The organism is Clostridium beijerinckii, from assembly GCA_003129525.1.
Taxonomy (GTDB): Bacteria; Bacillota; Clostridia; order Clostridiales; family Clostridiaceae; genus Clostridium; species Clostridium beijerinckii_D.
Window position 1 is genome coordinate 920,001 of sequence record CP029329.1, and the last position, 57,671, is coordinate 977,671.

Annotated in this window: 56 protein-coding genes, 11 tRNA genes and 7 pseudogenes (1 of these 74 only partly in view); 24 read left to right on the plus strand and 50 right to left on the minus strand. The window is 29.3% G+C overall.

Translation table 11 applies throughout. From position 1 onward, the window contains the following. Window positions 1-222: 222 nt before the first annotated feature. The 3 genes and pseudogenes from DIC82_03695 to DIC82_03705 form a co-directional block, all read right to left on the minus strand. Window positions 223-621: pseudogene (locus DIC82_03695) on the minus strand (hypothetical protein). 20 nt (window positions 622-641) lie between these two features. Next, a pseudogene (locus DIC82_03700) lies at window positions 642-928 on the minus strand (hypothetical protein). A 154-nt stretch (window positions 929-1,082) separates the two neighbouring features. Next, window positions 1,083-2,045: an SAM-dependent methyltransferase gene (locus DIC82_03705; protein ID AWK50224.1), complete on the minus strand. Its 963-nt coding sequence runs from the start codon at window positions 2,043-2,045 to the stop codon at window positions 1,083-1,085. A 414-nt stretch (window positions 2,046-2,459) separates the two neighbouring features. Here DIC82_03705 and DIC82_03710 point away from each other — a divergent pair, with 414 nt between their 5' ends. The 6 genes from DIC82_03710 to hppA all read left to right on the plus strand — a co-directional run bounded on the left by DIC82_03710 (window position 2,460) and on the right by hppA (window position 9,676). Then, window positions 2,460-3,620 (plus strand): ethanolamine utilization protein EutJ, encoded by a 1,161-nt coding sequence (locus DIC82_03710; GenBank protein ID AWK50225.1) that lies wholly within the window; start codon window positions 2,460-2,462, stop codon window positions 3,618-3,620. A 23-nt stretch (window positions 3,621-3,643) separates the two neighbouring features. Then, the gene (locus tag DIC82_03715) at window positions 3,644-4,519 is read left to right on the plus strand and encodes a branched-chain amino acid ABC transporter permease (GenBank protein AWK50226.1); all 876 of its coding nucleotides are present in this window, start codon (window positions 3,644-3,646) and stop codon (window positions 4,517-4,519) included. Window positions 4,520-4,527: 8 nt separating this feature from the next. Then, complete coding sequence (locus tag DIC82_03720; GenBank protein ID AWK50227.1) at window positions 4,528-5,502, plus strand: branched-chain amino acid ABC transporter permease; 975 nt, start codon at window positions 4,528-4,530, stop codon at window positions 5,500-5,502. Between the two features lie 3 nt (window positions 5,503-5,505). Beyond that, window positions 5,506-6,264 (plus strand): high-affinity branched-chain amino acid ABC transporter ATP-binding protein LivG, encoded by a 759-nt coding sequence (livG, locus tag DIC82_03725; protein ID AWK50228.1) that lies wholly within the window; start codon window positions 5,506-5,508, stop codon window positions 6,262-6,264. 4 nt (window positions 6,265-6,268) lie between these two features. Then, a complete protein-coding gene (locus tag DIC82_03730; protein ID AWK50229.1) occupies window positions 6,269-6,973 on the plus strand; it encodes an ABC transporter ATP-binding protein in 705 nt (234 codons plus the stop codon). Window positions 6,974-7,540: 567 nt separating this feature from the next. Continuing rightward, a complete protein-coding gene (gene hppA, locus DIC82_03735) occupies window positions 7,541-9,676 on the plus strand; it encodes a sodium-translocating pyrophosphatase (GenBank protein ID AWK50230.1) in 2,136 nt (711 codons plus the stop codon). A gap of 117 nt (window positions 9,677-9,793) precedes the next feature. Here hppA and DIC82_03740 read toward each other — a convergent pair whose 3' ends face one another. From DIC82_03740 to DIC82_03760, 5 genes and pseudogenes are all read right to left on the minus strand, one after another. Then, window positions 9,794-9,856, minus strand: a complete 63-nt coding sequence (locus tag DIC82_03740) for a hypothetical protein (GenBank protein AWK53028.1) — start codon at window positions 9,854-9,856, stop codon at window positions 9,794-9,796. Between the two features lie 249 nt (window positions 9,857-10,105). Further along, the gene (locus DIC82_03745) at window positions 10,106-10,861 is read right to left on the minus strand and encodes a DeoR family transcriptional regulator (GenBank protein AWK50231.1); all 756 of its coding nucleotides are present in this window, start codon (window positions 10,859-10,861) and stop codon (window positions 10,106-10,108) included. A 385-nt stretch (window positions 10,862-11,246) separates the two neighbouring features. Continuing rightward, a pseudogene (locus DIC82_03750) lies at window positions 11,247-11,393 on the minus strand (fructose-bisphosphate aldolase). Continuing rightward, window positions 11,394-11,570, minus strand: a pseudogene (locus tag DIC82_03755) (hypothetical protein). Between the two features lie 8 nt (window positions 11,571-11,578). Continuing rightward, window positions 11,579-12,130 (minus strand): annotated as a pseudogene (locus tag DIC82_03760) (formate C-acetyltransferase/glycerol dehydratase family glycyl radical enzyme). 337 nt (window positions 12,131-12,467) lie between these two features. On the opposite strand from DIC82_03760, the gene DIC82_03765 reads away from it, so the two are divergent. After that, the gene (locus tag DIC82_03765; protein AWK50232.1) at window positions 12,468-13,370 is read left to right on the plus strand and encodes a glycyl-radical enzyme activating protein; all 903 of its coding nucleotides are present in this window, start codon (window positions 12,468-12,470) and stop codon (window positions 13,368-13,370) included. Between the two features lie 110 nt (window positions 13,371-13,480). Here DIC82_03765 and DIC82_03770 read toward each other — a convergent pair whose 3' ends face one another. From DIC82_03770 to DIC82_03800, 7 genes and pseudogenes are all read right to left on the minus strand, one after another. Continuing rightward, on the minus strand, window positions 13,481-14,563 hold the full coding sequence (locus DIC82_03770; protein AWK50233.1) for a 3-phosphoserine/phosphohydroxythreonine aminotransferase: 1,083 nt from the start codon (window positions 14,561-14,563) through the stop codon (window positions 13,481-13,483). 545 nt (window positions 14,564-15,108) lie between these two features. Then, entirely contained in the window at window positions 15,109-15,639 is a 531-nt protein-coding gene (locus DIC82_03775) for a DUF2798 domain-containing protein (protein AWK50234.1), read from the minus strand. A gap of 139 nt (window positions 15,640-15,778) precedes the next feature. Beyond that, window positions 15,779-16,231: pseudogene (locus DIC82_03780) on the minus strand (DNA recombination/repair protein RecA). A gap of 74 nt (window positions 16,232-16,305) precedes the next feature. Beyond that, window positions 16,306-16,644, minus strand: a complete 339-nt coding sequence (locus DIC82_03785; GenBank protein AWK50235.1) for a hypothetical protein — start codon at window positions 16,642-16,644, stop codon at window positions 16,306-16,308. Between the two features lie 27 nt (window positions 16,645-16,671). Further along, complete coding sequence (locus DIC82_03790) at window positions 16,672-17,481, minus strand: hypothetical protein (GenBank protein AWK50236.1); 810 nt, start codon at window positions 17,479-17,481, stop codon at window positions 16,672-16,674. Further along, entirely contained in the window at window positions 17,478-17,987 is a 510-nt protein-coding gene (locus tag DIC82_03795; protein ID AWK50237.1) for a transcription factor, read from the minus strand. Before DIC82_03795 ends, DIC82_03790 begins: the two co-directional genes overlap by 4 nt. Window positions 17,988-18,140: 153 nt before the next feature. Further along, window positions 18,141-18,401 (minus strand): hypothetical protein, encoded by a 261-nt coding sequence (locus DIC82_03800; protein ID AWK50238.1) that lies wholly within the window; start codon window positions 18,399-18,401, stop codon window positions 18,141-18,143. Window positions 18,402-19,028: 627 nt separating this feature from the next. Between DIC82_03800 and DIC82_03805 the strand changes: the two genes are divergently transcribed. Then, window positions 19,029-20,051 carry a hypothetical protein gene (locus DIC82_03805; protein ID AWK50239.1) on the plus strand — a complete coding sequence of 341 codons (1,023 nt, stop codon included), beginning with the start codon at window positions 19,029-19,031 and terminating at the stop codon, window positions 20,049-20,051. 389 nt (window positions 20,052-20,440) lie between these two features. On the opposite strand, the gene DIC82_03810 is transcribed toward DIC82_03805, so the two are convergent. The 5 genes from DIC82_03810 to DIC82_03830 form a co-directional block, all read right to left on the minus strand. After that, window positions 20,441-20,920 (minus strand): 23S rRNA (pseudouridine(1915)-N(3))-methyltransferase RlmH, encoded by a 480-nt coding sequence (locus DIC82_03810; protein ID AWK53029.1) that lies wholly within the window; start codon window positions 20,918-20,920, stop codon window positions 20,441-20,443. A gap of 132 nt (window positions 20,921-21,052) precedes the next feature. Then, window positions 21,053-22,486, minus strand: coding sequence for an MFS transporter (locus DIC82_03815; protein AWK50240.1), 1,434 nt, complete (start codon window positions 22,484-22,486; stop codon window positions 21,053-21,055). Window positions 22,487-23,133: 647 nt separating this feature from the next. Next, window positions 23,134-23,637: a hypothetical protein gene (locus DIC82_03820; protein ID AWK50241.1), complete on the minus strand. Its 504-nt coding sequence runs from the start codon at window positions 23,635-23,637 to the stop codon at window positions 23,134-23,136. Between the two features lie 98 nt (window positions 23,638-23,735). Then, on the minus strand, window positions 23,736-24,527 hold the full coding sequence (locus DIC82_03825; GenBank protein AWK50242.1) for an MBL fold metallo-hydrolase: 792 nt from the start codon (window positions 24,525-24,527) through the stop codon (window positions 23,736-23,738). Between the two features lie 29 nt (window positions 24,528-24,556). Further along, window positions 24,557-25,822 carry a UDP-N-acetylglucosamine 1-carboxyvinyltransferase gene (locus DIC82_03830; GenBank protein AWK50243.1) on the minus strand — a complete coding sequence of 422 codons (1,266 nt, stop codon included), beginning with the start codon at window positions 25,820-25,822 and terminating at the stop codon, window positions 24,557-24,559. 386 nt (window positions 25,823-26,208) lie between these two features. On the opposite strand from DIC82_03830, the gene DIC82_03835 reads away from it, so the two are divergent. From DIC82_03835 to DIC82_03870, 8 genes are all read left to right on the plus strand, one after another. Then, window positions 26,209-26,748 carry a hypothetical protein gene (locus tag DIC82_03835; protein ID AWK50244.1) on the plus strand — a complete coding sequence of 180 codons (540 nt, stop codon included), beginning with the start codon at window positions 26,209-26,211 and terminating at the stop codon, window positions 26,746-26,748. 325 nt (window positions 26,749-27,073) lie between these two features. Then, on the plus strand, window positions 27,074-27,550 hold the full coding sequence (locus tag DIC82_03840; protein AWK50245.1) for a dUTPase: 477 nt from the start codon (window positions 27,074-27,076) through the stop codon (window positions 27,548-27,550). Between the two features lie 124 nt (window positions 27,551-27,674). After that, a complete protein-coding gene (locus DIC82_03845) occupies window positions 27,675-28,106 on the plus strand; it encodes a hypothetical protein (protein ID AWK50246.1) in 432 nt (143 codons plus the stop codon). A gap of 17 nt (window positions 28,107-28,123) precedes the next feature. Continuing rightward, window positions 28,124-28,939: an MBL fold metallo-hydrolase gene (locus tag DIC82_03850; protein AWK50247.1), complete on the plus strand. Its 816-nt coding sequence runs from the start codon at window positions 28,124-28,126 to the stop codon at window positions 28,937-28,939. A 364-nt stretch (window positions 28,940-29,303) separates the two neighbouring features. Further along, window positions 29,304-30,503, plus strand: coding sequence for a peptidase (locus DIC82_03855; GenBank protein AWK50248.1), 1,200 nt, complete (start codon window positions 29,304-29,306; stop codon window positions 30,501-30,503). A gap of 265 nt (window positions 30,504-30,768) precedes the next feature. Beyond that, window positions 30,769-31,749 carry a DNA replication protein DnaD gene (locus DIC82_03860; GenBank protein AWK53030.1) on the plus strand — a complete coding sequence of 327 codons (981 nt, stop codon included), beginning with the start codon at window positions 30,769-30,771 and terminating at the stop codon, window positions 31,747-31,749. Beyond that, window positions 31,742-32,722: a DNA replication protein DnaC gene (locus DIC82_03865; protein AWK50249.1), complete on the plus strand. Its 981-nt coding sequence runs from the start codon at window positions 31,742-31,744 to the stop codon at window positions 32,720-32,722. The genes DIC82_03860 and DIC82_03865 overlap by 8 nt, the downstream gene beginning before the upstream one ends. Window positions 32,723-32,870: 148 nt before the next feature. Next, window positions 32,871-33,152: a hypothetical protein gene (locus tag DIC82_03870; GenBank protein ID AWK50250.1), complete on the plus strand. Its 282-nt coding sequence runs from the start codon at window positions 32,871-32,873 to the stop codon at window positions 33,150-33,152. Between the two features lie 41 nt (window positions 33,153-33,193). Here DIC82_03870 and DIC82_03875 read toward each other — a convergent pair. The 12 genes from DIC82_03875 to DIC82_03930 all read right to left on the minus strand — a co-directional run bounded on the left by DIC82_03875 (window position 33,194) and on the right by DIC82_03930 (window position 34,902). Then, window positions 33,194-33,270, minus strand: a tRNA-Asp gene (locus DIC82_03875). Window positions 33,271-33,276: 6 nt separating this feature from the next. Next, a tRNA-Val gene (locus DIC82_03880) sits at window positions 33,277-33,352 on the minus strand. Between the two features lie 15 nt (window positions 33,353-33,367). Continuing rightward, a tRNA-Glu gene (locus DIC82_03885) sits at window positions 33,368-33,442 on the minus strand. Between the two features lie 30 nt (window positions 33,443-33,472). Then, window positions 33,473-33,547, minus strand: a tRNA-Thr gene (locus tag DIC82_03890). 13 nt (window positions 33,548-33,560) lie between these two features. Then, window positions 33,561-33,637 (minus strand) — tRNA-Asp (locus DIC82_03895). 6 nt (window positions 33,638-33,643) lie between these two features. Beyond that, window positions 33,644-33,719, minus strand: a tRNA-Val gene (locus DIC82_03900). A 15-nt stretch (window positions 33,720-33,734) separates the two neighbouring features. Continuing rightward, window positions 33,735-33,809 (minus strand) — tRNA-Glu (locus tag DIC82_03905). 29 nt (window positions 33,810-33,838) lie between these two features. Further along, window positions 33,839-33,913: transfer RNA gene (locus DIC82_03910), tRNA-Thr, on the minus strand. A 13-nt stretch (window positions 33,914-33,926) separates the two neighbouring features. Then, window positions 33,927-34,003, minus strand: a tRNA-Asp gene (locus DIC82_03915). Between the two features lie 6 nt (window positions 34,004-34,009). Continuing rightward, window positions 34,010-34,085 (minus strand) — tRNA-Val (locus tag DIC82_03920). Window positions 34,086-34,100: 15 nt separating this feature from the next. After that, window positions 34,101-34,175 (minus strand) — tRNA-Glu (locus tag DIC82_03925). Between the two features lie 154 nt (window positions 34,176-34,329). Then, window positions 34,330-34,902 (minus strand): hypothetical protein, encoded by a 573-nt coding sequence (locus DIC82_03930; protein AWK50251.1) that lies wholly within the window; start codon window positions 34,900-34,902, stop codon window positions 34,330-34,332. Window positions 34,903-35,066: 164 nt separating this feature from the next. Between DIC82_03930 and DIC82_03935 the strand changes: the two genes are divergently transcribed. Further along, a complete protein-coding gene (locus DIC82_03935) occupies window positions 35,067-36,311 on the plus strand; it encodes an aminoacetone oxidase family FAD-binding enzyme (GenBank protein ID AWK50252.1) in 1,245 nt (414 codons plus the stop codon). A 93-nt stretch (window positions 36,312-36,404) separates the two neighbouring features. On the opposite strand, the gene DIC82_03940 is transcribed toward DIC82_03935, so the two are convergent. The 4 genes from DIC82_03940 to DIC82_03955 form a co-directional block, all read right to left on the minus strand. Further along, window positions 36,405-37,160 carry an acyl-[acyl-carrier-protein] thioesterase gene (locus DIC82_03940; protein ID AWK50253.1) on the minus strand — a complete coding sequence of 252 codons (756 nt, stop codon included), beginning with the start codon at window positions 37,158-37,160 and terminating at the stop codon, window positions 36,405-36,407. Window positions 37,161-37,395: 235 nt separating this feature from the next. Beyond that, the gene (locus DIC82_03945) at window positions 37,396-39,090 is read right to left on the minus strand and encodes a DDE transposase (protein AWK50254.1); all 1,695 of its coding nucleotides are present in this window, start codon (window positions 39,088-39,090) and stop codon (window positions 37,396-37,398) included. A gap of 248 nt (window positions 39,091-39,338) precedes the next feature. After that, the gene (locus DIC82_03950) at window positions 39,339-39,521 is read right to left on the minus strand and encodes a disulfide oxidoreductase (GenBank protein ID AWK50255.1); all 183 of its coding nucleotides are present in this window, start codon (window positions 39,519-39,521) and stop codon (window positions 39,339-39,341) included. A gap of 105 nt (window positions 39,522-39,626) precedes the next feature. Then, a complete protein-coding gene (locus DIC82_03955) occupies window positions 39,627-40,913 on the minus strand; it encodes an adenylosuccinate synthase (GenBank protein AWK50256.1) in 1,287 nt (428 codons plus the stop codon). Between the two features lie 338 nt (window positions 40,914-41,251). Here DIC82_03955 and DIC82_03960 point away from each other — a divergent pair. From DIC82_03960 to DIC82_03970, 3 genes and pseudogenes are all read left to right on the plus strand, one after another. Then, window positions 41,252-41,628, plus strand: a pseudogene (locus DIC82_03960) (transposase). Between the two features lie 232 nt (window positions 41,629-41,860). Then, window positions 41,861-43,036, plus strand: coding sequence for an NAD-dependent malic enzyme (locus tag DIC82_03965; protein AWK50257.1), 1,176 nt, complete (start codon window positions 41,861-41,863; stop codon window positions 43,034-43,036). A 427-nt stretch (window positions 43,037-43,463) separates the two neighbouring features. Next, window positions 43,464-43,982, plus strand: coding sequence for a hypothetical protein (locus DIC82_03970; GenBank protein AWK50258.1), 519 nt, complete (start codon window positions 43,464-43,466; stop codon window positions 43,980-43,982). A gap of 63 nt (window positions 43,983-44,045) precedes the next feature. Here the strand turns inward: DIC82_03970 and DIC82_03975 are convergent, their stop codons facing one another. Next, window positions 44,046-44,852 (minus strand): pyrroline-5-carboxylate reductase, encoded by an 807-nt coding sequence (locus DIC82_03975; GenBank protein AWK50259.1) that lies wholly within the window; start codon window positions 44,850-44,852, stop codon window positions 44,046-44,048. A gap of 146 nt (window positions 44,853-44,998) precedes the next feature. Between DIC82_03975 and DIC82_03980 the strand changes: the two genes are divergently transcribed. Next, window positions 44,999-45,337, plus strand: coding sequence for a hypothetical protein (locus tag DIC82_03980; protein AWK50260.1), 339 nt, complete (start codon window positions 44,999-45,001; stop codon window positions 45,335-45,337). A 142-nt stretch (window positions 45,338-45,479) separates the two neighbouring features. On the opposite strand, the gene DIC82_03985 is transcribed toward DIC82_03980, so the two are convergent. The 11 genes from DIC82_03985 to DIC82_04035 all read right to left on the minus strand — a co-directional run bounded on the left by DIC82_03985 (window position 45,480) and on the right by DIC82_04035 (window position 54,271). Then, complete coding sequence (locus DIC82_03985; protein AWK50261.1) at window positions 45,480-46,817, minus strand: replicative DNA helicase; 1,338 nt, start codon at window positions 46,815-46,817, stop codon at window positions 45,480-45,482. Window positions 46,818-46,963: 146 nt separating this feature from the next. Next, window positions 46,964-48,859, minus strand: coding sequence for an ATP-dependent protease, Lon family (gene lonC / locus DIC82_03990; GenBank protein ID AWK50262.1), 1,896 nt, complete (start codon window positions 48,857-48,859; stop codon window positions 46,964-46,966). A 12-nt stretch (window positions 48,860-48,871) separates the two neighbouring features. After that, window positions 48,872-49,318, minus strand: a complete 447-nt coding sequence (locus DIC82_03995) for a 50S ribosomal protein L9 (GenBank protein AWK50263.1) — start codon at window positions 49,316-49,318, stop codon at window positions 48,872-48,874. Window positions 49,319-49,320: 2 nt separating this feature from the next. Further along, entirely contained in the window at window positions 49,321-51,261 is a 1,941-nt protein-coding gene (locus DIC82_04000) for a DHH family phosphoesterase (protein ID AWK50264.1), read from the minus strand. 21 nt (window positions 51,262-51,282) lie between these two features. Next, window positions 51,283-51,603, minus strand: coding sequence for a MazG-like family protein (locus DIC82_04005; GenBank protein AWK53031.1), 321 nt, complete (start codon window positions 51,601-51,603; stop codon window positions 51,283-51,285). Between the two features lie 181 nt (window positions 51,604-51,784). Beyond that, window positions 51,785-52,042: a 30S ribosomal protein S18 gene (rpsR, locus tag DIC82_04010; protein ID AWK50265.1), complete on the minus strand. Its 258-nt coding sequence runs from the start codon at window positions 52,040-52,042 to the stop codon at window positions 51,785-51,787. Window positions 52,043-52,065: 23 nt separating this feature from the next. Further along, entirely contained in the window at window positions 52,066-52,521 is a 456-nt protein-coding gene (locus tag DIC82_04015; GenBank protein AWK50266.1) for a single-stranded DNA-binding protein, read from the minus strand. Window positions 52,522-52,534: 13 nt separating this feature from the next. Beyond that, complete coding sequence (locus DIC82_04020; GenBank protein ID AWK50267.1) at window positions 52,535-52,822, minus strand: 30S ribosomal protein S6; 288 nt, start codon at window positions 52,820-52,822, stop codon at window positions 52,535-52,537. Between the two features lie 101 nt (window positions 52,823-52,923). Next, window positions 52,924-53,118, minus strand: coding sequence for a DUF951 domain-containing protein (locus DIC82_04025; GenBank protein ID AWK50268.1), 195 nt, complete (start codon window positions 53,116-53,118; stop codon window positions 52,924-52,926). Between the two features lie 16 nt (window positions 53,119-53,134). Beyond that, window positions 53,135-53,983 carry a mechanosensitive ion channel protein gene (locus tag DIC82_04030; protein AWK50269.1) on the minus strand — a complete coding sequence of 283 codons (849 nt, stop codon included), beginning with the start codon at window positions 53,981-53,983 and terminating at the stop codon, window positions 53,135-53,137. Between the two features lie 45 nt (window positions 53,984-54,028). Next, window positions 54,029-54,271, minus strand: coding sequence for a hypothetical protein (locus DIC82_04035; protein AWK50270.1), 243 nt, complete (start codon window positions 54,269-54,271; stop codon window positions 54,029-54,031). A gap of 165 nt (window positions 54,272-54,436) precedes the next feature. Between DIC82_04035 and DIC82_04040 the strand changes: the two genes are divergently transcribed. The 3 genes from DIC82_04040 (at window position 54,437) to yyaC (ending at window position 56,921) form a co-directional block, all read left to right on the plus strand. Continuing rightward, window positions 54,437-55,084, plus strand: a complete 648-nt coding sequence (locus tag DIC82_04040; protein ID AWK50271.1) for a lysine transporter LysE — start codon at window positions 54,437-54,439, stop codon at window positions 55,082-55,084. Between the two features lie 9 nt (window positions 55,085-55,093). Further along, window positions 55,094-56,260, plus strand: a complete 1,167-nt coding sequence (locus tag DIC82_04045) for a cysteine desulfurase (GenBank protein ID AWK50272.1) — start codon at window positions 55,094-55,096, stop codon at window positions 56,258-56,260. Window positions 56,261-56,339: 79 nt separating this feature from the next. Continuing rightward, entirely contained in the window at window positions 56,340-56,921 is a 582-nt protein-coding gene (gene yyaC / locus DIC82_04050; GenBank protein AWK50273.1) for a spore protease YyaC, read from the plus strand. Between the two features lie 178 nt (window positions 56,922-57,099). Here the strand turns inward: yyaC and DIC82_04055 are convergent, their stop codons facing one another. Next, entirely contained in the window at window positions 57,100-57,606 is a 507-nt protein-coding gene (locus DIC82_04055) for a DUF4446 domain-containing protein (protein ID AWK50274.1), read from the minus strand. A 39-nt stretch (window positions 57,607-57,645) separates the two neighbouring features. Beyond that, on the minus strand, window positions 57,646-57,671 hold the final stretch of the coding sequence (locus DIC82_04060) for a chromosome partitioning protein ParB (protein ID AWK50275.1). Its footprint extends 832 nt past the window's final position; only the last 26 of its 858 coding nucleotides appear in the window; the start codon falls outside the window, past its right edge; it ends in the stop codon at window positions 57,646-57,648.

The window sequence follows — 57,671 nt, forward strand, 5'->3', positions numbered from 1 at the left end:
ACTATTGTTTTTTTACTTTAAATTCATAATTCCATCTTATTCTCTATTTTTCTACATTATTCTATTATTGATACGCTAGGCATAGTTACTTACTATTCTACACATATAAAACAATTAAACTGCTATAGACACTATATATTAGTACCTACTATTAAATACTAATGTGAAATTATAGCAATTAAACTCTCTGCCTTACTCTGCTATGTCTCTTAATATTGCTAGCTATTTAAACACAACTAATTTACTATTATCCTGTTTAGCTGATACTATCTTATTCTCTACTTCACATAAATCTCTACGTCTTCTTTCACTTCTGTTATATATGGCTCTAATAAAAACAAGTTCCATTTCTTATACGATACCTTTTTTCTATTACTACTTCAATTTTGAAACTATTTATTTGAGTTCCAAATGTATTTCTTCTAACTTTTATATACATAATCTCTAGATGTTTTAATTCTTGACCTTCTATTTCATTTGCTAATAATATCATGCCTACACAAGTCCCTACGTAGGCAATCCAATTTTTATCTTTTATTTTAACAGTTCAATTAATCCTGTTATTTTAAGAAGTTTACCAATAATAGTAGTTTCTCCATCTAGTAATATTATCTCATTAATATCATTTAAATCTCTTTCTCAAATATACCTGATCCTACAAATACTCCACCACATCATAAGTGCTGCATCTGTTGTAGTTGAAATACCGCCTGCTGCAAAGCTTATTACAGATAACTTATCATTTTCCAAAACATACTTAACTAAATCATATGATGCATTGAAGTTTTTAAAGTACCCCTTCAAGTGCCATAACTACACATTACCTTTCCTTTTCAACAATAATATCCTCTTCTTTATTGACAACATCAATAATTACTCCACCCCTTGGCATTTGAGCAAGATTTTTATTTACTATTTTCATTTCTATTATAAAAACCCCTTTTATTTTGTATTTTAAATAACACAACATATATACATACAATTTACGGACTTTTATACTTATAAAACTAACTGTTAGTAATTATTTAGTAATTATATTTAAGTATCTGTTTTTCTATTAATTTATAATTTTAAAATTTACTTTATTCACATATACTTATATATCTCTTAAATTTCCCCTTACAAACATAACATTTATCAATAATATCAAATCCTGATTCTATAATATGTTTATCCATATTTTCAAAGGTAACTATAACTAATTTATTTGTAATTCTACGAGCAGTTTTCATAAGAGCTGTTTGTTCTTCGATGGTTGTTGATGTAAATAGACCGTATGGTAAATCTATAATAGCAACATCATATTTTTCTTCTATATTATGCATATCACCAGTGGTTATTACATTTTCATATCCAAAGAACTGCAGATTTTTTTGAGCATTTTCTGCTATATTCTTATTAATTTCATATCCTCTCACATTAATCCCCATTGAAAGAGCGTCAATGACTACTGTTCCTACTCCACAACACGGATCTATTAACTTACAACCCAAATCATTTTTAACCGCTATGTTAACTAATGCTCTGGATACTCTTAAACTTAATGAGTTTGAATATGAATAAGGTTTCTGGTCATGAATGTGCCACTCATAATCATTTCTCTCATATTCACCAAATATCCATCTTCCATCAACTTTAGTTACTCCAAGCAAGGCTTTAGGATTATGCATTTCAGACTGGCCAATTATGACAAGTCCTATTTCTCTTATACTTTTAAGTCTTTCCTTATAACTTACATCTCCATTTTCTAGTTTTATATAACACACCTTAAAGTCATCATAAGACAACTTCGCTTCTATAATATTTTCTACTATTTGTTCTAATGAATCTTCTTCGTATATTATTGAAATCATATCTTTTATAAAAGGACTTCTTGATGGTTCCACATAATAACTTGAAAATAAAAATTTTTCACTTGGAATTTTATTAAAAAGATATTTCATTTCCATTTCACATAAATTTTCTTCAAATACAGGATAATTAATAGAATAAAAATATCCTCTATTATTATTGCTATTTTCAATATTTAATAATTTTTCCCTCAATTCACTTCAACCTCTTCATTCTTTAATATATTTGAAATTATTATAAAAACCTTTATTTTTTTGTCAGTTACTTCTATTATAAATACCACTATTTTATCTTACTGTCTATGTAGAACTATAACTAAAAGGTATATCCTTCTATTTATAAATAATCTAAATTAACTCAATAAATGATTATTTAATTCCAAATTATTTCATTGTAATTTTATTTTATAAGTTATTTATATAAATGATAATGTTTTCATGCGTTTTTTATTATATTTACTATAAAATATTAAATATCATTCTTGTAGTTCTTTACGCTATATGGTATTATATCAATAATATAAATATTAACAACGTGATAATTTGTTAATATATTCTTCATTAAATTATCATATTAATATTATTGTTTTTATAAAGAGGAGGATAATTATGAAAAAGACTTTACTTTCAGGAGTTTTAGCTTCTGTAATGTCTATGACACTACTTGCTGGTTGTGGCGGAGACACAGGATCAAGTACAAGTGGTGCTACGGGGGATGTAATTAAAATTGGTTCTATTGGACCTTTATCTGGTGCAGCAGCTACATATGGTGTATCTGTAAAAGAAGGTGCTGAATTATTACAAAAGGAGGTTAATGATGCTGGTGGCATCAATGGTAAGAAAATACAATTTATTTTTCAAGATGATCAAGCTGATCCAAATTCAGCTATGCAAGCTTTCAATAAATTAGTTGATGATGAAAAGGTATGTGCAATATTAGGTGGTGTTACATCAGGTGCAACACTTGCAATTGCTCCAAATGCAACGTCAAGACAAATACCAATGATTACTCCAACTGGAACAGAACCATCAATAACAAAAGTTGGTGGAGAATATATGTTTAGAGGTTGTTTCGTTGATTCATTCCAAGGAGAAGTTCTTGCAAAGTATTCTAGCGAAACATTAAAATCTAAAACAGCTGCTGTATTATATAATTCTGGTTCGGATTATTCAAAAGGAATTGCTGACAGCTTTAAAACAAAATTTGAAGCTACAGGCGGAACAATTGGTGAATTCCTTACTTATAATGATAAAGATACTGATTTTAAAGCTCAATTAACTAAAATTAAGAGTTTAAATCCAGATATATTAGTATTACCTGATTATTACAACGTTGTTGGTCTTATTGCTAAGCAAGCTAGAGGAATGGGTATACAATCACAGTTCCTTGGTGGAGATGGTTGGGAATCAGAAGAATTGACTAAAATTGGACAAGATTCTGTAAATGGTGCATTATACATCAATCACTACTATTCTGCTGATACAGATACTGCTGTAAAATCATTTGTCGACTCTTACAAGAAAGAATATAACAAAGAACCTGATGCCTTTGCAGCTCTTTCATATGATACTTCTAAAATTCTAGTCAAGGCAATTGAAAAGACTGGCAAAACAGATGGTGCTGCTATTAAAGATGCTTTAGCTGGAATGGAAATGACTAGCGTTACTGGTAATATTAAATTTAATAGTGACAGAAGTGCTATAAAGAGTGCAGCTATAATCAAAGTTGATGGAGACAAAAAAGTTTTAGCTGGTAAGGTCAATCCTTAATATTTTAAAAGGAGGAATATACTATGGAATTTTTACAACAACTTATTAATGGTTTAGCTTTAGGTAGCGTATATGCCCTCCTAGCATTGGGTTATACAATGGTATATGGAATTATACAACTAATAAACTTTGCCCATGGTGAAATATATATGATAGGAGCCTTTGCAGGCTTCTATTCTGCTTCAACTCTTGGATTACCATTAATACCAACACTGTTAGTCGCAATGGTAGTTTCAGCTTTGGCAGGAATAATTATAGAAAAAATTGCTTATAAACCATTAAGAAATTCTCCAAGAATAACTTTACTTATTACAGCAATTGGAGTTTCTTTATTTTTGCAAAATGGCATGAGAATTTTAGTCGGCTCTAATCCTAAACCATTTCCTGATCTTATCGATGCTGGGTCAATTAATATAGGATCTATTCAAATTGAATGGAAAACAATACTTATGTTTGCAATTTCTGCATTCCTTGTTATTCTTCTTCAATTTATTGTTTATAAAACTAAGGTTGGAAAAGCAATGAGAGCTTCTTCTCAAGATATGGAAGCTGCTTCTCTTATGGGCATAAATGTTAATAATACTATATCTCTTACATTTGCCATAGGTTCTGCTTTAGCTGGTATAGCTGGAGTCTTAGTTGCAATATCTTATCCTAGTATAACCCCTTACATGGGTGTTATGCCAGGGCTTAAGGCTTTTGTTGCCGCAGTACTTGGGGGAATTGGAAGTATACCAGGAGCCCTCGTTGGCGGAATTGCTATTGGGTTGCTTGAAACCTTCTCTAAGGCTTATATATCAACTAACTTCTCAGATGCAATTGTATTTGCAATTTTGATTATAATACTTTTAATTAAGCCTTCTGGTCTATTAGGTAAAAAGACCAATGTGAAAGTGTAGGTGTTGATATGAAGAAATTTTTTAGTAAAAAGATTATTTGTTTTATGACAGGAATCTTGATTACATATTTAATTTTATTCGGGCTAATGAGTGCAAATATTATAAACTCTTACTATAAAGGAATTATCACTTTAGCTTTAATAAATATTGTCCTAGCTGTTTCCTTAAACTTAATAGTTGGTTTTACAGGTCAATTGTGTTTAGGACATGCAGGCTTTATGTCAATTGGTGCTTATGTATCAGCTGTAATAACACAAAAAGCAGGTCTGCCATTTATTGCTTCAATATTTATTGCTGCAATAATTGCATGTATATTTGCAGCTTTAATAGGATATCCTACTTTGAAACTTACAGGAGACTATTTTGCAATAACAACTTTAGCCTTTTGTGAAATTATTAGAATAGTTATTATGAATATTAATGCAGTTGGTGGTGCCCGCGGATTTACAGGCATTCCAAAGGAAACTAATTTTACATTAGCATTCTTGTTTATGGTGATTACCGTTATTGTTATTTATAATATAATTCATTCATCCCAAGGTAGAGCAATGCTTTCTGTTCGTGAGAATGAAATAGCAGCTGAGTCAATGGGTATAAATGCATTTAAATATAAAATGATGGCATTTATTATTGGAGCTTTTTTTGCCGGACTCGCTGGAGGACTTTATGCTCACTACATGGGCTATATACAACCAGCATCATTCGATTTTAATAAATCGATAGATTATTTAACTTTTGTTGTATTTGGTGGAATGGGTTCATTATCTGGCTCAATCATTGCTACTATAGTATTAACTTTCTTACCAGAACTTCTAAGGGGGCTTGGAGAATTTAGAATGCTAATCTATCCATTAGCATTAATAATTCTTATGATATTTAGACCTCAAGGACTACTCGGTGATAAGGAAGTTTCACTTAAAATATTTAAAAAGTTATTACCAGATAAAACTTCTACGAAATCAAAGAATGGAAAGGAGGCTTAATAGATGTTAGACGTTCAAAATTTATCAATTGAATTTGGTGGATTAAAAGCAGTTTCAGATTTTAATCTTACTATAAACGAAAAAGAGATTGTTGGACTTATAGGACCTAATGGTGCTGGTAAAACCACTGTATTTAATATGTTAACTGGTGTCTATACTCCAACTCTAGGTACTATATCTTATCTTGGAGAAAAAATTCATGGTCTTAAGCCTTATAATATTACAAAAAAGAAAATAGCTAGAACATTCCAAAATATTCGTCTATTTTCTAGCCTTACTGTTCTTGATAATGTTAAAGTTAGTTTTAATTATAGAATACAATATTCTCTTTTTGATTCTATCTTCAGAACCCCGAAGTTTAAAAAAGTGGAAGCTGAAATCGCAGAAAAGAGTATTGAATTATTAAAAGTTTTTTCTCTAGATGCAAAGAAAGATGACTTAGCTAATAATCTTCCTTATGGAGAACAAAGGAAACTTGAAATAGTAAGAGCACTAGCCGCTGAGCCTTCATTATTATTATTAGATGAGCCCGCTGCTGGAATGAATCCTCAAGAGACAACAGAGCTTATGGATTTAATAAATTGGATTAAAGATAAATACAATTTATCAATACTTTTAATAGAACATGATATGAAACTTGTTATGGGGATTTGCAATAAAATAGCAGTTCTTGACTACGGGAAAAAAATTGCTGAAGGCACTCCAGATGAAATTAAGAACAATCCTAAGGTAATTGAAGCTTACCTTGGAGAGGAGGCATAAGGAAATGTTAAAAATAGATAACATTAACCTATATTATGGTGTGATCCATGCATTAAAAGATATTTCTCTTGAGGTAAAACAAGGTGAAATAGTAACTCTAATAGGAGCAAACGGTGCTGGTAAGACTTCTACTCTTAGAGCTATATCAGGTTTAGAACCAATAAAATCAGGCACTATTACTTTTAAAAATTCTGAGTTAAATAAAGTTCCTGCTAATAAGATAGTTTCTTTGGGTCTTTCTCATGTACCTGAAGGTAGAAGAGTGTTTCCTGAATTAAGTGTTCTAGAAAATCTAGAATTAGGTGCTTATTTAAGAAAAGATAAATCTGGAATTAAACAAGACATGGAAATGGTCTTTTCTAAATTTCCAAGATTAAAAGAAAGATTAAAACAACCATCTGGTACCTTGTCTGGTGGTGAGCAACAAATGCTTGCAATAGGTAGAGCATTAATGAATAGACCAGAAATGCTTATACTAGATGAACCTTCAATGGGACTTGCACCTCTTGTCGTTAAAGATATATTTGATACAATTGTTGAAATTAATAAATCTGGTACAACTATACTTCTAGTTGAACAAAATGCTAATATGGCACTTGCAATTGCAAATAGGGCTTATGTTCTTGAAACTGGTAAAATAGTAAAGTTCGGAGATGCAAAAGAACTTCTCAATGATGATAGCATTAGAAGTGCTTATCTTGGAGAATAGCTTGAAATAAATTAAATATAAAAAATAAGTTGAGTCGATGATTTTTAATCATTTGCTCAACTTATTTTTTATATTTAGACTGTTAGTGAATATATTCTTTTTCATAATGACAAACTATATAGATAAAAATATTTATAGGAGGTTGAAGTTTATGAATAATGAGGAAACTAGTTCAATACACGAGGTAGCTAAAAAGATGATAATTGATGGTGAAACTTTTGATACTATAATGGAGAAAACTCATCTAAGGTTAAAAGATTTAAAAAGGATTCAAAGAGATGAAATAGATCCTAAATTCTAGATTCTGCACTTTTGAAAAATATATTTTTTAAGACAGTACTTATTATATTTATCAAATATGATTCTATTTAAAACGCAGAGATTATCTCAAAATTAATCCGATTTATTTAATTTTGAGGTAGCTCTGCTTTATTTATTCTACTTTCTTATAATACAAATTAATTATATTATAGAAAAAATTGGAATCAACTGTTTTTTTCTTAATATATTGATGTATAATATAAATATGGAAATATTTATATTTTAAAAATTAAGGAGATGGTCTAAATGATGTCATATTTTATTCTTATCTATGGGGTAATAATTATTTCGTCTATTGTAATCGTTTATTTGGTTAAGTACACTTTTTCTCAAGATACTGGTACAGATAAAATGCAAGAAATATCAAATTATATCAAAGAAGGTGCTATGGCGTTTATAAAAAGACAGTATAAGACAATATCTATTTTATCTATTCTAACTTTATTTTTAATTATATTATGCAATTATATAGGTAATTCTTCAAAAGGTTCTAGTATTGCTATATCCATGTCCTTTCGAACTGGTATCGCATTCATAGCTGGTGCATTTTGTTCTGCTTTATCTGGCTATATAGGTATGTATATGGCAGTTCATTCAAATGTAAGAGCTGCTGCTGGTGCCAGAAAAGGATTAAATAATGCTCTTCAAATAGCACTTAAAGGTGGTGCTGTTACTGGACTAGCTGTTACTGCTCTATCTCTTTTAGGAGTTGCTTCTCTTTTCCTTATATATGGAGGAATTTCAGGTGATGATACACTTATAAAAGAAGCCCCTTCTCTTATAGTTGGTTTTGGTTTTGGTGCTTCATTTGTTGCACTTTTTGCACAACTTGGAGGAGGTATATATACTAAGGCTGCTGATGTTGGTGCAGATCTTGTTGGTAAAGTTGAAGCTGGTATTCCAGAAGATGATCCTAGAAATCCAGCTGTTATTGCAGATCTTGTTGGGGACAATGTTGGTGACTGTGCTGGGAGAGGTGCCGATCTCTTCGAATCTACTGCTGCTGAAAATGTTGGTGCTATGATTTTAGGAGTTGCCCTTTATCCTGTTTTTGGATGGAAGGGAATATTATTTCCACTTGTGGCACGTGCATTTGGTATTTTAGCTTCAATAGTAGGAATATTTCTTGTTAAAGTCAAAGATGACAATGATGATCCTATGAAAGCATTAAAAGGTGGTTTTGTTATAACATCCTTAATTAATGTAGTACTTCTATTCTTTGTAGTTCGAAATATGTTAAGTGGCACTCTCGAAAATGGAACTAAAGTAAATTATATTTATTTATACGGCTGTGCCCTTGCTGGAATATTTCTAAGTTATATATTTGTAATTATTACTGATTATTATACTTCAATAACTCATAAACCTGTAAAAGATATAGCTGATGCTTGTGAAACTGGTGCTGGAACTAACATAATAACTGGTTTATCTGTAGGTATGGAATCTACTGCTTTACCAGTACTATTTATATCCTTGTGCATATTTGTTTCTTATAAATTAGCTGCTCTAGCTTTACCGGGCGTTGCAAGTGCTGGCTTATATGGTACCGCAATAGCTACTATGGGAATGCTTTCAACTTGCACCTACATTCTTGCTATGGATACTTTTGGACCAATAACTGATAATGCTGGTGGTATTACAGAAATGTCTGGTGCTCCTGAAGAAATCAGACTAGTAACTGACAGGTTAGATGCTTGTGGTAATACTACAAAAGCATTAACAAAAGGTTATGCAGTTGGTTCTGCAGCACTTGCTACCTTCCTACTATTCTCTGCTTACTTAGATGAGGTTAAAAGGATACTTGGTGTCCCTTTAGATTCTTGGTATGCAGTTGATATCGGAAAACCTGAAGTATTTATCGCTGGTTTTATAGGTGCTATGATTGTATTCTTATTTAGTTCTACTGCAATAAAAGCTGTTAGTCGCGCTGCTCAATATGTAATATTGGAAGTTAGAAGACAATTCAAAGAAATTCCTGGAATAATGGAAGGAACAGCAAAACCCGATTATGCTCGATGTGTTGATATAGTTACAAAAGGAGCATTAAAAGAAATGATACTCCCTGGAATATTAGTAATTTCTGCACCTATATTAGTTGGTGTAATTCTAGGAAAAGAAGCTGCTGCTGGCTTTCTAATGATAACTACTATTACTGGTGTCATAATGGCTCTATTCCTAAATAATGGTGGTGGCGCATGGGACAATGCGAAAAAACTTATAGAACTTGGAGCTCATGGTGGTAAAAATTCCGAAGCACACAAAGCTAGTGTAGTTGGTGACACAGTTGGTGATCCATTTAAGGATACTGCCGGTCCATCACTTCATGTACTTATAAAACTTGTAAGTACATTGACATTAGTATTTGTAGCATTATTTAGTTAAAACTCAGTAGAAACCTACAACAGTTAATCATTATCAAAAAAATTGTACCCTATAGAGTATACCTAGTTAATATATACTCTATAGGGTATTTTCCTTTTATCTTATATAAGTTAACTTTTAATATATTATAACCCAAATCCTCCAATATAGGTTTTCAATTCTTCTGCCAATGTATTTAATTTTTCAACTTCTCTAATAATATCTTCACTATAAGCTGTTTATTCTTCTGTAGACACTGTTACCTCTTCTGTACTTATAGTTGTTTCTTTAGATACAGGTAAAACCAATTCCATATATTGGCAATTTTACCCTAACTCCCTCTATTGATGATAAATCCAGTGTTTCCTCTAATATTTCATGGAGTTATCTTGAACATTAGAAATATGAATATCAATAATTATGGATAACTAGATTATTTTTCCCATATGATTAGTCTACTGAAACTGTTTGTATATTAACTTTATGTTCTAATAATATATCCTTAAACTCTGTAGGGATATTATCATCTGTTAATACAAAGTTAACTTCATTTGCTTTAAATTGTACTACAACACCCTGTTTAGAGAATTTTGAAGATTCAGTAAGAATTATTACATTATTAGCACTTTCCGCCATTGCCTTCACTGTTTCTGTTCTCATGTGATTTGTACCAGTAAATCCGCTCTTTATTGTAAATCCATCTGTACCAACAAATAATTTATCAACAAAAAAATCTTTTGCACATCTTCTAGTAATAGGTCCTACTAAAACTTGAGATTCTGGTTGATAGTCTCCGCCTAGTAAAACAACTTTTGCAAATGGAGCTTCTCTTATATATGATGCTATAAATGCTGAATTAGTAATAATAGTAACATCTCTTTTATTCTGTGCAATTTCATTTGCCAATAATGCGCAACAAGAACCTGATTCGATCATTACAGTTTCTCCATTCGAAACCAATTCCGCTGCTTGCTTTGCAATCTTTTGTTTTATATCATAATTAAATGCCAATCTATTATTTATATCATCATTAGAATTTATTACTGCATATCCATGTTCACGCCTTAAAAGACCTTTTTCTTCTAAAACACTTAAATCCTTACGAATTGTAACCTGTGATACGCTTAAAACTTCTGCTATTTTAGAAACTTCAATACGTTTATTATCATTTACCAATTGTAAAAGTTTTGTCTGTCTGCTTATCATTTTCATCATCCTTATCAAAAATAAATATTATTTAAAAGTATAACATATACAATTCCATCATACAAATGTTATACATTTCAAATGAAATTGAATTACTTACCCTCATAATTTAATTATGTTAATATATAAATTTAAAAATAAGTTTCTTTTAAAACCATTTTCCTTTTCGAATATAACTTTTATTTATTTTTGAAAACTCTTTATTCCATAAAGAAAATTAAATATATTATTAATAACTATCTATTAAAAATGAGTTTTATCATACATTTTAGTCTATCATAAAAAGTTCCTCAAATTTTGCCGAAGTTTTGAGGAAATTTTAATATTTGATCTACTTATTCCGCTAGATCTGTATACTAAACAAATATGCCTTTATTACATAGTATTACACTAAATCAACTATAGAAGCATCTCCATATATAGATTTCCAATCAGCTGTAAAGTCATCAACTGCCTTTTGAATTGCTGGCATTTTTAATGCATCTTGTAAAATTTCAGGTGCTACCGTTGCAGTTTGTGCTCCATAAGCAAATTAAAGTTCTTGTTCTGTTCTTTCAATTATATCGTCTTGAGTTTGTTTAGATAATACATTAAAGAATGCGCTATATCCTGCAACCCTAACAATTAAATCTCTGTAGTTTTCCGGATTTTTTTGTGCATCAATTAGAGTATCTCTAGATACTACATTATATTGTACATGGAAACCTTCTAAACGATTTTTTCTGTTCTTTCTTTATAGTTAATTAATCCAATCTTTAATACAGTTTCATAATTTACTGCTATATGAGCATCTCCAGAAGTAATGTTACCTTCTGCTTTTATAATTCCTAAATCATAGAAAAGTCTACTTTCAACAGGCATTCCTGCAAGTCCTCTGTCTTTTAACGTTTTATGTTCCCAGAAAGGAGCTATTTCTCTTAAAACTTGCTTATTTTCTTCTGTAATATAAAATGTATCTCCGTCACGTTTATCGAATTCATCAAGTTCTTCAATAACCCAATCCATTGCATACTCTGGGAATATAGGTGCTGAACGATTAGATGATGCTTGATTACCTACAATTAAAGTTTCATCTTCAATAAATATACTCATATTTTTCAAGATATTCTCTAAACATAACGCTCTACGCAATACCATTGGTTTGTCAGCATGTTCTTTATAACTTTCAGTGGTATATTTAGCTCTTTCTACACACACCATAGACTTTGCATTTAATAATTTCTCACGAAAATTGTTCATTCTATCAGTAAGGTTTCCAAAATAATTCATAACTATTCCTCCTATATATTTTTTGATATAAACATACTTTGATTCCTAATGAAACTAAATTTGTTTCTTTTATAATTTAATTATATTACTATTCTTTTTGCAGTCAAGGTTTTAATTTCATTTGAAGTGTTTATTTTCTTTGAATGCAATCTTATTTTGTTACAAAAGACTACTTTTGTGTTATTATTAAAATATAGAATCAATTTAAAAATTACATTCACTAAAATATATATATTTCAATTAAGAGTGTAATTATTATCTTAATTAAGGTTCTTACATATAAGATTTAACAAAAACATATATAAATTTTATATAAATAAACAAGGAGGTCTTTTTTATGGATGATATGAAAGCGTGCATTTTTAATATCCAAAAATATAGCATACATGATGGGCCTGGGATCCGTACAGTAGTATTTTTCAAAGGATGTCCACTTCAATGTTCGTGGTGTTCTAACCCTGAATCACAAAATAGTAATGTGCAAATTACTTGGGACAAATATAAGTGTCTAAAGTGTTTTCATTGCCTAAATGCTTGCAAATATGATTCAATCGCTTTAAAAGAAGAACGTATTACTGTGGATGCTCATTCATGTACTTCTTGTTTTCAATGTATAAAAGGTTGTCCAAAGCAAGCACTTACTATTGAAGGAAAATATTATACTGTGTCTGAAGTTTTAAAAGAAGTATTAAAAGATGAAGTATTTTATGAAGAATCAGGTGGTGGTGTAACTTTATCAGGCGGTGAAGTATTACAGCAGCATGCTTTCGCAGTTGAACTATTAAAACAACTAAGAGAAAAAAATATCCATACATCTTGTGAAACCACAGGTTATGCTTCTAATAAAGTTTTCAAGGAATTTATTGAAAATGTAGATCTGTTATTATTCGATATGAAACATTATGATAGAGAAAAACATCTTAAAGGAACTAAAGTATATAATGATAAGATAATTGCAAATCTCGCAACTGCTATTTTTAAAGACAAAGATGTTATTATAAGAATTCCTGTAATCCCTGCTTTCAACGATAGTTTAGAAGATGCACAAGGATTTTGTGATTTACTAAAAACAATTGGTGCAAAAAAAGTTAACTTATTACCATTTCATCAATTTGGACAAAAAAAATATGCACTTATAAATAAATCTTATGCTCTTCAAAATGTTACTCAATTACATGAAGAAGACTTAATATCTTATAGACAAATTTTTATTGAAAATGGATTAGATTGTACATTCTAGCTTAGCATTAAAAGATTTTACTAAATTAGCATATAATAAAAGAACTCCCTACTCTCAAATAATTTGGATAAGGAGTTCTTTTTAATATTTATATTTTGTTAAACCTTTTATTATTTATTTTCTGCTTCGAATTTCTTCATAAATTCCACTAAATCTTTAACACCTTCTATTGGCATAGCATTGTATATACTTGCTCTCATACCACCAACAGATCTGTGTCCCTTTAAGTTTTCGAATCCAGCTGCCTTAGATTCCTTTACAAACTTAGCATCTAATTCATCTGAACCAGTTACAAAAGGCACATTCATTAAAGAACGATCCTTCTTTACAACTGTTCCTTTGAACATGCTACTTGAATCAAGGAAATCATATAATATAGAAGCTTTTTCTTCATTAATCTTCTTCATTGCTTCTAGTCCACCTAAGTTTTTAACCCAATTAAATACTTTTCCACATATATATATTCCATATGCTGGTGGTGTATTATATAATGAATCATTATCTGCATGAATTTTATATTTTAACATAGTTGGAGTTCCTGGTAACACGTCATCAGTAATTAAATCTTCACGAATTATTACTACAACCATACCTGCAGGTCCTATATTCTTTTGAACTCCTGCAAAAATTAATCCATACTTAGTTACGTCAACTGGTTCTGATAGAATGTCTGATGACATATCAGCTACCAATATTTTATCTCCAACGTCTGGTAATTCATTAAACTTAGTTCCATAAATTGTATTGTTGTGACATATGTACACATAGTCAGCATCATCACTAATTTTTATATCCTTCATATCTGGTATATATGTGAAGGTTTTGTCTTCTGAAGAAGCTAAAATATTAACTTTTCCATATATCTTTGCTTCTGTTGCTGCTTTTTTAGCCCATTGCCCTGTAATAATATGATCTACAACCTTGTTTTTCATTAAGTTCATTGGAATCATTGCAAATTGTTGTGATGCCCCACCTTGAAGGAATAATACCTTATAGTTGTCTGGAATATTCATTAATCCTCTTAATGTTTTTTCAGCGTCCCTAATAATCCCCTCAAATGCTTTGGAACGATGACTCATTTCCATTACTGACATACCAGTACCATTGTAATCTAACATTTCTTCTGCTGCTTCTTTAAGCACCTCTTCTGGTAATACAGCTGGTCCTGCTGAAAAATTATATACTCTTGACATAAAAAAAGCCCCCTTAGATATTTTATTTCTATTTCATACATATTATAACACAATTTAAATATCAAGAAATAAATTATGTATAAGTTAAAACATAAAAAATTCGACTATTATAATTTTTTTTATTTAAAGATCCTCAATATAACTATAAAACTACTGCAACATTCCTTATCATAGTCACCTATTAAAATATAACTTACCCTCTCCAATAAAATCCACAAAAAAAAACGCATAGTATTGATAACTAAACTTACGTTATCAAAACTACACACTGTAATATTATTATATATTAATTATCAGAAATTCCACAAATAATTTTTTTCTTAATAAGCAGATTACATATGGTATACTGCACCTGCATCTTTTATACCATATAATAAATCTTATTATCATATCTATCACTATTTTGAAATCTAATTTTAGCAAGTAATAACACTTTTCTCTTCTTACTTGTATAAAAAGTACCTCTTTAGACAGTTTTTATAGTTCTACTTTTAACTGTTACATCATATAAGAAGATTGTTCATTGTTCAAAACATTTTTTATTTTTATGCACGTAACAACTCATCTACATTTTCATCTAAATCAACTTCATTAGCTTGACTATTATTTTGGTTCTTGTGTATTATTCTCATTACCTTTCTTGCAATAGGTTGTACGATAACAAGTTCCAAAAATATAGCTATACAAAAGTTACGTGGCCAAGCAATTGGAAAATGTTTTATAAGTTCCATATTGAATCCCGTTCCTAAACCTGCTCCCACATTTGTCATAATAGCGGACATACCAATCACAGTGAAAAATGCTCTGAACATGATACGAGCATTAAAACTATCTGTTTTTGAACTAAAAACATTTGTTAGTTTATCAGCTATCCTTCCTACAATTAATGCCTCAATTAGCATAGCACATATAAAAACTATCGGCCATGACTTTAGTGATGTAAATAGAGCTAACTTTGATAATCCACCCATACTAATACTAATATTAATAGTTGCCATGAAAATGCATGTTAATCCACATATAACACCTCCATAAAGCAATCCTTCTCTTCCATTTCTAGGCATAGAATTTTCCATAATTTCCTCCTTAATTTTACTTGAATAAAAAATACGTTGTATAAACGGCAAGTAGTATAACCGCTGGTACAACGCATTGACTTTTCATAGTATAACATAAATATTTTTATTGATGTAATACCCTAATTTTATTTTTTATCTATTTTCTTGATTTTTTTATCACTTTCCATTCTTCTTTTCTATGTTTTTCATGCTGTTTATTAAATAGGGATTGCTTAGTGTTACAAACAAGAATATCTCCTTCTTTCCATATTCCCTTGCCAAACATTATGTCAAATTCCGCCTCTTTAAATGGGGTGCTATTTTATTCTTTGCAATTCTTATACGTGTACGATTACCAATGCTTTCTATACCTCTTTTTAGCGTCTCAATTCTTCTTACATCTAAGCGAACAGAATCATAAAATTTTAATGCTTGTCCTTCAGTTGTAGTTTCTTGATTACCAAACACAATTCCAATCTTTTCTCGTAGCTGATTAATAAAAATAACAATACAATGTGATTTACTAACTCCAGGTGTCAATTTCCTGCTTTAGAACCAATGCAGCTACAGAATCAATTACAATAATATCAATTGCATTAGAAGAAATAATTGCATTATTCAAGGCTCTTAATTTTTCATCTTCTATTACACTATTCCCTTCTGTATTTCATTCTCAACCGCTTTTTATTTCTTTTCTTCTTTTGCTTTAGCTGCTTTTCTTTTTTTTCTTGCCAATTCTAGTTCTTCTTTTTTACATTCTTCATGTTGCCTTTCATATTCTAATCTAATTTTTACTTTCTCTATAGCATCCCTTTCTCTTTTATCCCGTAATTGTTTTAACATACTTTCTTGTAATAATTTATTTTCAAATTTTAAAAAACATTCGAATCCATTAGGATATTCAAATTTCTTATTTTCTGCTAATTTATCAAATTTAACTATAATTTTTTCATCACCTGCATTTATAATAACTCCAATACCAAATTTTTCATGTATTACTTTTTTATTTAATAATTCTTCCATTACATACACCTCTATTATAATTTTTTTCTACATAAGATAACTTTTTAATTTTTTCCCATGTTCTGAAAATCTCAATCTGCGAATTGCCCTTTTTTCAATTTGACAAATCCTCTCACGTGTTACATTGAACTCCACACCAATCTCTTCTAATGTCCTTGTTCTTCCATCTTCTAACCCAAAACGTAGTCGTAATACCCTTTGTTCTCTTTCTGTTAATATCTTAAGCACTTCATCCATCTGTTCTTTTAACATCATAAATTCTGCCTGAACAAATGGATCAGACATATTATTATCACTAATTACATCTATTAATAAAGAAGAACCCTCTTCTTCAGTTATTGGCATGTCTAGAGATATTGTATCCTTATAACATTTTGAGATTTCTTCCACACGTCCCACTGGCATTTCCATTATTTTTGCAAGTTCTTCAAATATAGGTTCCCTCCCATTTTCAACCAAAAATTTTCTTGATGCATATGTCATCTTGATCATTGTCTCTTTCATATGTATTGGAATACGAATTGTCCGAGACTTATCTCCAATTGCTCTTGTAATTGCTTGTCTAATCCACCACATAGCATATGTACTGAACCTATAACCTTTATGATAATCGAACTTTTCAACTGCTCTCAATAGCCCAACATTTCCTTCTTGAACTAAATCTAAAATTGACATTCCACTTACCTTTACATAACGCTTCGCAACACTCACAACAAGACGAAGATTTGCCTCAATCATGTTTGTAATTGCAGCTTTATCTCCACCTTCTATTCTTTTCGTATGTGAAAAGCTCTTGGCTGTACTTCGCACTTTTCTAACGGTTCCTACTTTTTTCAAATGGAGATATTTTTTACTTGTTGCACTATAAAATCTTCAACTTGTTCTTTGAGTATGTTAAGTGAAATTGCAAGTTCTCCATACAAATATTCTTCTGCCATTTTTAGATATTTATCATCTATGGCTGTACCTTTCTTTCCTTCTGCTAAACGTTCTTCTTTTCTTAAATATGAAGTTTTAATTATCTTAATCCATTCTTTGCAGTCATATTTATGCATAACTTCTTTATATTTTTCTTCAGGTATTGCATCATCATCAAAACACAATATTTCTATTGATTGAATATTACTTATTAAATCATTTGCTTCTTCCTTTGATATTATTTTTCGCATAATAACCTTATCATTATCAACTGGAGTATATATCGTACTTCCCTTTTCATATACCTGCTGTAATGTGTAGTATTGTCTTTTTTTATTAGCTATATTTATAGCGGGTATTCCTATATCTAATACTCTACATACCCCATTTCCACCATAAATTATGTAGCTATCTACTTCAAACATGATCATTTCCTCCTCTTTTTTATGTAATCTGTTAAATAACAATTCAATCATTAAAATATATTTTATTTGATAACGTTTTCATATATGACTTCTCTTCAAATCAATAATATATCAATTAATATTAACTATTTCATCTTCCTTTAACCTTCATTATTAATGAACTTCCATATCTTCTTTTGTCACTAATCTATGATCTATAGTTTCAGGTTGAACTGCTGATAATATAATATGATCACAGTCTGTTATTATAACTGATCTGGTTTTTCTTCCATAAGTAGCATCTATTAGCATACCCCTACTCCTTGCTTCTTGAATAGTTCTTCTAATAGGTGCTGATTCCGGACTAACAATTGCAAGTAATCTATTTGAAGATACCATATTTCCAAATCCTATGTTTATTAACTTGATTCCCATTTGAGGCCTCCACATTATTTAATATTCTGAACTTGTTCTCTTGTTGTTTCAATTATATTATTAACTTCTATTCCGTTAAAACTTTTCTAAATATAGTATCAAATAAGAAAGTATATACTTATATTTTAACAAAGTAGATTTTTTTTCGTAAGAAAAATTTTAATTTTATACATACAAAATCTATATTAAGTTCAAAATTATAGAATTACTTTTATATTAATTATTGTTTTAGACTTTGCTACTTTTCTTTTTTCATTAAATTTCTTTTCCTGTTTTTTATTAGACCCTTATATATATTCACCTTCAAAAAAACGAGTAGTATTGACAACTGGATTTACGTTATCAAAACTACTCGCTATATGAATATTATACAATAATTATCAGAAACTTTGCAAATACTTTTTTTCTTAATAAGCAGATTCAATAGGATGTAAAGGGCCAATCACAGCTTTGCAAACCTCAATTTTTCGCATAAAGTGATGGATTACTACCATATTGGGGATGATCTTTTTGACAAAGGAGACCTAGTAGTTCTTATAAATGCTTTTTACTTATGAAAATGTGGAAAATGTGGTACTATAAAAAATAAACTTGTTTATTTTAATTTATATAAATTAGAGGTAATATATGATTAAATTTGAAAGAAATACAGAACTAGATATAGCAATGAAGAATCTTATACTATCCATGGTGAATGTGAATGACTACATCACATCTATTCTTGATTATACAGAGAAGATTCTTACTCCACAAAAAGAAAAAGAACTGATAAAAATACTAAAAAATTACAATGTTCCTTATGATGGGTTGAAATACGATTTGAAAATCCTGACTGAGAATCCGTATTATAAGCAAATCAAACTTGACAACGTATATTCTGAGACTGTCAGATATGAGAAAGCAACCATAAAGAAAAGAACTTTAATTCCTATGAACTTCCATAGGCCTATAGGAAAATACCTATTCCATCAACATCCTATTGGATACTTTGAAGAGGACATTGATTTGCCAGTATTAAAAGAAGGCAATAATAAAGTATGGATGTCCCCTGCCATTAGCGAAATAGAAAGCATGGGAGATGGAATTGAAAAGGGCCATGGAAAATGTATGACCATGGGACTTGGAATCGGAGTGCTCCCATATCTTTGGTTGCTTAAAGATGAGGTAGAAAGTGTAACTATAGTTGAATTCAACCAGGATGTCATCGATTTGTTTGAAAAGTACATAAGACCGCAGTTTAAAACTGACAAGAAACTTGAAATCATTCACGGCAATGCTTTCGACTACTACAATGATGAGTTCCTGAACCAGTTCGACTATGTGTATGTGGACTTCTGGGAATCTACCAAAGACGGTTTGGAATTTTATACACAGCTTATGGAGAAGAAGATAAACTTTCATCATATTGACTATTGGATAGAGGATTCCATGCTCTACGACGTAAAATACATCATAGCGCCATACCTTTATACCGTGTATGAAGGCAAAAGTATAATTGATTTCATCTCCTCCCTTGATGGCGATTCTAAGGAATTTGCTAAAAAAGTAAACAGGTACTTCAAGACAAGGAATAATGTCATAAGAACAGAACATGAACTGCTTGGTATCATCCACGGGAAAGATGTTTTGAGAGAGATACTTGCACAATAGAAAAAGGAAAACCTACTCCATCGAGACTTGGTTCTCCTCCATTACTTAGATACATTAGTAAGTAAGTTATCATTGATATTATGTTCTATTAATTCAATCTCTCTAGCCTTGTTTATAGTACTTGGGTGAATTAACATATGTAACAGTTTCTTTTATTTAACCCTTGTATTCAATTGAATATACCAAATTTTAAGAGTATAGGGCCTTACAAATTATATTTTTTTAGGAAACTCGACTCACATTCGTTCGCTGAGTAAGTTCGAAGGACAAAATGTAAAATGCTCACAGAGAAAGTTCATGTTTCCAAATATAAAAGCTCTAAAGAGAAAGTTCTGCTAACCAAATATGAAATTTGGAGCATCACTTTTTGGACATTCACTTTTCGATTCTCACTTATGATACGGTTCACCCTTTATTATCCTAAACCCTCTATAAATCTGTTCTAACAACATAACCCTAAAAAGTTGATGAGGGAATGTCATTTTTGAGAAGCACAATTTATAATTTGCTCTAGCTAAAACACTTTTTGATATCCCTAAACTTCCACCTATTATAAACGCTATATTAGAATTTCCTGTTACTCCTAGGTTATGTACATAATCTGCAAATTCTTGTGAAGTTAATTGCTTTCCACCTAAATCCATAGCTATAACAAGCATATTATCTTTTATTTTATTTAATATTGCTTGACCTTCTTTTTCTTTAATTGCCTCTTCTTCTTTTTCTGAAGCATTATCTGGTGTCTTTTCATCTGGTATCCCAATTATATCCAATTTACAATATCTGCTTAACCTTTTAGAATATTCATCTACGGCCTCTTTTAAATATTTTTCTTTCAATTTTCCAACTGTAATTATAATAATATTCATTTTTATTATGCTATTAAAAATATCTTGACACTTAAAAGATAACAATAAAACATGTTAATTACTTTTTCACTATGCCTCTTTTTAATATATTTAATAGCCACTCCCTTCAATATATTGCTTTCAATTATACTTCTAAGCTTCTTTTATTCTCTGTTTTATTTTATATAATCTATATGCTGTAAGCATTGCTCCTACTCCACATATAATAGCTGCAGCTATATATACATACTGCATTCCATATACAAAAACATCATCTCTTCCTTCTATATATCCTGTAACACGATATCCAATTTTACTACTCATAAGGCTATATAAAAGTGTAGTTGATAATGATATTCCAAAAACCATTCCTAAGTTTCTTACTAAGGCATTTATACTACCTGCAATACCCAAGTTACTTTTATCTACTGTAGACATTACTAATGAATTATTAGGAGATTGAAACATTCCATTTCCAGTGGACATTATTCCTATAAATACAATCAGTGCACCTAAATGGGAATATTGGCTTAAAGTCGACATTAAAAACAGTCCTAAGCTAGTTCCTATGAGCCCTACAAACGTTAGAATCTCTGAACCTATTCTATCTGATATATGCCCACTCATGGGTGCAACAACTGCTAATACTATTGGTGATACCATCATTAACATTCCTGTGTATGATGGAGTCAATTTCATTACATATTGTAAGTAAAATGGCAGTATTATATTTGAGCAACTTATTGCTACAAATGAAATAAATGCGCAAAATATGCTAAGTGAGAATAATGAATTATTGAATATTTCAAGCTTTAATAGTGGCGCAACTATTCCCTTTTCAACCTTTATAAATACTATAAATAGTACAATTGAAAGAATTAAACACATTATAATAGCTTTATTATCATATCCAAATTCCTTACCAAATGTTAATGATCCAAATAGCAGTACCATAGTTAATGCAAATAAAATCGCTCCTTTTATATCAAGTTTTTCATTTGAATTATTTGCACTCTTAGGAAGTGTTTTCATTGCGAGAATAAGGGCTATAATTCCTATAGGCACATTTATTAAGAAAATGTATTGCCAACTTAAAATTGATACAATAATACCACCTACAGGAGGTCCTATCATTGATCCTAATGCTACAAATGTACCATTTAGACCTAGTGCTTTTCCCCGTTCATTACTCGGAAATACATGTGTTATAATTCCATGACTTGTAGACATAGTGCCTGCAGCACCTATAGCTTGTAATCCTCTTGAAAAAACTAACATTATCAATGAATTAGATATTCCACACATAAGCGAGCCGAGTGTAAATATTATAATACCTAATTTGAAAATTGTAGTCTTACCTTTAATATCTGCTAGTCTTCCAAATATAAGAATAGTTGCTACAATAACTATTAAATAACTAGTAACTACCCATTCTATAGATGCCATACTTACCGAAAGTTTTTGTGCCATAACAGGTAACGCCACATTTACTATACTACCATCAAGGGTAGCCATAAATGTTAGAAGTACAGTTGTAAGTAATATTACCCATCTTTTTTTATGTATTGTTGTGTCCATATTCTCCATAAGTTTTATCCTTTCTATTCACTGCAAATAAGTTGTAAAAGATACTTTATATATTAAGTAATGGTTAGATAATAATCTTCATTATCTTAATTCCCCCTCCTATAGTTGCACTTGCAACTATAGAAAATTATAATACATTTCTATTATTTGCACAAATAATAAGATAATTCGCCTAATACAAAAATATAATCCACAGGCATAATTTAAAACTTCAAACTTATCCACATATTCTCCTCATTCTATGGATAAATAGGCATTCTAAATATCGATATAATAGCTTAAAACTGTCATAGTACTTACATTATTCATTACATTCCCAACATTTTCACTTTGAGTTAAGATTATTTTTGTAATAGACTGCATAGTTTCGGCAATTATATTTACATCATCATTGATTTGTTCAAAAAATAAAAGCACCAATATAGATTTCTTGAAAATCTATTATTAGTGCTACCATAGCTCCATTTATTCTTTTTACTTTTTTATAGTATAATTGTACCAATTATATTCATATTTATGAATTATTATTTTTCATGAATTTAGTACAAAGAAAAAGCCCCATCTGAAAAACAGAGCCTTTTCAACTTAATCAGCATATATTTCATAATCTGATTTTTATTATTTAATTCAAGATTTCAAGTATTATTTTATTTGTCTTTTCCGCAGCACTTTTTATATTTCTTACCACTTCCACATGGACAAACATCATTTCTTCCTATTTTATCAAAGTTTCTTACAATCTTAGATTCTCTAAATTGTTTTTGTATTTCGTTTCTCTTTTCTTCTGAGAATATACCTTCCCATTGTGGTAATGTATATAAATATTCAGCTTTTGCATCTAACATATTAAAGTATAAAGTTTCTAAATTTAAATCGAATACTAATTCAGTATCAGCATCAATGGTTTCAAGATCATATTGATTCTTTAAGCTATCATTAATTCCATCCATAAATCCCATAGCAAATTCTACTGTAGAATTATGTTCTTTAGCTAACTCATTAATAGTAGTCCTTTTAACTTCTTTATGATTAGCTAATAAATCCTTGTATATTCCTTTTTCTAACTTACTATATTCTGCCCAAAAAGCCTCTTCACCTTTAGTTTTAACATAGTCAACAACCATTTCAGTCCATTCTGTATATAAACTCATTTTTAAGTCCTCCCTTAAATCTTCATTTAGGCATACTAATTTATTATTTTTTGAATATGCCTTATATATAATATTTGTATATTATAATCTTAAATAAATTAAATTTCTATATAGCTACTAGGATTATGCCTATTTGCCATAGTTAATATTATGTCTTGATTTTGCTTAATTCCGTTTTCATTTAATACATTCAAAACAGTTTGATATGCTAAATCAGGTTGATTATTTGTATTACTTAAATGCCCTAAAATAATTTTCTTATTTGCACAACATTTAGATAATTCAACAATAGCACTTCCGCAATCATCATTAGACAAATGCCCTATCTCGCTAAGTATTCTTCTTTTTAACGGATATGGGTATGGTCCAAATTTAAGCATATTAACATCATGGTTACTTTCAAGTAGTATGACTTTTGAATCTTTTATGTTATCATAAATCTCCTTAGTAAAAGTACCAAAATCTGTTGCTACACTTATGTTTTTTTCTCCATCACTCACTGTATATCCCATTGGTGCTACAGCATCATGTGGGATATTGAAAGCTTTGATACTCATATCATGTATTTCTGTAATTGACCTTTTATCAATTACTTTTATATTATGTTCTTTTATCTTTCCAATTGAATTTTCCATAGCAGACCAAGTATCAGAATTTGCATATATAGGAATATCATATTTTCTAGATAATACCCCTATTCCTTTAATATGATCACTATGCTCATGAGTTATAAAAATTCCGTTCAAATCTTTTGGCTCTTGATTGATTTCTTTCAATGCCATATCAATTTTTTTACCTGGGAGTCCTGCATCAATCAATATCTTAGCTTTATTTGAGGCAATAAACATGCTATTACCACTACTGCCACTATATAAAGAACAGAATACCACTGTAATCACTCCCCCCTATGAGATTTCTATTACTCTTTAACATTTATTCTTTTAATATCTGCGCCTAAAGCTTTAAACTTATTTTCTATATGAGGATATCCTCTATCTATATGCTCTATACTAGTTATTTCTGTTATTCCTTCTGCAACTAGTCCTGCTATAACCATAGCGGCACCAGCTCTTAAATCCGTTGCCTTTACTACAGCACCTGTTAGCTTTTGTGGACCATCTATTATTGCAACTCTACCTTCAACTTTTATATTAGCGCCCATTTTCTTTAATTCATCTATGTGCTTATGTCTATTTTCCCAGATAGATTCAGTAATTAAGCTTCTTCCTGGAACAATACTTAACAATGTTGACATTGGTTGTTGAATATCTGTAGGAAATCCTGGATATGGAGTTGTTTTAATATTAACTCCTTTTAGTGGTTTGTTTACAGTTACTCTAATACAGTCATCACCTTCTTCAATTACAGCTCCCATTTCTGTAAGCTTAGCAGTAATTGATTCTAAATGCTTTGGTATTACATTTTTTATATAAACATCTCCACCTGTAGCTGCTGCTGCTATCATAAATGTACCAGCCTCAATTTGATCTGGGATTACACTATATGAGCAACCTTTTAAGCTTTCTACGCCCTTAATTCTTATTATATCAGTACCTGCACCTTTTATATCCGCACCCATTGTATTTAGAAAATTTGCTACATCAACAACATGAGGTTCTTTAGCTACATTTTCTAATGACGTAACTCCTTCTGCTAATGTTGCTGCTATCATTACATTTATTGTTGCACCAACTGAAACTACGTCAAAAAATATATTTGCTCCTATTAATTTATCTGCCTTAACATTAACCGCTCCATGTTCTATAAATACTTCTGCTCCTAAAGCTTCAAAACCTTTTATATGCTGATCTATAGGTCTTACACCTATTGAACATCCGCCTGGAAGAACTACTCTTGCCTTTTTAAATCGTGATAATAAAGCTCCTATAAAATAATATGAAGCCCTCATTCTTCTACAATCATCTGTACATGCATCAAAATTATTAACACCCGTACTATCTATCTCTAAAGTATTATTATCTATTTTAACAATTTTACAGCCTAAGCTTTTAAGTATTCTTTCTAAGCAGTGTACATCTTCAATATCTGGTATGTTATCAATTATGCATTTTCCATCACTTGCCATTATTGCTGCTGGTAATATTGCTACTGCTGCATTCTTAGCTCCGTTGATATCAACGCTGCCTTTTAGCAAGTTTCCTCCGTTTATAACTAATCTTTCCATTGAATTCACCCTATCTATCTAAAATATATATTCTATTCATTTATACTAATTTGCATTATTAACCTATTTTATTATTAAATTGTACTTTAATTATTATATCATAAACAAAATTTATTTAAATACATTTTTTCAGTCTATTACTACTTTTTTCATTATCTTTGATGTTTATATAACTTTTTAATTGGTTTAATTGTAATTATCATCCTAAAATATCTTATTATCTAAAATACAAATAAATATATATGTTAAAATTTTCTTCATATTACATAATTATTATTTGTATTCATTATTTAATTATTCTTCTATTCTATTCTTTTATTTTACTTATTGTGTTATAATTTATTAAAACTTTGAGTAATACACTAATTGAGATTGTGAGGTTTATCATGAAGTACTATATAGTTGCATTATTTGATGAGGAAACCTATCAAGTAATATCACCAATACAAAGAAATATGTCTAAAAAATTTAGAGCAAATAGAAATTCACCAGTACCCTTTATTATATTAACAGCTATAGAAAATCCAAATTTAGATAAATTATATCCTATTGTTGATAAAATTATAGCTCCATATAAAAGCTTTAGAATTGATGCTAGTGATTTAGTATATCTATTTGATCCTACTAAAAGTATAAATTTAAAAATAGAAAACAAAGGTTATATAAAAAGACTTTCTCGTTGTCTTTTTGATACATTAGAACTTAACGGATTTATTGTTAAATCTTTTGATGACAATTTTGTTTCCCTTGCTAATCTAGGATATATTCCTAAAGATTATAAGAAACAAGATGTCAAATTAAATTTTCCTGAAATATATAATAAAGATAATGTTGCTAAATTAAAAGTTAAAAGTATTGAAATATGGAAACTTCCTACTATAAGGAAGAATATTCCGTTAAAGTCATATACATTAAGGGAGTTTTAACAATATTCTTTTATAGATTTACAGAGATATATCTTAACTCAGTTTTTATTAAAAATTAATATAAATTTTGGGCTATGTTTTAAAATCTTAGCCATGTTGTGGACTGTCTTAAAATAGTGTTTTTTTAGACAGTCTTATTATTTGGGAACATTTGAGAATTGAACTTGTCATAATGCATAATTTAATTTTTAAAAATAATCTCTTAATATTATGAATTTTGTGTAAATATAAAAAATATTTTTTTGTATTCGTTTTCTGTACTTTCATTTATTTTAAAGATTTTGTAAAATAAGATTAATCACTAGAAACCGTAGGAGGATTCACTATGAATATTCAGCCACTATTTAAAGTACAAAAGAACTATAATGATAACTTACCAATAAATGAAGAATTAGATTTACATAAATTACAAGTTCGTAAAAATCTTGAATTCGAAATAATACTCGGTAATTTAGCTAATGAAACTCTTTGCTTTAATTACTTAACTAAAGTTACCAAGCCTGTCAATTTAACTGCAATATTCAATAAATATATAAATTGCATTTCTCAAGCTTTGACATTAGGAATTGATCATAAATATACCGATTTAATAGCAGTATCTATGAATCCTAATGATTATTGTTTAAGTGATCAATTCTTAAATTTATATATTGATATTAATGATTTAATTGTTTCCCCATCTATGGATCACTACTTAACTTTATTTGAAGACCTACTAAGCTTAGGATTAACATTAGGATTTTCAGAATCTCAAATACATGATCAATTTATTAAAGATTTAGATAATTTAGTAATACTTTAATATTTAAATATAACATATATAAATATTGACCATCGAGCGTAATATATTTCTACATAATGATATTTTTTATTTTATATAAGCATAGTCAATAATCTTAAGGGAATACTACCCTTGAGGTGATATTATGTTCGGAATAATATGTGCAATAATTTCAGGAATTGCTATGAGTGTTCAAGGCGTATTTAATACAAGGCTCAGTGAAAAAATAGGACTATGGGAAACTACCTTATTAGTTCAAGTCATTGCTCTTATTGTAAGCCTTATTGTCTTTTTCTTTTTTGGTGATGGAAGTTATACAAATTTAAAAGAATCTAATAAAATCTATTTATTAGGTGGAGTTTTAGGTGTTATAATAACTTTTACAGTAATGAAAAGTGTCAGTTCAATGGGACCTACCTTAGGAATTGGTATTATATTAGTATCTCAATTAATCGCTGCTACACTTATTGATTTCTTTGGATTGTTCGATAGTGAAAAGATTAAGTTTTCATTAAATCATTTTTTAGGCATTGCTATTATGATTATAGGTATTATAATATTTAAATGGAATCATTGAGAAGGGAAGGATAAAGTTTGAATTTTTTTTCTAATATTAATTTTTTATTCCATTTAACGACTAAAAATATAAAACAATACTTTAAAAAAAGCGAATGTGTAAAATCTGATGAAATTATAGGAAATTCCATTAATTGGTTTGGTCATGCTACTACAGTTATTAATTTATCTAATAAAATTATTATAACAGACCCTGTATTTTCTAGTCTTTTGGGATATTTTAAGAGAACTGTAAAAAAACCAGCATATATAAATAATTTAACAGTAGACTATATACTCTTATCTCATGGTCATATGGATCATTTAAATTTTTCATCACTCCGCAAATTAAATAAAGATGCAATTATAATTGTTCCAAAGGGATATTTTCGGCTTGCTAAATTATTAGGGTTCAAAAATGTATTTTTATTACATCCTGGTGACGTGTATGAAGATAATTTTGTGAAAATTACTGCTTATGAAGCTGATCATGATGGCAGACGTTTTTATCTTGGTAATGATAATGAAAGCATTTCATATTTAATTGAAAGAGAACGTAAAAGTGTATTTTTTGCTGGTGATACTGCTCTTACGAATAATTTTAAAGATATTATTTGTGATGTAGCGTTGATGCCTGTAGGATGCTATAAGCCTGATAGGTTCTCATATATGCATTGTACTCCAGAACAAAGCTATGAAATGTTTAAAATGATGGATTGTCCCGTAATGATTCCTATTCATTATAAAACATTTAAAATTTCATTAGAAAACTTTGAAGAAACTGAGGAAACATTATTAAATTTGAATGATGATTCAATTAAAATCATTGATATAGGAGAAACTTATAGTTTCTAAGTAAAATTACAAATCTATGATGAATTAATTTAACATACTTCAGCTGATAATAAAAAACTAGTTTCATTTAAGTTGTGCTCAACATTACCAACAACTTACATTTTGGGCACAACTTATTATCTAAAGCGAAATCTCAAATTTCATATTTGTCTGCTTTAACTCACTCATCGAGTTAATAATGAATATGAGTCGTTTCACAACAAAATCCTAACCTACCTCAACAAATGCATATATGATATTTCTGTACTATGTCTTCATAACTAAAATCTTCTCTTTGATTATTTGTATTTTTATTTTATTTCTATTAACAATAAGTTTATTTTTCATATAATATTATTGAAGTAATAATATTATGGAGAAATATATGTTTTCATATAAAAAGAAGTTAGATTATAATTTAAATTACTATATGTCAAATAATTCCTATAAAACTTACAGAGTACTTATACAATATAAAGATTTTCAATCTTCAGTTGTTAAAAAAATTAATTCATATAAAGGTATAATTCATCATACTATAGAATCTGCTAATCTCATAAGTGCAGAACTTAATTCTCGCAGTATAGATAGAATTTTAGAATATCCTGAAATAGAAAAAATCTATTTAGATGAATATTTATTTTTATGTGGTATGAGTGTTGCTACTGCTAATAAGTTTCATTATTCTGAAAAATATGGTTTATCTGGTGTAGGAATTGGTATAGGACTTATAGATAGTGGCATATTTCCTCATCCAGATTTAACTTCTCCTAGCAATAAAATAGAATTATTCGAAGATCTAATTAATAATTTTCACTATCCTTATGATGATAATGGGCATGGTACATCAATGGCAGGAATTTTATGCAGTAGTGGATTGTCATCAAATAATATGTACAAAGGAATATGTAGTAAAAGTAAATTATTTTGCTATAAAGCATTTGATAAGCTTGGTAAAGGCTTTGCTTCTGACATACTATATTCTATAGAAAGTCTGTCTAATATATCTAAAGAAAAAAATATAAAGATATTATGCTTACCATTTGAACTTTTAACTCATAACACATTTATTATCTCTTGCTTCGATTCAGTGTTTAATTATGCTATATCCAAAGGTTTAATTCCAATAGTACCTAGTGGAAGCAACTTAAATAACACATCGTCTATAATGGGAATTGCTACTCTTCCCAATTGCATTACAGTAGCAGGCTTAGATACAGTTGGGTCAACAGTAAAACCTTATCCCTATTCATCCAGTGGGCCTTATGGAAAATTATCTAAACCAGACTTATCTGCTGCTTGTGTTAATGTTATTTCATTAAATTCTGATAGTAACTATACTTCCGAAAAAAATGGTATTAAGCTTTATCCAAGCAAACTAGATGCACCATATAAAACATTTACTGGTTCATCAATCGCTACTGCTTATATTAGTGGATTATGTGCTTTACTGTGCGAGAAAAATCCCTCCATTACCTTTAAAGATATGATTTCTTTATTAAAAGTTGTATGTGATCCTGTTGAAGACATATCTAAGACAATTCAGGGTGAAGGCACCATAAATATTAATAAACTTATGCCTTAATTATTAATATGCTTATCAGATTTCATATTCTATTAATCAAATTTAAAATCATTAATAATCTACAGAACTATCTTCAGCCTTAATATAGTTCTGTATTTTTATTAGAATTCTTTAAATAGTTAATTTTTTAGACGCTTTAATATTTCACTTTATTTTACTTATAATATGCTATAATTATTTACATGCACTAGTAGTGCACAATTATTTTACAATAGACATATCAAAATACTTTGAAAGGTAGGTAGCAAGCAGAATGAGCACATTTATGTTAAAGAGTAAATCCCTAGGGTTCACTCCTGTTAATAATATATTTATAGAGAAATACATGCCGCAAGCTAGAGGTGAATTTATAAAAATTTATTTATTAATGCTAAAACATGATATTTCTGGTGAATTCGGAGTTAGCTCATCAATACTAGCTTCCTCACTTAATCTATTAGAATCTGACATTATGAATGCACTTAATTATTGGAATGACCAAGGAGTTATAAAATTCACTCAAATAGATAAAATGGGCAACTTTAATGTAGAATTTATAGATTTAATTCAAGAACCAGCTAAGTCTACAAAACAAGTAGACTTATTAGAAGCTTTAGATAGTACAACTACTAAAGATATGCTGAAAGACATTGAAATACTTTTAGCTAGACCACTGTCTCCAAATGAAATGTCAATTTATTTGAATTGGCAAAGAGAATTTGGCTTTTCATCTGAATTAATTTTAATATTAATGGAATACTGTATATCAAAAGGTAAAAGTGATCCAAGATATATCGAAAAAGTAGCCTTGTCTTGGCATGATTTAAAAATAACTACTATTGATCAAGCACAAAATTTAATAAAAAAAGCCGAAGATAAGTGGATTAACATAAGAAAAATATTAACTTATTTAGGTATAAATAATACAGATATAATGAAACCTCAACAAGATTTAATAGAAAAATGGCTTCTTATATATAAATTCCCTAATGAAATTATCTTAAAAGCCTGTGATATATGTTCTGAAAGATTAAATAGAGCCGATTTTAAGTACATTGATGGTATACTTACTAATTGGAATAAAAATAATATTAAAACCTTAGAAGACATAGCTCTTAAAGATACTAAAAATGTTAAAAATACTAAATATCAAAAAAATTACAATAATAATGAGAAAGCTCCTCTTAAGTTCAATAACTTTGAAGGAAGAGAGTATGATTATGATTCCTTAGAAAAAAAACTTTTAGGATGGGATAATGATGATTAAAGGCTATCAAACTGAAATTTTAAAAATATATGATAAACTTAGAGAAGATGAAACTAGATTTTTGAAACTTAGAAAGGATGAAGTATTTAAAAAATATCCTGAAATTATTGAATTAGATAATACGATACAAAAATTATCTTTACAAATGGCAGTATCAGTTCTTAAATCTGGTAATAGCGAAAAAACATTAGGTAGATTCAAAGAGAATATTACTGATTTAAGAGTTAAAAAATGTGAAATGCTAGTTGAGAAAGGGTACAATCCTGAATATCTAAATTTGCACTATCACTGCAATAATTGTAAGGATACAGGCTTTATAGGTAATGTTAAATGTAGTTGCTATAAGCAAAAATTAATTAAGTTATACTATAAAAATTCTGAATTAGAGAATGCAATAAAATCTAATAATTTCAATAACTTTGATTTAAATTTGTTTTCAAATCATAAGCTTGGTGAAGAGAAATTTTCTCCACGAAAAAATATGGAAAATAACTTGGAATACATATTGAAAGATTATATTCCAAATTTCTCAAAGATAGGTACGAATCTATTATTGTATGGTAACCCTGGTAGTGGAAAAACTTATTTATCTTATTGCATATCAAAAGCTATATTAGATATGGGTTATTTGGTAATATACAAAACGTCTGATGAATTAATTAATAACTTAAGAGATATAAGATTCAACAATGATTCAACATTGGAATCATTAATATTGGAATGTGATTTATTAATAATAGATGATTTAGGTGCTGAGCATCTTAATGAATTTTCTATAACTGAATTATTTAATGTAATTAATAAAAGAATTCTTAGCAATAAAAAAATGCTTATTTCAACTAATTTAACATTGCCTGGTATAACAAAACAATATAGTGAAAGAATAGCCTCTAGATTAATTGGTGAATTTAAACTTTGTAAATTCTATTCAGAAGATATAAGAATTAAGAAGAATCTAGAAAAAAATAGATAAATAGATATATACCTACTGAAATTGGATACACATTTGTTCCAGCTCATTTTCTAATGCCGCTTTCACAAATATGTATTCAATTTCTCTATTTGTATACACGCCTAAATATAGTAAACTTTGTAGTAATATGAGAGGTGGATAAAATAATATGAACAATTTAGTGCCAATGATATTAACTATGGTATTAAGTAAAATTATATATATTAAAATTGATAAAAAGTATGATATTACAAATAAGTTGTGTACAAAACTCCATATTGAACAGGAGTGGATAAGTTTTTATGGTGTGTGTTTTGGCATTATATCTATTATAATTATTGAAGTATTAAGCATAGAGATAATTAATATTCCTGAAGTATTCTATTATATATCAGGTGGAATTTTTGCAGGAATTGGTATTGGTACGAATAATAAAAATGTAAATCAATAAAAAAAACAAGTTCTAGTATAAAACTAGAACTTGCTTTAATTTGGCGACCCAGAAGGGACTCGAACCCTCGACCTCCGGCGTGACAGGCCGGCACTCTAACCAACTGAGCTACTAGGCCATCTCATGGTGGGCACAACAGGGCTCGAACCTGTGACCCCCTGCTTGTAAGGCAGGTGCTCTCCCAGCTGAGCTATGCGCCCATAAGATGAATAAAATGGTGACTCCTAGGGGAATCGAACCCCTGTTACTACCGTGAAAGGGTGGTGTCTTAACCGCTTGACCAAGGAGCCATATTAAGTTTTGTTATGTTTTATTTAAAATGGAGCTGGCAATAGGAATCGAACCTACAACCTGCTGATTACAAGTCAGCTGCTCTACCGTTGAGCCATGCCAGCATCATATTTAAAATGGCGACCCAGAAGGGACTCGAACCCTCGACCTCCGGCGTGACAGGCCGGCACTCTAACCAACTGAGCTACTAGGCCATCTCATGGTGGGCACAACAGGGCTCGAACCTGTGACCCCCTGCTTGTAAGGCAGGTGCTCTCCCAGCTGAGCTATGCGCCCATAAGATGAATAAAATGGTGACTCCTAGGGGAATCGAACCCCTGTTACCACCGTGAAAGGGTGGTGTCTTAACCGCTTGACCAAGGAGCCATATTGAGTTTTGTATGTTTTATTTAAAATGGAGCTGGCAATAGGAATCGAACCTACAACCTGCTGATTACAAGTCAGCTGCTCTACCGTTGAGCCATGCCAGCATCATATTTAAAATGGCGACCCAGAAGGGACTCGAACCCTCGACCTCCGGCGTGACAGGCCGGCACTCTAACCAACTGAGCTACTAGGCCATCTCATGGTGGGCACAACAGGGCTCGAACCTGTGACCCCCTGCTTGTAAGGCAGGTGCTCTCCCAGCTGAGCTATGCGCCCATAAGATGAATAAAATGGTGACTCCTAGGGGAATCGAACCCCTGTTACTACCGTGAAAGGGTGGTGTCTTAACCGCTTGACCAAGGAGCCATGTTATATTGTCTTTCGCTTAAATATATTATTTTCTGTCGTTTGTTATCCAAGCTGCTGACCACATAGACTATAATACCTAAATTTAGATTCCCTGTCAACACATTTTTTAATTTTTTTTATTTTTATCTTATTTTTTAAATTATATCTATAATTATTCCGATGTTTTATTAGGCTTTTTCACCTGCTCTATAGCCTTTTTAAAGCTAGACAACATGCCTTCTTGAAGTTTTATTTCACTGTTTATATTTTTAATTTCTACATCACATATTTCTAAAAAATTATCTTTTTCTATTTTATTGATAATTATGTTATATCCATTTTTTTTGAAGTTTTGTCCTGATGCCATAACCTCCAATGGAAATTTATTATTTACAATTAATAATATTTCTTTTTCCCAAATTCCTCTCTTGTTTATCTTATATTTATCTTTTAATACATCTAAATTTTCTATTTCTTCTTTAATTTCAAATTTTAATGATTCGTATAATGCATTATAGAAAACCACCGATATTCCCCTTTTTAGTTTAATCTTTAAAAAACTTCTTTGTTTAATTAAAAATTCATCTATGTTATTTTCACTTATACATTCTACATCTTCAAAAGAAAAGCTTTTTATTCCACTATCAGTTGGATAATTCACAATTATTTTATCAAAATTCATTCTTCTGACTTTAAAAGTACTCCCATAATTGTCCAAATTATTGTTTATTACTTTTACTTCCATTAAAAAATCACCTCACTTTTAATATTCCCTTCTTTTAACCTGAATATTACTATGATAAACTTTATTTAGCATATGAAATAGAATAACAAGTCAATATACTAGTATATTGACTCATTATTCTATTTCATATACCTTATTACACAAACAAGGAGTGATTAATAAATATGATTTATCACGATTTAATAATTATCGGTGGTGGTGCATCTGGCCTAATGGCTGCAATAATAGCTAAAGACTTTGGGATAGATGTAGCTATTGTTGAAGGAAATGATAGAATCGGTAAAAAAATTCTTGTGACTGGGAATGGCAGATGTAATATTACAAATAATAATATTGCTTTCCCATATAACAATTTCCACAGTGAAAATTATAATTTTTTTCAAGAAGCTCTAAATAAATTTACAATAGAAGATACTAAAAGCATGTTTTTATCTCTTGGATTGCCTTTAACAGAATTAGAAAACGGTAAGATATATCCAAGATCCCTTCAAGCCTCTTCTGTAATAGATATATTTAGAATGGCATTAGATGACAGAAATATACCTTTATATGCAAATTGTAAAATTAATTCTATAATCAAAAAGAAAAATTTCACTTTATATACCAATAATGAAGAATGTGAAAACTTTTCTTGTAACAAGGTTATTTTAAGTTGTGGTGGAAAATCGGCTACCAAAACAGGTTCAGATGGTTCTGGATATAAACTAAGTAAATTCTTTGGACACAATATCATAGAAACTCTGCCTGGTATTGTTCAATTAAAATTAGATTATCCTTATTTAAAAGCTTTATCTGGAATTAAATTTGATGGCTCTGTTTCTGTATTAGTCAATGATGAGATTATACGAACAGATATCGGAGAAGTCTTATTCACTGATTATGGAATCTCTGGACCACCCATACTACAATTATCCTCTTATGCCTCTAAAGCCCTTAGTAAAGGCTCAAAAGTCACTATAAGACTTGATATGTTTCCATATGAAAGCAAAGAAGATGTAGAAAACTTTTTTGCTACACATTTTTCTATATTTAATTATAGAGAAATATCATCTGCATTAATTGGGGTAATAAATAAAAAATTAATTTCTACAATACTAAAAGATGTTGGAATAAATGATATTCATTTACCTTGTAGCAATATTGATTGGAAAAATATTAATAATTTAATTGATATATTAAAACAATGGGACTTCAATTGTATAGGCACTAATGGCTTCCCTAATGCCCAAGTTACTGTAGGAGGAATAGATACCTCTGAAGTAGATAATTTGACCTTAGAATCTAAATTAGTTAAAGACCTTTACTTCTGTGGAGAGATCTTAGATGTTCATGGTGATTGTGGTGGATTTAATCTTCAATGGGCATGGAGCTCTGGTTACTTAGCAGCTAAATCTGCAGCTACTAGCTAAATATTCTATTTTACAACTAAATATATACACTAAAAAAGAGCTATAACAATACATAGTTAAACTCAATGTCTTGTTATAACTCCTTTTCCAATATCAATCTTTTGACTTTTCCCAATCTGCTTCTAATAATGTTAATTCAGTTCCTTCACTATTTCTTATAGTATGATATGACTTTAAATTAAAATCATCAATTTCTTTTACAGTTGCAGTTACTGATATCTTATCCCCATATGTGGTTTCTTTCTCGAAAATTACTTTAATTCTTTTTAGAATACAATTGTTGATTACTTCAATAGGAACAGCTTCAGTTGCCCACTCAACATATTTAACATTATTAACATGATTATTTGAATCAATATCACTATATCTAATATCAAATTGTTTCTTGTATTGCTCCTCATCATATCTCTCTATTGTATCCATACTTATATCATAATCAACATCACCATCTACACCATAGCTATCGTATTGTTCTAATTGTATTCTCATGGGTTTTCTTTTTTGAATATTAATCAAGAAGAATAATGCTAGTGCCTCTCCAATAAGATTGTTTTCTTCATCCTTAATCACATATTTTCTTAATCCATAAAACTTTTTAAAGCCTATAGGCTGCGTGGTAATACTTATAGTTTCCCCAAACATTGGATATCTGTACATCTTTATATCATACTTATAAAATACCCAAGCACAATTATTTCTTGTACAATATTCAATTCCAACACCAAAGTGTTCTGACTGCTGAGTACCTACATCACAAATAAAATCAATTATTGATGATAATTTACATCTCAATTTAGAATTTACTTCAAAATAATGTATTTCATATTTTTTTGTAAAACTTTTACTCATAACTTCTCATTGCAAAATCTATAAAAATAGGTATTTTTATAATACTTCCATATAAGAAAATCACATTTCCTCCAACATATATTCTTAAGTTAAGCATATTTACCTAAACATACACTATTTCTAATTTGCAATATATATCCTCCTCTTCCCTTACATTTATCTATTAATTGCTCAAATAATTTTTTAAATATATTTTATATAATGATTAAACCACAAAAACTATAAAGTATCGTGATTAGTTTGACAGCTTTGCTTCAAATTCTAAAAAATATAATTTAAAACAGTTAATTATTACAGCAACTATACATGCAATTATATTGAGAAAACACTCTATGCCACTTTCAAGAAACTGTTTTAACAGTTTCTTGAAGTTATAGGCTGCGATTTTAAATCCAACCCATAATTTTGAGCGCAATAATCCCCGGATAGGCATGGTATCAATTTTATATCTTCTCCTCAAAACAGAAGGAATACCTTCTATACCAGCCCTTTTATTTGCAAGCTTTATATACTCACTCTCGTGCATTTTTTCTCTTTGAGTAGCTGTATTATAAGCTTTTTCGCTAACTCTTATGGTATTAAATTTCTTTGATATTTTCTTTGGACATTGTGAATTTAAAGGACATTTTTCACATGTACTGGAGTCAAATTTGGCTGTATAAGATTTTGAACTATAATAAGACTCTACAGGTTCGACTCCGTTAGGACAACAACTTATTACATTTTTTTCGTCATCTACAATGAATTTTGAATAACTCAGTTTATCAGTAGATACTTTTCTGCCAACTAGTTGACTTGGAATCATTTCAATTCCTTGTTTTAAAGCATTTTTGGCTTTTTCTTGTTCATAGTAAGCACCATCAACTAGTAGTTTACAGTTTGAATTTTTATTTTGTGAAGCTAAATTAGCAATAACATCATCAGCAAATTTTGAATCGCTGTGAATATTTTGCTTAAGGTCATAGCCTGTTATAACACTGTTTTTATCATTAAATGATTCTTGTATATTAACAACATAACCAACGTTACCACCATATTTTTTTCTGTAGGTTGCATCTTTGTCAGTTGGATTTTGTAAACTAGTTGAAGTTATATCTTTTGAATCTTTAATAACTAAATTTTTTGCAGCATCTTCTGTAGTTTGGTCCTGAATAACTCTATTTAAAAGTTGAAACTCTTCTGTTGAAGTAACTATATCTCCAGCTTTCAGAGCGATATTGTATAGAATTTTAGAATGTTCGATTAAAATTGAAAGTTTTGAATCAGCCTTTAAATCTTGAGTTCTATATATAGTGTCATTTTTATGCCCCTTTTCAAGGTACGGTTTTAGTTCATCACTTATAATAGGTGGATTTATTATATTTAGAGCTTTAATAAGTCTGCTATTTATAGAATATACTAGCTCAATTCTACTTAATTTTTTGCATGATGAACTAACCATTAACGAATCCACTCTAACTTTTTTATTATCAACAGATAAATACTTAGCAATGCTTTCGGATAAAGCTTCAACTTCAGCTTTTATTAAGTCTTCATTAGTTGACGCTTCATATTCAACAAGTCTGTTTCTAAAATTTGTTAGAGTATTTATAGATACTGGTTGTGTTTCATAATTAGTTGTATTTAAAGCATATTGATATCTTACATCGAAATGAATAGAGCCGATAAGCTCTTCATCAGTCTGCTGAAATATTTCTTTTATAATTAGTAAGCCAAGAATAACATTAATAGGTGAATTAGGCCTTGAGGCTTTATTGCTATATAAAACCGAAAAACGCTCCTCATTTATTCGCGGAAAAATATGATCCTTAAATGCCTTAGCCCAACTTTTATTTAAAATATCTTGAAGGTATTTTGGCATTTGGTTGATTGGTTCAAATAATGAAGTTTGTTGAAGGTCATTTTTGCAAAACATAGTAATTCTCCTCATACGTTTAATTTTATAATGCTATTATATCATTAAATTCTAATTGGATGATATTTGTCAGCTTTTTGTGGTCTAATCATATAATAATATTAACATAATAATTTATTTAAATATATTATATAAGTTATTACTCTTTAAAAAATATTCCTATTATATTTCTTGAAATTATCGTTGATTTTAAATTTACTAGATTATTTGTACGCTAAAAAGAGGATTTTCTAAAAAGAAAATCCTCTTAATAAATAATATTATTATCTATTTAATGCTTGTAATAAATCGTCTACGTTTAATCCATGTACTATTGCAGCTTCCCCTATAGTTTCAGCTTGAGCTGATGGGCATCCAACACATCCCATTCCAAAACTCATTAAAACCCCAGCCTTAGATGAATCTGCATTAACTACTTCACCAATTGTCATATCTTTAGTTATCATACTTTCACCTTCTTCAATATAACTTTTTATAATTTTTGTTTACAATAAAATTATATTTTATACTACGTTGAAAGTCAATACCCGAGTATAATGATATACTATGAATTATATACTATCTATTCTCATTGTTTGATCTCTCTTTGGACCAACTCCAACTATTGAAATCTTAGTGTCTGTAAATTCTGATATTCTACCTAAATATTTTTTAACATTGTCAGGTAACTCATCATAACTTCTAACGTCAGCTACACTATCATCCCAACCATCAAATTCTTCATATATTGGTTCACACTTAGCCAAGTCTTCTAAGCTTGCGGGGAAATAATCTATAACTGTATCATTAAATTTATATCCAACACATACCTTAATCTTTTCAAGTCCTGCTAATGTATCTATTTTAGTAACAGCTAATGAAGTTAATCCGCTTACTCTAGCTGCTGTTTTAACTATAACTAAGTCTAACCATCCACATCTTCTTGATCTGCCTGTAGTTACACCATATTCATGCCCCTTTTCTCTAATCCAATCTCCAGTCTCATCAAGCAATTCTGTTGGGAATGGTCCTTTACCAACTCTTGTAGTGTAAGCCTTTGTAATACCTACAGCATTAGTAATCATGTTAGGTCCTATACCAACACCACTAGCTACTCCACCAGCTGTTGTATTAGATGATGTTACATATGGATATGTTCCATAATCAATATCTAATAACATTCCTTGAGCACCTTCAAATAAAACAACTTTATTTGCTTTAATATCATTGTACACTCTAACAGATGTATCTTGAACAAATGGCCTTAATTTCTTAGCAAATTCTAAATATTCTTTTAATATTTCATCAAAGCTTAATGGCTCTCCACCTAGTACTTTTGTAATATAGATATTTTTCATTTCAATATTTTCTTTTAATTTTTCAACGAAAACATCTTCATGCATTAGATCACAAACTCTGATTCCGCATCTTTCAAATTTATCTGTATAGCAAGGTCCTATTCCTTTACCTGTAGTACCTATATCATTTTTTCCTCTAGCTTTTTCTTTTAATATATCTAATGTTTTATGATATGGCATGATAAGTTGAGCTCTGTCACTTACTATTAGCTTTTCTGGTGTAACTTTAACTCCAACACCTTCTAAGTAATCTATTTCTTCAAATAGAGCTTTTGGATCTACAACTACTCCGTTTCCTATTACATTTAATTTATCTTCATATAAAATTCCTGACGGTATTAAGTGTAGTTTATATTCATTGTCACCAACCACTACAGTGTGACCAGCATTATTTCCTCCTTGAAATCTAACAACTACATTAGCCTCTTCTGCTAAGTAATCTGTCATTTTTCCTTTTCCTTCATCTCCCCATTGAGCTCCTAAAACAATAAATGCTGACATTTATATTGCCTCCCTTAAATAAGTAATCTTATTTATCTTAATTTTTAATTTTATTTGGAGTTTATTAATTGATATTTTAATCTCTCCTTTTAAATATTAGCAAAGTACCCTTTCACGGTCAACTATATATCGAATATTTTTTTGCTTTTTTCATTAATAATTCGTATAATTATATTATATTCTTAGTATCTAACTTTATTTTTTTCAATTTAAACTATATAATCATGATTTCTTTATTTAATGAAAATGCATATAAACATAATTAAAAGTGCTTAGTATTCTATAAAATAGAAGATACTATGCTTATGAGAAATAATGATAATATTTATTCTAAATGTATCGGAATTCATTTAGGACTTAAAAACTTCGCTATATGCAGTAATGACACAATCAAGAAAAATATAAATAAGACTCCAACTGTTAAAAAGTTATAAAAGAACTTAAAACGTAGACAAAGAAAACTTTCAAGAAAATATGAAAGTTTAAACAAAAATATATAAAATGAAGGAGGAAATGTTACTCGTCAAAATATCTAAAAACAAATAGTCACGGTACAAAAAAATTATCAGCGACTTATCCAAGTAGTAAAACTTGTAGTTGCTGTGGAAATGTTAAAAAATATTTAAAGCTATCTGATGCGATGTACAAATATTATAATTGTCAAACTTCAATAGATAGAAATTTAAATGCTTCAATTAACTTATCTAATGCTTAAAAATATAAGATATCTTAAGTTAAATAAGTACTTATATGTGTACCAACGGCTATTTTGAGAATTAACGGCTGTGGAAAAGTAGAGAACCAAAAGCTCTGCTTTTATGTGAATCACTTTGTGGTTTACCTAGTGCTATACACACTGTATTAGCTTTTGCAAGGCAGAGTACAATCAAGCAGTAAAAATCTCAATATGAATACATTTGACCATATTTTGAGTAGCAATGTTTTTTATGAATATTTATGAAGAATCTTTAAAATTCCATGAAGAGAAGAGAGGCAAATATGAAATCAAGCCAACTTGTTCAGTAAATAACGCAAAGGATTTAAGTCTTGCATATACACCTGGAGTTGCAGAACCATGTCGCGAGATACATAAGGATCCTGCAAAAGCTTACATATATACTCGTAAATGGAATACAGTTGCTGTTATTTCTGATGGCACTGCAGTTTTAGGACTTGGAGATATTGGTCCTCTTGCATCTTTACCTGTTATGGAAGGCAAAAGTGTATTATTTAAGGAATTTGGTAATGTAGATGCATTTCCTATAGTTTTAGATACTAAAAATGTAGATGAAATTGTTAATACAATTGTAAATATAGCCCCAAGCCTAGGAGGCATAAATTTAGAAGATATTTCTGCGCCTAGATGCTTTGAAGTTGAAAAGAGATTAAAGGAAAAATTAAATATCCCAGTATTTCATGATGATCAACATGGAACTGCTATTGTTGTTTTATCTGGTTTGCTAAATGCATTAAAAATTGTAAACAAAAAATTAGAAAATATAAAAGTAGTTATAAATGGCGCTGGCTCTGCTGGAACTGCTATCTGCAAGTTATTACTTTCTTCTGGTGTCAAAAACATAGTAATGTGTGATATAGATGGTGTAATAAGCAGAGATAAAGATTTAAGTCATAATATTTACATGCAAGAATTAGCTAATATAACTAATCCAAATAATGAAACTGGTATGCTTAAAGATGCTATTAAAAATGCAGATGTATTTATAGGTGTTTCTGCTCCAAATATAGTTTCAAAAGAAATGGTTAAAACAATGAATAAAGACGGAATAATATTTGCTATGGCTAATCCAACGCCAGAAATATTCCCTGAAGATGCAAAGGAAGCTGGAATTGCAGTAATGGGAACTGGTCGTTCAGATTATCCAAACCAAATAAACAATGTATTAGCTTTCCCTGGAGTATTTAGAGGTGCATTAGATGTAAGAGCTACAGAAATTAATGAAGAAATGAAAATAGCTGCAGCTTTTGCTATTGCAAATGCTATATCTGATGAAGATTTAAATACAGAATGTATAATTCCAAAAGCATTTGATTTAAAGGTTCAATCTTTAGTTGCAGAAGCTGTTAAAGAAGCTGCGATTAAAAGTGGAGTAGCTAGTATTTAATTTTCTATATCTTAACTATTAATTTATATAAAAGGCCTATGAGATTGAATAGTTTCAATTTTGTAGGTTTTTTCTAATATATAAGCATATATATTTTTTACTCACACTCTAAATTGCTAATATTATTTAAGTCTCTGATAAAAGTCAAGAAAATAACTTTATCCACAAAAATTATTTTTAAAGTTATACACAACATTTTCTTTCTTATTTATCCACAATTATTTTAATTATAGTTTTCCACAGTATAAAAATAATTCTTTTATTCACAAAATATTTTTTTTCAAAATAGAAATACTAAAAATTGCATTACCTAAACATACTTAATTATAGACAATACAACAATATTTGAGTACCATAGAATTGAGACACAATCAAAAAAGTAACAAGTCCATGTGCCTAATAATAATCCTAATTAGGAGTGAGCGAAATGAATGAATTATTAATACCTATAAGTAATAATGAATTTGAAAATAAAGTGGATATAAGATTTAATAATATATTGCAAGGTTTTGATTTGTTTAAAAATTTTACTATCGAAGCTATAAATATAGAAAATGGAGAAAATAAAATCATTAAATTTATAGAAAATATCTTTGAAGAAAACAATTGTGAGGCTTATGTAGATTTTTATATAAATAAAATTTCAGATGAAGATAAATATAAATTAATGTCATTGGTTCCCGATGAAGATAAGAATATACTAAAAGTGCATTTAAATGCTGAACTTCATGATGGAGTTTTCTATAAATTAAATAATAAAGCTCTCGTTCCATTTTTAGTTCGTTTAAACACAAGAGAAATTTTCTTTGTTACCTTTTATTTTATCAATAAGCCTATTACTATATGGGGAAATTACGGTATGAAGTTTCCTTGTTTCTTTAATACCGAGAAGGATTTTGATTTTTATTATAACTTATCGAACTTTTTTGGCTTTCAAATTATTTAATAAAAAATTAAATGGATATCAAAACTTGTTATAAAAACATTTTTACATATCCATTTAATTTTATTATTTTTGCATGCTCTTAGACTTTTCTGCACACTTATCAATAGCTTGTATAATAGTATTTCTAAATCCTAGTTTTTCTAATTCAACAACGGCATCAATTGTAGTTCCTGCTGGTGAGCAAACCATATCCTTTAATTCACCTGGATGTGTTCCTGTTTCAAGAACCATTTTTGCAGAACCTAATACACTTTGCGCTGCCATCTTATAAGCTTTAGCCCTAGGAATTCCTAATTTTACTGCTCCATCTGCCATTGCTTCTATAAACATAAATACATATGCAGGAGATGATCCACATAAAGCTGTAAATCCATGAAAATCTTTTTCATCTAATTGAACACATTCCCCAAAACTTTCAAAAATTTTAAAGCAATACTCTAATTCTTCTTTACTTATGTTTTTATTTGGACATACTGCTGACATTGCTTGCCCTACAAGTGCTGGTGTATTTGGCATAGTTCTAATTATCTTAAAATCATCTCCAAGCCATTCCTCCATATTCTTAATAGAAATCCCTGCTGCTACCGTAACAATTAATTTATCTTTAGTTAACTCTGATTTAATTTCATCTATTATTGCTTTATACATAAAAGGCTTAACAGCTAAGATTATAATCTCAGCTTCTCTAGCAACAACCTTACTATCTAAAGTTGCTATTACTTCAAATTGTTCTTCTAATTTCTTTGCAGATGATTCAGTTTTAGTAGAAATTATTATGTTGTCAGCTTTTAGAAATCCTGATTTAATCAATCCTCCGACCATAGAACTTCCCATATTTCCGCAACCTACAAATCCAACTTTTTTACTCATATCATAACCTCCATTTTTAATTTTATTATTACAAATTGAAATTTTATGCTTTTATATAAATATTTTAAATTTAATCCACCATAATCATAGGATAGCTTGTATTAAAAACTCACAAACTACAATTAAATATGAAAGGAGGAATATATGTGAAAGATAATTCTTTAATATATAATAATTCTTTAATAAAACGAAAAGACTTTATTACCAGCATTTTATATTCTGATACTACAGAACAACTTCCAACGTTTCAAATTAAAGAAACTCCAGAATTCTATTGTATAAATATAGATTCATTCTATGGCAATAAACACATATTAGAAATATCTTATAAAAATAACTTTTTAATATTAAAAATAAAATTCAAAAACGCTCTAAAAAGCTCTTTACCAGAAAGAATATTTTATTTATCAAACATTGATTTGAACAATATTTTACTTCATGATTATAAGCACAACGTAAAATTAATAATTCCAATAATTTCTTAGTTTTTATTTAATAAGAATTATATGCAACTTTTATTAAATAATCATGTTACTAGAAAGATTAAAAGATATAAGAAATATATAAGCTTTAAAACCTTAATTTCTTATATCTGTCTCCTAGTATTATCTCTAATTTATTAAAACTTTATTCTCTATGCATTACATCTAAATTTCCAAACTTACTATATTGTCCAAGCCAAGCAAGCTTTGCAGTTCCCACTGGACCGTTTCTTTGTTTGGCTATTATACATTCTCCGATATTTTTATCTTCTGTTTCTTTGTTGTAGTATTCATCTCTATACAGAAACATAACTATATCTGCATCTTGTTCTATAGAACCTGATTCTCTTAAATCTGATAACATTGGTCTATGGTCTGCTCTTTGCTCAGGTGCACGCGATAATTGCGATAATGCTATTACTGGACACTCCATTTCTTTAGCTAGTGCTTTAATAGATCTAGATATTTCAGATACTTCTTGTTGCCTATTATCAGTAGAAGATCCTCCCGACATAAGTTGTAAATAGTCTATAACAATTAAATCTATTCCATACTCCATTTTAAGTCTTCTACACTTTGATCTCATTTCCATAACAGTCACACCAGCACTATCATCTATATAAATTTTTGCCTTTGAAAGCGGGCCTGCTGCCATAGCAATATTCTCCCAATCTTTATCTTCCAAAGTTCCCGTTCTAAGTTTAAGCATATCAACATTTGCTTCTGAACAAAGCAATTTATATGCTAATTGTTCCTTAGACATTTCCAATGAGAATATTACAACACTTCTATGATCCCTAAGAGCTGCATGTTCTGCTATATTTAAAGCGAATGTTGTTTTTCCCATTGAAGGTCTGGCTGCAATTAATATCATATCTCCGCTTTGAAATCCGGAAGTTTTTGCATCTAAGTCGGTAAATCCAGAGCTAACTCCAGTAGTTTCACCTTTATTATTAAAGAGTTTCTCTATTTGTGCAAATCCTCTTTCTAATACATCACTTAATGGTTCAAAATCCTTTGATGTTCTTTTTTCAGCTATGTTGAATATTTTCTTTTCTGCGACATCTATAACATTTTCCACTTGACTTTGATTATTATAACTTTCTTCAATTATTGTAGTTGATGCCTTAATAAGCTTTCTTAAAGTAGACTTATCAGAAACAATCTTTATGTATGCACTTAAATTCGCAGTAGTCGGTACAGAAGAACTTAATTCTGTTATATATGTTACTCCACCAGCTCTTTCAAGCATATCAGTACTCTTTAAATGTTCCAATAAAGTTAATAAATCTATTGCTATATCATTTCTAAACATCTCTAATATAGTTTTATATATTACCTTATGCCCATCTCTATAAAAATCCTCTTCGTCTAAGCCTTCCAATACTTTTGCAATGGCATTCTTGTCTATAATCATAGATCCTATTACTGATTGTTCCGCTTCTATGCTTTGAGGTAAACTTCTCATAACTGATGTTTCCAAGTTTTATTCCTCCCCTCTAACTATCAGTTGACAGTTATCTTTTAAATATGCCTTATCATATGTAATTTTATTCATTCTAATTCTATCATTTACTAGTCATAAAAAAAAGCCTCCTAATTATTAAGGAGGCTTATTTTTAAATATGCCTAATTGAATGCAATATCCATAAGCTCTTCTATTGATTCTATACTTTTAACTTGGATATCTTCCGTTTTTAATGGAATTTCCTTTTCATTATCTTTTGGAATTAAAACAAGTTTTATTCCCATTCTTCTAGCACCATATATCTTTTCAAATATTCCACCAACTGGTTTGACTTTACCTTGAAGTGATATTTCCCCTGTAATTGCTATATCTTGTCTTATCGGTTTATTCAATAATGAACTTATTATACAAATGGTAATAGCAGCTCCTGCTGAAGGTCCATCTATTTTTCCTCCACCAATAACATTAACATGAATATCATAATCTTTAATATCCTTATCTGTTAAACTTCTAATAACTGATGCTGCATTAAATACAGAGTCCTTAGCCATGGTTCCAGCTGTATCATTAAATCTAACCACACCAGTTCCCTTTTTCTTTGCTGGGAAAATAGCTGCTTCAATCTCTATTGTAGATCCTAAAAATCCACTTACACCTAATCCATAAACACGACCTATTTCTCTTTTATTAATATTTGTCAATCTTTCAAATGGAGTATATCGTCCAATTGATATTACCTCATCTAAGTCTGATAATTTTATTTCTAAATCCTCTACGAACTCTTTGTTACAATGTAACGCATATCCATATGTATCAGTTAATATATTTACAGCTTTTCTACCTTCAAAAGTATAATTACTAATTTTTTGTGCAACACCATCTTCTAATCTAACATTTAGTTTTGTTGCAGCATCTTCTACTATAAGTGTTATATCCTTTGAAGAAAGTGGTTCAAAATATACTTCTGTACATCTTGATCTTAAGGCTGGATTTATTTCACTTGGGCTTCTAGTTGTAGCTCCAATTAAAACGAAATCTGCTGGTGCCCCATTATCAAAAAGGTATTTGATATATTTAGGAGTCATCTCGTCATCAGGATCATAATATGATGATGAAAATTCAACTCTCTTATCTTCTAAAACTTTTAACAGTTTATTTTGAAGCATAGAATCCAATTCTCCTATTTCATCTATAAACAATATTCCCCCGTGAGCTTCAGTAACCAATCCTAGCTTTGGTTCAGGTATTCCAACCTCTGCTAAATCCCTTTTACTTCCTTGATATATCGGATCATGTACTGAACCCAATAGTGGATTTGTTATTTCTCTAGGATCCCATCTTAATGTAGTTCCATCAACCTCAACGAATTTAGATTTATCATCAAATGGTGTATACGAAAGCTTCTTTACTTCATCTAATGCAATTCTAGCTGCTGTAGTCTTTCCAACTCCAGGTGGTCCATATAATATTATATGTTGTGGATATGGTGATGAAAGTTTTGATATTAACGATTTAATAGCCCTCTCTTGGCCAACTACTTCACCAAAATCAGTGGGTCTTAGAAAGCTCATAATATTCTTACTTGTAGTTCTGCTATCTAATTCTATTAAATTATTTAATTTATTAACAGTTTTCTTATTTTCAGTACCCTTTTGCTTGTTTATAACTGAAAGTCTAACTTCATCTATGTACTTTTCTTGTTTCTCCATAATAGATTTTTCAACTTGAGATTCAATCTTATTTTGAACATACCTCTTAGCTAACTCATTAGAAATCAATCTTACAGTTTTATTTATAGCTTCTTGTAATTCGTCTTTTTTAGGTGTAATCTTCAAATCCTTACCTTCAGCTAAGATAGTATTTAACGCAAAAACCTTCTCGCAAAGATTTGATGATTGTATACATTTATCTAATTTGAATCTAACTGTTCTAGCTCTAAATGCACCTTTATCAAGGACATTTTTAGTTATAGAAAATAATGCTTCTATTTGTGATTCTAAAGATAAATTTCCTGTAATAATTTCCTGTAATAGGTCTACATTATCATATGAATTCAAAATTAATCCTCCTTATCCTTGTGGAACAATAATTACCTTCATTTTAGTACTAACTTCTGGATATAGTTTAACCTCTATTTCATATCCACCTGCTAATTTTATTGTATCCATAACAATTTTCTTTTTATCTATTTCAATTTTATACTGTGCTTTAATTAATTCAGCAACATCCTTACTAGTAATAGCGCCAAATAATTTTCCACTTTCTCCTGCCTTAGCTTTTATTGTTATTTCTTTTCCCTTTAACTCTCCAGCTAACTTTTGTGCTGCTTCAAGCTCAGCTAATTTTTGTTTTCTTTCATTTTCTTTTTTGTTATTTAAAATATGCATGTTTGAATCGTTAGCTTCTTGTGCTAATTTCCTTGGAAATAAAAAATTTCTTGCATATCCATCTGATGCTTCAATAACATCACCTTTTTTACCTATTTTCTTAACATCTTGTAATAATATAACTTTCATATCTATTCACCTATCCTTAAATAATTTTTCATTGCTTCTTTTAATTCACAAATAACCTCTTCAATTGTCTTATTTGTCATCTTACCTCCAGCAATATTCATATGTCCACCGCCGCCTAGTGCTTCTAAGACAACTTGAACATTAATATCTCCAACTGATCTTCCACTGATGTATATATCATTATTTATTTCCCCTAAAACAAAACTCACAGAAATTCCTGATATATTTAATAACTCATCAGCAGCTTTTGCTATAATTACAGTATCTATGTTTTTAGGTGTTATTGCAATAGCAGTATTGTCATTTACTTCTGCTGATTTTATTGTTTCTGCAATAAGTAAATAATCTTCTAAATCATCAGTAAACATTTTTTTTATTTCAATTGGATCTGCACCCAAAGACTTCAAGAATGATGCAGCATCAAAAGTTCTAACTCCTGTTTTAAAAGAAAAACCTTTAGTATCCATAAAAATACCTGCAAGTAGTCCTTCTGCTTCTGTTCTTGATAAATTAGGCTTATCAACCATATACTGAATGATCTCCGTAACCATTTCAGAAGTAGATGATGCATATACTTCTATATAATTTAATATATCTTGTTCTATCATATCAGGACTTCTTCTATGATGATCTATTATAACCTTTCTTTCTGCCTTATCTACTAATTGCAAATCAGCAATATAACTCTTATTATGAACATCTACAATAATAACCAATGTTTTACCATCCAATTCATCTCTTGCATCTTCTACAGATATAAATAAATCATCATATTTAGATTCTTGGTTTAATTTATTTAAGTAATAGTCAATGGCATTAGTATCATTATCTAATACAATATTACAAGTTTTCCCTAGTTGTTTAACAACACTAGCTAATCCAACTGCTGATCCGAAACAATCCATGTCAGGATTTTTATGTCCTATAATATATACTTTACTACTTTCATAAATTAATTCACCTAAAGCTCTAGCAATAACCCTTGCCTTTACTTTAGTTCTTTTTTCTATCTCTTTCGTATTACCGCCAAAGAACTTTATGTCATTATTAGTTTTGACCACAACTTGATCTCCACCTCTACCTAATGCTAATTCTTTTGCTATATTAGCATTATTGTAATTTTCTAAAGGAGACATTCCACCTTTTCCTACACCTATACTTAATGTAACTTCAATGGAATTACCTTTATCAATTTTTGAAATTATTTCTATTATATTGAACTTTTGTTTTATCTCATCTTCAATATATTTATCTTGAATAGATAACACATACTTATTAGTATCGTATCTTTTAATCATTGCTTTCAAATTATTAGCATATGAATTTATAGTTCTTTCTATTTCTGCGACCAAAAGAGGCCTGTTATTTTCATCAGTTTTGTCTAATGCTTCAGTAAAATTATCTACTTCTATTAACATTACACCTTCCTGAGTAGTTTCATAATCAATAAGTTTTGTTATATCATTAAAAGACAGTAAGTATAAATACTTTTTATTTTTTTTTTCAATTAAAGTAGCATATACATCATATAATTTACCGTTAAGGTTTAACCTTTGATGTAAATTGTCCTCATGCTTTAGTACATTATCTAAATTTAATCCTCTAGTTATACTTAAGATATTTTTTTCTGAATCTTCTTCATTTGATTTCAATGTATTGAATAAATTATTATGCCATACTAATTCTCCATCTTCTTTTATTAAAGCCAATGGATAAATAATTCTTAATGCATTTCCTGATATTCCATTATTTATGCTTTTTATAAATTCATTATTATCGTTTTCTTTTTCACAATAATAATTTAGCTGGTGATAATTATATGTCAAATAGATTACAATAACAACTATACCTATTCCTGTATAATTATATAAGAATAATATTGTTAAAATGGCAATTAATAATCCCGGCTTAAGCAAACTTTTAAACATAGTTATCCAATTCATAAAAAGCCTCCTAAGATATATTTAATCTCTTCTATTGTTAATATAACGTTTTAGTTTACTTAAGCTTTTACCTTCTTTTTCAACCTGATCCTCAGCCCTTATTCCCAAATCTAATTTTGATTTTATAACATGATCTATATCTAAAAATGAATATCCTAGTTTTTCTCCTAAGATATATAATATTATTATAGCACCTGAAATGCAATCTAAGATAGAATCACGTGCTACATTATTTCCTTTTGTTAGAAGTCTAAAAAACTCTCCAATTATGCAAAGAAGTTGTGCTTTCAAATCTTCTATAATCTTAATATTAGTCATTATATTAAAATTGTCTTTTCTCATCATAGTCATATCACCTCTCTCAAAACCCTTGTATTCTTATTTTAAATTTTTTTTATAAGTATTGCAAGAATTTATATATTTTTTACTATATTTTACCATATTTTAAAGAGATATGCCTACTATTTATATTTTTTTATATTAAAAAACCCCTGATTTCTCAGGGGTATAATAATTATTACCTTTATTCAGTTGTAAATGGTAATAATGCTATGTTTCTTGCTCTCTTGATTGAACCTGTTAATTCTCTTTGATGCTTAGCACAAGTTCCAGAAATTCTTCTAGGAAGAATCTTTCCTCTTTCTGTAACATATTTTCTAAGCTTATTTATATCTTTATAGTCGATAAATTCAGACTTATCTGAACAAAAAGCACAAACTTTCTTTCTAGTTCTTCTCATTCTACCGCCTGGTCTTCTACTATTGTTACCTTCTTCTCTCATCTTATTCCCTCCTTACCTTAATTTTAGAAAGGCATATCTCCATCATCTACAGGAGTTATATCCTCTTCAAAGTTTCCACCACCAAATGTATCATTTGCCGGTGCTGAATATTCATTGCTATTACTAAAACTATTTCCTGATGAATTGTTGCTTCCTTTACTTCCTAGGAATTCAACTCCACCGAATTGATCTGCTACAACTTCAGTAACATATCTCTTAGTTCCGTCTTTAGCATCATAACTTCTGGTTTGGATTCTACCGCTGATAGCAACTTGGCTACCTTTACTCATGTAATTAGCAGTACTCTCAGCTTGCTTACCCCATACTACTACGGGTACAAAATCTGCTTCTCTTTGACCAGTTTTTGTGTTATATTTATCAATTGCTAACGTTAAGGTTGTTACTGCTGCTCCACTTCCTGGAGTAAATCTTAGTTCTGGATCTTTTGTTAATCTTCCAATTAGAACTACTTTATTCATTTACAACACCACCTTATACTTGTTCAGTTACAATGATATGTCTAATAACACCATCTGTTATTCTGAATACTCTATCTAACTCTTTTGGTAATTCAGGGCCAGCAGTAAAGCTAAATAAAGTATAAAAACCTTCACCAACTTTTTTAATTTCATAAGCAAGTTTTCTCTTACCCCAGAAATCAACATTATCTACTGTTCCTCCACCATTTTCTATAACACCCTTAAATTTTTCGATGTTAGCTTTAACAGTTTCATCATCAAATAATGGGCTTAATATAAATATAGTTTCGTACTTTCTCATTAATTTCACCTCCTCCCCTCGGACTAACGGCTATGCTTTGCACAGCAGGGATTTCAATTTATGATTATATCATTCAACAGAAGTAAAATCAAGTCATTTCTTTAATTTTCTCCATTAATCACTATTTTTTTTGCTTCCTTTTTAAATTTCCCTCTAGGAATCATTACAATTCTTCCACATCCGGTACATTTTATTTTTATATCCGCACCAACTCTTATTATCTCAAATTGATTTGAACCACATGGATGTTGCTTTTTCATTTCTACTATATCACCAAGATTAAAATTTTCTATCATTTATTATCACTCATTTCTATATTTCATTAAATAATTGAGTCTTAGAATAAGGCATTTCTATTTTATTTTTATCTAATGTTAATTTTATTACTTTCCTAAGTTGATTTTCCATCTTCCATTGATTAAGTGGTTTAGCTTTACCTGTTACCCTTATTGTAACACTCGATATTCCTAATGCTATAATTCCTGAAACTTCTATAGGCTCACTTATATACTCTTCATTTTCAATTTTAAAATCCTCACAAGTACTTTCAATAATGCCAATTACCTTTTCCATATCTTCTTCATAAGAAATATTTACATCTACTACAAATCTTATGTCATTTCTCGAATGATTAGTTACACCAATTATAGAACCATTAGGGATAGAATGAATATCTCCAGTAAAGTCTCTAATTACAGTAGTTCTAATTCCTATACTTTTGACAATCCCATTAAAGCTGCCTAACGTTACATGATCTCCAACCCCAAATTGGTTTTCAAATAAAATAAAAAATCCATTAATTAAGTCTTTTATCAAACTTTGTGCACCAAGTCCAACAGCAATTCCACCTATACTTGCAAATGTGAATGATATTTCTCCAAATAAAAATGATACTATTATAGCTATTCCTACAAAGTATACTGAATAATTTAAAACACTTTTTAATACTTCTCCTAATGTTTTTGCTCTTTGAGAATCTAATGAAATCATTGCGTTACTCTCAATTTGTTTTTCAACAAACTTTTTTATTAGATGCTTTCCAATTTTTATAGAAAAATACATTGCTATTATTACAAGAAGTATTTTTAAGCCTTTATTTACAAATGATTCCAATAATTTCACACTAATTAAATTCCCAATATTCAATTGATTATCCTCCATTTATAATTTTATTAAATAATTCTTATACACATACAATTCCATTTTCTATTTTTCAACTAAAATATATCCGACATTGTCCCTATGATATGCATTTTTATATTCTAATATATCGTTATTTATTATTAAATCTAATTCTTCTTTTTTATCTATTCGAACACATATTCCACAGCTCATTGTTATAGCTGTTGGTGTTGGCATTATTTTAAAATTAAAACTTAGTTTATCCAATTTCTTTTCTGCCGACATTGCATCGTATGTATTCTTGAATACTATTATATAATAATTCATGTTTGCATCACCCCTTATAATCTTATGTTATAATCTATATTATATAGTTTTTTTTCATTTTATAAAGACAAGAATATGTTTATAATTAAAAACTTCTAAAATTTAATGAAAAAAAATTTTTTTTATCTTATAATAATATACAAATGCAATTAAAAGGAGAATACTATGTTTTCAGTATTTATTATATTTAAGGCTATATTAGTAGGTTTTTTTACAGGCTTTGTAGCTTCTATTCCATTAGGTCCTTCTGGTCTTGAATCTGTTAGTCGTTCACTATCTAAGGGATTTAGAGAAGGATTTAAAGTATCTCTTGGTGCCGTTTCTGCTGATATTGTATATATAATAATTATAAATTTAGGTTTATTTACTGTATTTACCAAAAATTCCAGGTTCCACAGTTTGTTTTGGGTTGTGTCAGGAATTGTTTTAATTTTATCTATTAAAATATCATCTAAATCTAAAAATTTAGATTTAAAATTAGAGAAATCAATTAATAGACATTCTTCAAATGGATTTTTAACTGGATTTTTAATAACATTTTTAAATCCAACTACTCCATCATTATGGATTGCGTTAAGTGGAACTGTATTTAATGTTTGGAAGCATCACGGGAGAACATTTTTTATGTTTTCAATTTTTTCAATGATAATTGGAAGTATAAGTTGGTTCTGTGTCCTTAATTTCTTAGTAAGTAGAGGTTTAAAAAAATTAAATCCTAATTTTGCAAACACCACAACAAGGTTTTTAGATTATTTCCTTTTTGCATTGGGGATAATATTTATTATTTTAGGATGTTATAATTTTATTTTTTAGAGGTGAGTAATGGAAGTTTATTTAGATAATTCCTCAACAACTTTTCCTAAACCAAAGCAAGTTGTTGATAGTATGTATAATTATATGCTTAATATAGGTGGTAATGCTGGACGTGGAAATTATAGTAACTCTCTCCAAAGTAATCGCTATCTATATGATGCAAGAGAAATTATTTGTGACTTTTTTGGATATGATTCTCCTAGTAATGTTATTTTTACAAGTAATGTTACTATATCTTTAAATATATTAATTAAAGGTATATTGAAACCTGGAGATCATGTAATAACTTCTTCAATGGAACATAATTCTGTCATTAGACCACTTTTTTCATGTAAAGAACAACTTCAAATTAAATTAGATATATTAAAAGCAAATCCCTTTGGATTTGTTAATATAAATGATTTGAAAAGTAAAATTAATTGTAAAACAAAATTAGTTATAATAACTCAGGCATCAAACGTTACAGGTTCAATTCAAGACATACAAGGTATAGGAAAAATGTGTAATGATAATAATATATTTTTCATTGTTGATTCTTCTCAAGGTGCAGGCGTCTTAGATCTTAATATGAAAGATGTAAAAGCTAATGCAATAGCTTTTACAGGTCATAAAAGCTTATTAGGACCACAGGGCATTGGAGGTTTTATATTAGATTCTAAATTCAATTCATGTTGCTCTAGTCTGCTACAAGGTGGCACTGGAAGCCTTTCTTCCTCTCTGAAGCAGCCTGATTTCTTGCCAGATAAATTTGAATGTGGAACTCATAATCTTCCAGGTATAGTTGGATTAGCTGAGGGAATTAAATACATAAATTCTATTGGCCTAAATACTATATATGAACATAATAATTATTTAATAAAGTATTTATTAAACGGCTTATTAAGCATTGATGGAATAACTGTTTATGGAGACTTATCTGGAGAGATGTTAACTACATGTATATCTATAAATATCGACTCTTTAGATTCTTCAGAAGTTGGATACAATCTTGAATGCAATGGTATTAAAACTAGATGTGGTTTGCATTGTGCTCCTTTAGCACATAGAACTATAGGTTCTTATCCCAATGGTACTGTAAGATTAAGCATAAGTTATTTTACATCTAAAGAGGAAATTGACTATACACTCCTGATTTTAAATAAAATTGCCAATCATAAAAAAATTCAATTAAGATAACTTCATAATTAAATTTTCATATTTAATCATGAATAAAACCTCCTTTATTGGAAATAAATCTAATAAAGGAGGTTTATTTATGTGTGAAGGCTTTTCTATAGATGCATTATCAATTAATTCATCTATTAAAATTAAAAATTATCTATTAAAAGAATTAAATCCAATAATAGCTCAAAATAGACCAATTATATTTGTTTGCATCGGAACTGACAGGTCTACTGGTGATTCCCTTGGGCCCTTGGTTGGATACAGATTAAAATACTTATCTAAAAATAATATTCATATTTATGGAACATTAGAGCATCCAATCCACGCAAATAATATTGTGGAATCATTAGATGAAATTAGATTTAATTTTGTTAATCCATATATAGTTGCAATTGATTCATGTTTAGGTTGCTTAAATAATATTGGTAAAGTATTTATACAAAAGAAGGCTCTTTTGCCTGGTTTGGCAATGAATAAATCACTCCCTTCGGTTGGGGAAATGAGCATAACTGGTATTGTTAATATATCAGGAACCTTTGAATTTTTAGTCTTACAAAACACTAGATTATATACTGTAATGACTTTAGCTGATGCAATTTCTAAAGGAATATCCTATTTTATTATGAAAAGTTTAGATACCCCTCATTCAACTGCTAAAAATTTATTAATGTGAAATACTAAGATTTTATTCCATAGTTATAATTTCTATATTTCCTTTCAAGATTTATTTATCAGAGATGGCATAAAATTGTTTCACGTGAAACAATTTTACATTAGGTTATTTGAATGTTTACTATTGATTAAAAAATAATAGAGTGCCCAAAAATGGCACTCTATATAAAATGAAAATTTTATTTATTATCTTTATTTGACGCTTCATTTAAAACGTATAATTCTTCTTCTGAAAGGTCGTATCTTGATATTCCTTTATCAATTGGTTTAGCATAAGTTGTGCTCTCTTGCCTACCATATATACCAGTTAAAATTACTCCATCATTTTTATCATCTAGCATTGCTATAGAAAAACTCAAATCACTTCCAACGTTCTCAAACGCTTTATATCTCATAATAGCTACTTTTTGAATGCAATCTTTTATTTTTATCTCTAATCTTTCACATTCTTTTAGTGCTTTTTCAGAATTTTGCTTCGCATCTTCAATACTATTTAACCTATCTAGTAGCATTTCTTCTAAATTACTATTACTAGTTCCCCTCATTAACTTTTTATATCTATTTTCGACTCTACCTACTGCTTTAAACAAAACTATTACCATTATAAATAATAATATGATTATGATGACCATTCCAACTATCAAATATGGTATTAGCTCATTGATTGTATTAATTAGTATATTCAATCCCTTGTCATTCCTTTCACAATTGTTTCACGTGAAACATTACATATTAATAATATCTAATATTC

Coding starts and splice junctions, on each gene's coding strand:
- DIC82_03805 (AWK50239.1), top strand. CDS start 19,029: ATGATTAAATTTGAAAGAAATACAGAACTAGATATAGCAATGAAGAAT.
- DIC82_03940 (AWK50253.1), bottom strand. CDS start 37,160: ATGAGTAAAAGTTTTACAAAAAAATATGAAATACATTATTTTGAAGTA.
- livG (AWK50228.1), top strand. CDS start 5,506: ATGTTAGACGTTCAAAATTTATCAATTGAATTTGGTGGATTAAAAGCA.
- DIC82_03970 (AWK50258.1), top strand. CDS start 43,464: ATGAATGAATTATTAATACCTATAAGTAATAATGAATTTGAAAATAAA.
- DIC82_03840 (AWK50245.1), top strand. CDS start 27,074: ATGAATATTCAGCCACTATTTAAAGTACAAAAGAACTATAATGATAAC.
- DIC82_03865 (AWK50249.1), top strand. CDS start 31,742: ATGATTAAAGGCTATCAAACTGAAATTTTAAAAATATATGATAAACTT.
- rpsR (AWK50265.1), bottom strand. CDS start 52,042: ATGAGAGAAGAAGGTAACAATAGTAGAAGACCAGGCGGTAGAATGAGA.
- DIC82_04000 (AWK50264.1), bottom strand. CDS start 51,261: ATGAATTGGATAACTATGTTTAAAAGTTTGCTTAAGCCGGGATTATTA.
- DIC82_03785 (AWK50235.1), bottom strand. CDS start 16,644: ATGGAAGAATTATTAAATAAAAAAGTAATACATGAAAAATTTGGTATT.
- DIC82_03765 (AWK50232.1), top strand. CDS start 12,468: ATGGATGATATGAAAGCGTGCATTTTTAATATCCAAAAATATAGCATA.
- DIC82_03870 (AWK50250.1), top strand. CDS start 32,871: ATGAACAATTTAGTGCCAATGATATTAACTATGGTATTAAGTAAAATT.
- DIC82_03860 (AWK53030.1), top strand. CDS start 30,769: ATGTTAAAGAGTAAATCCCTAGGGTTCACTCCTGTTAATAATATATTT.
- DIC82_03835 (AWK50244.1), top strand. CDS start 26,209: ATGAAGTACTATATAGTTGCATTATTTGATGAGGAAACCTATCAAGTA.
- DIC82_03775 (AWK50234.1), bottom strand. CDS start 15,639: ATGGAAAATTCTATGCCTAGAAATGGAAGAGAAGGATTGCTTTATGGA.
- DIC82_03995 (AWK50263.1), bottom strand. CDS start 49,318: ATGAAAGTTATATTATTACAAGATGTTAAGAAAATAGGTAAAAAAGGT.
- hppA (AWK50230.1), top strand. CDS start 7,541: ATGATGTCATATTTTATTCTTATCTATGGGGTAATAATTATTTCGTCT.
- DIC82_03845 (AWK50246.1), top strand. CDS start 27,675: ATGTTCGGAATAATATGTGCAATAATTTCAGGAATTGCTATGAGTGTT.
- DIC82_03745 (AWK50231.1), bottom strand. CDS start 10,861: ATGATAAGCAGACAGACAAAACTTTTACAATTGGTAAATGATAATAAA.
- DIC82_03955 (AWK50256.1), bottom strand. CDS start 40,913: ATGTCAGCATTTATTGTTTTAGGAGCTCAATGGGGAGATGAAGGAAAA.
- DIC82_03770 (AWK50233.1), bottom strand. CDS start 14,563: ATGTCAAGAGTATATAATTTTTCAGCAGGACCAGCTGTATTACCAGAA.
- DIC82_03950 (AWK50255.1), bottom strand. CDS start 39,521: ATGATAACTAAAGATATGACAATTGGTGAAGTAGTTAATGCAGATTCA.
- DIC82_04025 (AWK50268.1), bottom strand. CDS start 53,118: ATGATAGAAAATTTTAATCTTGGTGATATAGTAGAAATGAAAAAGCAA.
- DIC82_04040 (AWK50271.1), top strand. CDS start 54,437: ATGTTTTCAGTATTTATTATATTTAAGGCTATATTAGTAGGTTTTTTT.
- DIC82_03935 (AWK50252.1), top strand. CDS start 35,067: ATGATTTATCACGATTTAATAATTATCGGTGGTGGTGCATCTGGCCTA.
- DIC82_03730 (AWK50229.1), top strand. CDS start 6,269: ATGTTAAAAATAGATAACATTAACCTATATTATGGTGTGATCCATGCA.
- DIC82_03965 (AWK50257.1), top strand. CDS start 41,861: ATGAATATTTATGAAGAATCTTTAAAATTCCATGAAGAGAAGAGAGGC.
- DIC82_03810 (AWK53029.1), bottom strand. CDS start 20,920: ATGAATATTATTATAATTACAGTTGGAAAATTGAAAGAAAAATATTTA.
- DIC82_03720 (AWK50227.1), top strand. CDS start 4,528: ATGAAGAAATTTTTTAGTAAAAAGATTATTTGTTTTATGACAGGAATC.
- DIC82_03945 (AWK50254.1), bottom strand. CDS start 39,090: ATGAGGAGAATTACTATGTTTTGCAAAAATGACCTTCAACAAACTTCA.
- DIC82_03800 (AWK50238.1), bottom strand. CDS start 18,401: ATGGGAATCAAGTTAATAAACATAGGATTTGGAAATATGGTATCTTCA.
- DIC82_03815 (AWK50240.1), bottom strand. CDS start 22,486: ATGGAGAATATGGACACAACAATACATAAAAAAAGATGGGTAATATTA.
- yyaC (AWK50273.1), top strand. CDS start 56,340: ATGTGTGAAGGCTTTTCTATAGATGCATTATCAATTAATTCATCTATT.
- DIC82_03855 (AWK50248.1), top strand. CDS start 29,304: ATGTTTTCATATAAAAAGAAGTTAGATTATAATTTAAATTACTATATG.
- DIC82_03930 (AWK50251.1), bottom strand. CDS start 34,902: ATGGAAGTAAAAGTAATAAACAATAATTTGGACAATTATGGGAGTACT.
- DIC82_03710 (AWK50225.1), top strand. CDS start 2,460: ATGAAAAAGACTTTACTTTCAGGAGTTTTAGCTTCTGTAATGTCTATG.
- DIC82_04005 (AWK53031.1), bottom strand. CDS start 51,603: ATGAGAAAAGACAATTTTAATATAATGACTAATATTAAGATTATAGAA.
- DIC82_04035 (AWK50270.1), bottom strand. CDS start 54,271: ATGAATTATTATATAATAGTATTCAAGAATACATACGATGCAATGTCG.
- DIC82_03820 (AWK50241.1), bottom strand. CDS start 23,637: ATGAGTTTATATACAGAATGGACTGAAATGGTTGTTGACTATGTTAAA.
- DIC82_03715 (AWK50226.1), top strand. CDS start 3,644: ATGGAATTTTTACAACAACTTATTAATGGTTTAGCTTTAGGTAGCGTA.
- DIC82_03975 (AWK50259.1), bottom strand. CDS start 44,852: ATGAGTAAAAAAGTTGGATTTGTAGGTTGCGGAAATATGGGAAGTTCT.
- DIC82_04015 (AWK50266.1), bottom strand. CDS start 52,521: ATGAATAAAGTAGTTCTAATTGGAAGATTAACAAAAGATCCAGAACTA.
- DIC82_04030 (AWK50269.1), bottom strand. CDS start 53,983: ATGGAGGATAATCAATTGAATATTGGGAATTTAATTAGTGTGAAATTA.
- DIC82_04020 (AWK50267.1), bottom strand. CDS start 52,822: ATGAGAAAGTACGAAACTATATTTATATTAAGCCCATTATTTGATGAT.
- DIC82_03830 (AWK50243.1), bottom strand. CDS start 25,822: ATGGAAAGATTAGTTATAAACGGAGGAAACTTGCTAAAAGGCAGCGTT.
- DIC82_03795 (AWK50237.1), bottom strand. CDS start 17,987: ATGTTTGAAGTAGATAGCTACATAATTTATGGTGGAAATGGGGTATGT.
- DIC82_04045 (AWK50272.1), top strand. CDS start 55,094: ATGGAAGTTTATTTAGATAATTCCTCAACAACTTTTCCTAAACCAAAG.